Here is a 54782-nt window from a genome sequence, read left to right as displayed (position 1 = left end):
TCGCACTGGAGCTCCGGCGCACGCCGTCTGTTCGGCGCCGCCAAGGAGGAGGCGATCGGACGCGCGGCCGTCGATCTGCTGCCCGTCTCCGGCGCGCTGCCCGAGGACGACGACGTCTCGCTCTACGGCGCCTACTCGGCGTACGACGGCCTCGGCCACGATCTTGAGACGTCCCTCGACGGGCGGCTGTACTACCCGGCCGCGGGCCGCGCCCGCCTCACCGTGCCCGAGCGAAGCGAGACGGGGGACCCCCCGCCCGAAGGGTGGGGGAGCGATCGGGTCGACGTCCTGTGGTGGGCCTATCCGCTGGTGGGCCCCGGCCCGGAGCGACTGCTCGTGCTGGGCGCCGACGTGGGCCGGCTCCAGCAGGAGGCCGAGGAGGTGGACACCGGCTACGAGCGCGTCGCCCCCGCATTCGCCCTGCACACCGACTTCCCCGGCGCCGACGAACTCGCCCGCAGACTCCCCGAGATCCTGCCCAGCATGAGCGTCGAGGAGAGCGCCCGCATCGTCGGCCAGATCCTCGAACTGGGCTATCCGGTACTGGAGTTCAGCCAGAACGACCGGGTGCCCGTCACCCCCGACTGGGGCGTGCCCCGGCGTGTCGAGCGCAGGGCGCGCCGCGAGCGGGCCGCTCGGGCCGCCGCTCAGGGCCTGCCGTTACCGCAGGAGTACACCGACGAAACAGAGGACCTCGAGTACGTCGCCGTACGAGAACGCCTGGAGTTCCTCAACGAGGTCAGCGGCCGCATCGGCACCTCCCTCGACCTGTCACAAACCATCGTCGAGGTCAGCAAGGCCGTGGTGCCCCGCTTCACGGACGTCGCCGGCACCTATCTGCGCGAACAGGTCGTCGCCGGCGAGGGGTTCCCCGAAGGCGTACCGGACACGACCACCATGTGGCACCGGGTCGCCCTCGAGCACACCGACGAACCCGGCCGCTGGGACGACGTCGTGCCGGTCGGCGAGGCCATGCCGTTCCCGGCGCACACGCCGTTCTTCCAGTGCATGACCACCGGCGATCCCGTGCTCGTGCCGCGCATCAGCGAGCAGATGGGGCACGCCATCGCCTCGCAGTTCGAGAAGCGGGACATCCGGCCGCTCATCACGGGCCGCTCCATGCTGGTCGTGCCGCTCAAGGCCCGCGATGTGGTGCTCGGCTTCATGATCCTGCTGCGCCACCCCGAGCGCGTCGAGTTCAACGACATGGACCGGGTCACCGGCGCCGAACTCGCCGCCCGCGCGGGCCTCGTGCTCGACAACGCGCGTATGTACACGTACCAGGAGAGCGTCGCCGAGACCCTCCAGGACAGCATGCTGCCGCACATCCCGCCACGCATGGCGGGCTGCGACATCGCCACCCGCTATCTGCCGGGTACGTTGCTGGGACGCGTCGGCGGTGACTGGTTCGACTCCGTGAAACTGCCCGGCGCCCGCACCGCCCTGGTCGTCGGCGACGTCATGGGGCACGGCCTCAACTCGGCCGCCATGATGGGCCAGTTGCGTACGGCCGTGCAGACGATGGCCGCGCTGGACCTGCCGCCCGCCCAACTGCTGCGCAACCTCGACGACCTCGCCCAGCGCCTCGGCGACACCTACCTCGCGACCTGCCTGTACGGCGTCTACGACCCGATCGCCGGCGAGCTCCACATCGCCAACGCCGGCCACATCCCGCCCGTCCTGGTCCGCGCCGACAACGGGCACAGCGAGCTGCTCGACCTGCCCACGGGGGCGCCGATCGGAGTCGGCGGGGTGCCCTTCGAGGCGGTACGCGTGCGCGTGCAGCCCGGCGACCGGATCGTGATGTGCACCGACGGACTGGTCGAGGTGCGCGGCGAAGACATCGGTGTCGGGCTCGCGACGCTGTGCGAGTCCGCCGCCCATCCGGCCGCGTCCATGGACGACGCCTGCGACACGATCATCCGTGCGCTCAACACACGCGGCGGCCGCAAGGACGACGTGGCCCTGCTGATGGCCCGCCTCAACGGCATCGAGCCGGAGGACGTCGCCGAATGGCGGCTCGCCCTCGACCCGGGGGAGGTCGGGCGGGCCCGCGCCGTCGTCCGTGAACAGCTGCACGGCTGGGGCCTGTCGCGTCTCGTCGACAGCGCCGAGCTGCTGGTCAGCGAGCTCGTCACCAACGCCGTACGGCACTCGCACCGTCGTCCCGTCGAGCTGCGCCTCGTCCGGGGAGAGACGCTGTTGTGCGAGGTGGGCGACGACGACCACGATCTGCCGACCCTGCTCAGCGCCGGCCCGGACGACGAGACCGGGCGCGGGCTGCGTGTGGTGAGCATGCTCGCCCGTGAGTGGGGCACGAGCCGTACGAGCGCCGGCAAGGCCGTCTGGTTCGAACTCACGCTCCCGCGACGCTGACCCTCACGTCGTCACGGGCGTACGACTTGTGCCCTGAACGGCGTACGACGGCGCACGAGTCTCGAATGCGGAGTGAAGGAATGCGCCACGCGCTTGTAGCCGTCACCAGGCCGCGATAGACCGTACTCGCCCGTCACTTGACGACGGGTCGGCGTCGCAACCTGGGGAGTTGGGCAGATGAGCGTGACGAGTCGATACCGTCAGGCCTGGGAGGGCTTCTGGCGTGAAGCGAGCGATGAACCGGGTGCGGTGTTCTGGGACGCCGAGCCTGCCCTGACCGCCGGCCGCCACGTGGCCCTCTTCGAGGCGCACCTGACCGATCCGGGCCTGCCGATGGTGGACCTGGGCTGCGGCAACGGCACTCAGACACGTTTCCTCGCCGAGCGCTTCCCGCGTGTCGTCGGCGTAGAGCTGTCCGCCGCCGCTCTGGACCACGCCCGGCTGGCCGACCCCGCCGGGCAGGCGACGTACCGGCTGTTCGACGCGGTGGAGAAGGCCGAGGCCGAGACGCTGCACGCCGAACTCGGTGACGCCAACATCTACATGCGGGGCGTGCTGCATCAGGCCGAGCCCGACGACCGGCAGCTGATGGTGAACGGGATCGCCACGCTGGTCGGCGAGCGCGGCCGGGCCTTCCTCGTCGAGCTCTCCGAGTCCGCGAAGCCGGTCCTCATGGGCCTCGCGCAGAGCCCGTCGGGACCGCCGCCCAAGCTCGCACCGATCTTCCGGCACGGCATCGCCCCCGGCGAGGTCGCCGACGCCGCCGTGCCCGAGTATCTGCGCGCGGCCGGACTCAGCGTCCTAGCGAGCGGCGAACTGCCGCTGATCACCACGGAGTACGGGCCCGACGGCGCGCGGATCGAGCTGCCGTCGAAGTGGGTGGTGGCGGGCCGGACGGTGTGACGGCTGTGCTGGCGGGCGGGGCACGACGGCCCCGCCCGCCGCATCGTCAGACGGGGCGCGACGTCCCCGCCCGCCACATCGTCAGACGGCCTTACGGCCCTTGCGATACGCCGTCTTAGTCGGCGGCGAGCAGCGCGGCCGCGAGCGCGGCGACAATGAGCGCTGTCACGCCGGTGGAGGCGAGGCTGCCGCCCGCGGTCGAGGCGGTCGCGATGACGCACCTGGCCGCGAAGCAGTCGGTGTACTCGCGTGAGGATCATCGTGAAGTGCGGGTCGTGCCCACCGGGTTGGGGAACTCGGCGCGGGAGCAGTGGGCGTCCTGCGTGGCCTTCGCGGTGACGGATCACGCCTTCTGCGTCGCGCTCTCGACCACGGATCACGCCTTCTGCGTCGCGCTCTCGACCACGGACCATGCCTCCTGCGTCGCGCCCTTGACCACGGACCACACGGCCACCACGCCCTCGGCGCTCAGGGACGTGAAAACGTGAGAAAAGTTCACGGTTGCAGCATCTGGCGACTTCGACACCCCCTGGGCTACCGTCGGTAACACCCGCTCTCGCAGCGGTCTCTCGTGTGTCTCCCGCCCCTTGCGCATCTCCCCGGAAGGCAGCCCATGGAGAACTCGTCAACCCCTGCCGCGATCACGCGCCGCCGCGCCCTGACCGTCGCCGGCGGGGTACTCGCCGGTGCCGCCCTCGCGCAGGCGACGTTCCCGGCCTTCGCGGCCTCGGTCGGCTCCTCGGACGCGGACGCCATCGTGGTCGGCCACGGCCTCGCCGGGCTGGCCGCCACGGCCGAACTGGCGGCGGCGGGACGCAAGGTGCTGCTCCTGGACCAGGAGCCGGAGGCCAGTCTCGGTGGGCAGGCGTTCTGGTCCTTCGGCGGACTGTTCCTCGTCGACTCCGCCGAGCAGCGGCTGATGGGCATCAAGGACTCACACGAGCTGGCCTGGCAGGACTGGCTGGGCACGGCCGGCTTCGACCGGCGGATCTCCGATCCGTCGGGCCAGGACCACTGGGCCTACAAGTGGGCCGAGGCGTATGTGGACTTCGCCTCCGAGGAGAAGCGGTCCTGGCTGGCAGGGCTCGGCATGCAGTGGTTCCCGATCGTCGGCTGGGCCGAGCGCGGCGGCGGCCTCGCGGACGGGCACGGCAACTCGGTACCGCGCTTCCACGTCACGTGGGGCACCGGGCCGGCCGTGGTCGAGCCGTTCGAGAAGAAGGTCCGCGCGGCCGTGGAGAACGGCCTCGTAACCTTCAAGTTCCGTCACAGAGTCGACGAGTTGATCGTCACGGGCGGTGCCGTCACCGGCGTACGCGGCGCCGTCCTGGAGCCGAGCAACGCCGGGCGCGGCAAGCCCAGCTCCCGTACCGCTGTCGGCGACTTCGAGCTCAACGCCCCTGTCGTGATCGTCACCTCCGGCGGCATCGGCGCCAACCACGACCTGGTGCGCAAGAACTGGCCCGCCCGGCTCGGCACTCCGCCCAAGTCCATGATCACCGGAGTGCCCGCGCACGTGGACGGCCGGATGCTGGCGATCACCGAGAAGGCGGGCGGACGGATCGTCAACCCCGACCGGATGTGGCACTACACCGAGGGCCTGAAGAACTACGGCCCGATCTGGCCCGGCCACGGCATCCGTATCCTGCCCGGCCCGTCCTCCATGTGGTTCGACGCCGAGGGCAAGCGCTTCTCCAGCCCTGACATGCCGGGCTACGACACCCTGCACACCCTCAAGTCGATCAGTGACAGCGGCTACGACTACTCCTGGTTCGTCACCACCCAGAAGATCATCGCGAAGGAGTTCGCGCTCTCCGGCTCCGAGCAGAACCCGGACCTGACGGAGAAGAACATCTGGATGCTGCTGTCCCGCATCTGGCAGACCCCGGAGCCGATCGAGCGGTTCAAGGAGAAGGGGGAGGACTTCGTCGTCGCCAAGACCCTGCCCGAACTCGTCACGGGCATGAACAAGCTGACCGGCGACAACCTCATCGACCTCGCGGACCTCAAGCGGCAGATCGAGGCCCGCGACCGCGAGATCGACAACCCCTACACCAAGGACGTCCAGGTCATGGGCATCCGCAACGCGCTCGCCTACCCGGGAGACACGCTCAGCCGGACCGCGTCCGCCCACAAGATCCTGGACACCAGCGCCGGCCCCCTCATCGCCGTGCGCCTCAACATCCTCACCCGTAAGACCCTCGGCGGCCTCCAGACCGACCTCTCCGGCCGCGTCCTGGACGCCTCCGGAACCCCGATCTCCGGTCTGTACGCGGCCGGCGAGGTCGCCGGCTTCGGCGGAGGCGGCGTGCACGGCTACCGCTCCCTGGAGGGAACCTTCCTCGGGGGCTGCCTGTTCTCGGGCCGCAGCGCGGGCCGGGCGGCGGCAGCGGCGACGGCTACCTGAACCGGCTCGGAACCCGGGCGGGTTGGGTCACCTGAACCGGCTCGGAGCCCGAGGGGTTGGGTCACGCGAGCGGGCTCGGGCACCCGAGCGGCTCAGGACTCGGTCGGCACGCAGAGGACCGGGACGCTGGAGAGGTGCAGGAGCTTGTGCGGGGTCGAGCCCAGCAGCGCGCCGCGAACCGGGCTCTCGCCCCAGGTGCCGACCACGATGAGCCTCGCCGCGTGGCGGGCCGCGGCGTCGATCAGTGCCGGTGCGGGCTTCTGGTCGATGAGTTCGACCGTGGTCCGCACGCCGGCCTCTTCCGCCACCTGGAGCGCGTGGGCGAGGGCGAGGTTGCCGGCCTCGCGGACGGCCTCGTGGTGGGCGGTGTACTCGTCGCCCATCGCGCCCGGGGCCGCGGCCCCGTAGACCAGCACGAGGGGTTCGCCGAACGCGGCCGACATCTCGATCGCGACGTGCAGTGCGCGCAGGGCGCCGGGGGACTCGTCATAGCCGAGGACGACTGACATCTTCAGGACTCCTTACTCCCCGGCTCCTCGCCGTCGACGAGGGCGGGATCGACCACGCCGGGGCGTTCCGACCAGAACGCGGGAGCGAGCAGCCGCCGGATGAGCATGATGACCACACCCGTGGCGGTGATGCCGATGCCGATGACGAGCGGAGGACCGAGCCCGAACCACGAGTCGCCGCTGTAGGAGTTGGCGGGGTCGGACATGTCCATGATCGACTCCACCAGCAGCCATGCCAGCAGCCCGGCACCGACGAGCGGGCCGAGGCCGATGAGCAAGAAGTTGTGGACGCTTCTGGTCAGCTGGCGGCGGTAGTAGACCGCGCAGGCGAGGCCGGTCAGCGCGTAGTAGAACGCGATCAGCAGCGACAGCGCGGTGAGCGAGTCGAACAGCGCGTTGGAACTGATCTCGCTGACGACCAGGTACCAGGCGATGGCGATCCCGGCGACCCACCACGTGCTCACGTCCGGGGTGCGGAAGCGCGGACTGATCCGTGCGAAATGCGTCGGCAGCGCGTGGCGGCGGGCCATGGACAGGGCCGTGCGGGACGCCGGGATGATCGTCGTCTGGGTCGATGCCAGGGCGGATGTCGAGACCGCGAGCAGCACCACCCAGTCCCAGTCGCCCATGGCCTCCCCGGCGAGCAGCGCGAAGATGAACTCCTCCTCCGCCGCGTTCTCGGCCAGGTAGGCAGTTCCGGCGTAGGCGACCACCGCGAAACCCACCGCCACATAGGTCACCAGCAGGATGACCGTCGACCAGACGGCCGCCTTGCCGGGAGCGGTGGCCGAGTCCTCGACCTCCTCGGTGAGGTTGACGGCCGACTCCCAGCCCCAGTAGATGAACACCCCCAGCAGCAGGGCCCCGGTCAGTGACGCTCCGCCGGCTCCGAAGGGATCGAGCCAGTTGAAGGCCGGATCGGTGGAGCCGAGCGTGCCCGTGTCGGCGTAGACCCGGTACAGCGCGACCACGGCGAAGACGAGCAGGCAGACGACCTGGGCGAGGATCAGGACGTTCTGCACCTTGGCCGACACCTCGGTGCCGATGACGCAGATGGCCGTCATCACCAGGATGAGCAGCACCGTGAGCACCCGGCGCAGAGCGTCGTTCTCGGTCCAGCTGTCGAGGCCGAAGGCGAGCAGCGCGAAGGTCACGGCGACGTCCGCCAGCGACCCCACGACCAGGACGCCCGTCATCGCGATGGCCCAGCCGCCGAGCCACCCGGCCCAGGGCCCCATGGCCCGGGTGACCCAGGAGAAGGTGGTCCCGCAGTCCTGGTCGACCTTGTTGAGGTAGTAGAACGCCGAGGCGATCAGCAGCATGGGCACGAACGACGCCAGCATCACGCCGGGGGCGTAGATCCCCACCAGTGCCACGATCGGGCCGATGACCGCCGCCACCGAGTACGCGGGGGAGGTGGCGTTGAGCCCGATGACGAGGGCGTCGACGAACCCGATCGCGTTGGGCTTCAAGCCCGCGGACTGCGGCGGGCCCGCGTCCGCGATGTCGTCGGCCATGTTCCCTCACTCCCGTTGTACGTGGACCTATACAACAGGGAGTTGAGAAACATTCAAGACATTGATGCCCTTGGTGGGCATATATGTCGTGCCGGGACTGCCGCTACTCCGGCGCCGGGACGAGCGCCGCCAGATCGTCCGGGGTGCGCGGGCCTGCCGACGTGTCACTCAACAACCCCTGTGACCGCAGAAGTCGGGTGGCCGCGACGCCCCACGGCAGCCGCAGACCGGCCTGCTGGAGGAGGTCTGTGCGGGCCAGCATGACCGGTGCCGGCCCGGTGCGTGCCCCGGACGGGGTGAGGAGCGCCGCGTCGTCGGCCCAGCGCAGGGCGAGGTCGACGTCGTGGGTGGCCATGACCACCGTGGTCCCGTTCGAGCGCAGTCCGTCGAGCGTGGCGAGCAGGCGTTCCTGGCCGTCCGGGTCGAGCCCGGCGGTCGGCTCGTCCAGGATCAGCACGCGGGGCCGCATCGCCACCGCGCCGGCGATGGCCGTGCGCTTGCGCTGCCCGTACGACAGCAGATGCGTGGGCCGGTCGGCCAGCGCGCCGATGTCCAGGGCGGCGAGCGCCTCGTCGACCCGCACGCGCACCTCGGGGTCGGGCAGGCCGAGGTTCAGTGGGCCGAAGGAGACGTCCTGGGCGACGGACGCGGCGAAGAGCTGGTCGTCCGGGTCCTGCACCACCAGCTGGACGGTCGTGCGCAGCCGGGTCAGCCCCTTGCGGTCGTACGTGACCCGAGTGCCCTGCACCGTCAACCGGCCGTCGTGCGGCCTGAGTCCACCGCTGAGCAGCCGCATCAGCGTGGTCTTGCCGCTGCCGTTGCGGCCCAGCAGCGCCAGCGCGCGCCCCTCGCGCACATCGAAGTCGAGGCCGCTGAGCACGACGGGGCCGTCCTCGTAGGCGTAGGACGCGCCCCGCAGGGCGACCAGGGCGGTGGGCTCGCTCATGGCAGGGCCTTCTCCAGTACGAGGGTGAGGGTGGCCAGCGCTGCGAGGAGGGCGCAACTCGCGGCCGTGAAGCGGACGGACACGCGGGCCTCGGGCACCAGGACACGCAGGGTGCCGTCGTAGCCGCGCCCGGCGAGCCCGGCCTGGAGCCGGGTGGCCCGGTCGAAGGCCCGCACGAAGGCGGTCGCGCCGAGCCCGGCCAGGGAACGCCACTCCGCGGCCCGGCTCATGTGCCCCAGCCGGGCGGCCTGGGCTTCCCGGATACGGCGCACCGAGTCCAGGAGCAGGAAGCTCATGCGGTACGTCACCAGGGCGACGTCCACGACAGGCGCGGGCACCCCCGCCTTCACCAGGCGGGGCAGCAGGTCGGACATGGGCGTGGTGAAGGCGAACAGCAGCACCCCGAGCGAGGCCGCCGAGGTGCGCAGCAGCAGTTCCCCCGCCAGCAGCGGCCCGTCGTGGGCGAGGGACACGAAGCCCTGCGGCCCGCCCACCTGGACGAGCAGGGTGACCGCGCCGGTCACGCAGAAGCCCAGCGGCACGCGATAGGCACGCCACAGCCGCCGGCCCGGCACGCCCGCGGGTCCCAGCAGCACCACGAGGGACGTCAGGAGCACCAGGGCCGCGCCCGGCCAGGGCGGCAGCGAGATCGCGAGCACGGTGAGACCGAGCCCGAGGACGGCCTTGTCCACCGGGTGGCGGCGGCGCCAGCGACTGCTGTGCGCCGCCGCGTCGATCGGCAGCACGAGTGATCAGGCCCTTTCGGCCGTGGACTCCTCGGCGGCCGCGGTGCCGCAGGCCGCGCCCCCGGTGTCCCGTGCCCGCTCCAGCGCCCGCTGCTCGCCCTGGCGCCTGCCCCGGTGCACGCCGAAGTAGTAGGCGAGGACGCCGGCGCCGAGGGCGGCCTGGAGGGCGAACAGCGCCGACTCGATCTCACCGGACGGCGGCTCGTACAGCGGTGAGAACCAGGGTTCGTAGTCCGGCTTGATCTCGGTGATCGCGGTCTCCGCCTCGGCGTCGGCGCCCGTGAAGGGCTCCTCCTTGTGATCGCCGAGGCCGAAAGCGAGCGGCAGGACCGCGAGCGCGGCCACGACGAGCAGCAGCAGGACGTTGATCTTCGTGTTCTTGCTCATCGGGCCACCGCCTCGGTCTCGGTCCGGGACTGCCTCTTGGTGAGGAGCACGCCCAGCCGGGTCAGCTCGCCCTTGCTGGACTGCACCAGCAGCCGCATCACGAGCACCGTGAGCAGTCCCTCGCTCACCGCGAGGGGGATCTGGGTGACGGCGAAGATGGAGCCGAACTTGCCGAGCGCGCCCAGGAATCCGCTGCTCGGGTCGGGGAACGCCAGCGCCAGCTGGACGCTGGTGACGCAGTAGGTGGAGAGGTCGGCGACGAACGCCCCGAAGAACACCGCCACCATCAGCGGCACGTCGTAGCGGCGCAGCAGTTTGTAGATCGCGTATCCGGCCCAGGGGCCGACGATCGCCATGGAGAAGACGTTGGCACCGAGCGTGGTCAGGCCGCCGTGCGCGAGCAGCAGCGCCTGGAAGAGCAGCGTGATGGTGCCCAGGACCGCCATGATCGGCGGCCGGAACAGAATGGCGCCCAGCCCGGTGCCGGTGGGATGCGAGCAGCTGCCGGTGACCGAGGGCAGCTTCAGCGCGGACAGGACGAACGTGAAGGCTCCGGAGGCGCCGAGGAGCAGCGTGCTCTCGGGGTGCTCCCTGACCTCACGGGTGAGCGAACGGACTCCGTGGACGACGAACGGAGCGGACGCGACGCCCCAGGCGACCGCGTGCGCCGGCGGGAGGAAACCCTCGGCTATGTGCATGGCTCAGCAGACCCTCTCCAGCACCTCGTGGATGGTTGACGCGCCTTGGCCGGTCTCCTGGCTGACGGGTACCACCGCCCGTGCTCCGCCTTCCCGGGTCCCGAAGGACCCAGTGGCTGCCCGTGAGGGCCGGAGCCGGACTTCCCGATTCACAGTGGCGAGGGCCGCACCGGCATCACACCGGATTTCCCGTTCACCAAGGCGTGGTGACAGTAGTGCCCGCACAGGGTGGCTGACAAGCGCGCCTCGGGGGCGTGAAAGGGGCGTTCGCGCGCCCCACGGCCGAGTTGGGCGGGCCGCCGACTCCGCAACAACATGTACACCCTGGGTAATCGAATGCGGATCAGTCATAAGAAGTTTTGAATATGGCGATCTGTCCGCGTTGCGGCGCCGAATCAAGTGCATGGAGGAATCCACGGCCCTGCTGGACGGGTGCGATGAACCGGCCGCCATCGAGAGGACCCTCGCCGCGGTGCTGGCCGAGGTCGTGCGGAGCGAGCAGGTGCCGGTCGACGGTCACTTCTTCGACGACCTGGGCGCCGACTCGCTGGTGATGGCGCACTTCTGTGCACGAGTCAGGAAGCGTGCGGATCTGCCGTCGGTGTCGATGAGGGACGTCTATCGGCACCCGACGATCAGGAGCCTGGCGACGGCGCTCGCGGATGCCGAGCCGATGTCGCGGACGGAACCCGCGGCCGCGGCTCCCGCACGGGAGTCACCGGCCCCGGCTTCGGCGCCGGGCCGGTCCGCGGCGGGCATGCGGCAGTACGTTCTCTGCGGTGCGCTCCAGTTCCTCGCCTTCCTGGCGTACGCCTACCTCCTCGCCTTCGGCACCGCCCTGGGCTACGGGTGGATTTCCGCCGGATCGGGCGTGGTCGATGTGTATCTGCGCTCGGTCCTGTTCGGGGGTGCGGCCTTCTTGGCCCTCTGTGTCCTGCCCGTACTCGTGAAGTGGACCCTCGTAGGCCGGTGGAAGCCTCAGCACATCCCCGTCTGGAGCGTCAGGTACGTCCGCTTCTGGATCGTCAAGACGCTGGTGCGGGCGGATCCGATGGTGCTGTTCAGCGGTTCCCCGCTCTACCTGCTCTACCTCAGGGCGCTGGGCGCGAAGGTCGGACGGGGGGCCGTGGTCCTCTCCCGGAACGTGCCCGTGTGCACCGATCTGCTCTCCATCGGTGACGGTGCGGTCGTCCGCAAGGACTCGTTCTTCTCCTGCTATCGGGCGCACGCCGGGCTGATCCAGACCGGCCCGGTCACCCTCGGCAGGAACGTGCTGGTCAGCGAGGCCACGGTCCTCGACATCGACACAGCGCTCGGTGACGGGGCACAGCTCGGCCACGCCTCCTCGCTGCACCGTGGACAGGCGGTGCCCGACGGCGAGCACTGGCACGGGTCACCGGCGCAGCGGGCCGACGTGGACTACCAGGTGGTGGGGCAGGTCCGCTGCGGCGCGGTGCGCAGAGCGACCCACAGTGCTCTGCAGCTGCTGCTCGCGCTGGTCGTGTACATACCCCTGGCGGTCGGCGGCGTCGCCGCACTGCTCGTCGAGGTCCCGCAGCTCAGCACGGCACTGGAGCCGGGGCCCGCGGTCTTCGCCGACTGGACTTTCTACCTCGAGGCCCTGGCGATGTCCTTCGTGCTCGTCTTCGGCGCCGTGCCCGCCGGTCTCCTCGTCCTGACCGCCCTTCCCCGCCTGCTCAGCCTGACCATCACGCCGGGCAGGACCTACCGTCTGTACGGCTTCCACTTCGAGGTGCACCGGACGATCACGCTCCTGACCAACTGGAAGTTCCTCAAGCGCCTGTTCGGTGACAGCTCCGCCATCGTCCACTACCTGCGGGGCCTCGGGTACGACCTCTCCCGCGTCCAGCAGACCGGGTCGAACTTCGGCACGGAGATGAAGCACGAGACGCCGTATCTGAGCTCTGTCGGGCGCGGGACGATGGTCGCCGACGGCCTGTCGATGATGAACGCCGACTTCTCCAGTACGGCGTTCCGGGTGTCCCGGGTGTCGATCGGGCCGCGCAACTTCCTCGGGAACCGGATCGCGTACCCCACGCGGGGCAGGACCGGCGACAACTGCCTGCTCGCGACGAAGGTGATGGTGCCGGTCGACGGGGAGGTCCGCGAGGGTGTCGGGCTGCTGGGCTCGCCCAGCTTCGAGATTCCGCGTTCGGTCCTGCGGGACAGCACGTTCGACCGGCTCAAGGGCCATGAGGAGCTGCGGCACGGCCTTGCCGCAAAGAACAGGCACAACGTCGCCACGATGGCGTGGTACCTGCTGTCGCGCTGGATATTTGCCTTCGCAATCATCCTGCTCGTCACGGCGGCCGCGGAGATGTACGGGCCGCTCGGCGTGTCCGGGATCATGCTGGCCGATGTCGTTGTCGTGCTGTTCACCATCACGTACTTCGTGCTGGTCGAACGCGTCGTGACAGCGGTCCGCCCCCTCAGGCCCCTGTTCTGCTCGATCTACACCCCGGACTTCTGGCAGCACGAGCGCTACTGGAAGGTGCCGTCGGAGACGTACGTGAGGATGCTCAACGGCACCCCGTTCAAGAACGCCGTCTGGCGACTGCTCGGGGTGCGGCTCGGCCGCATGGTCTTCGACGACGGCTGCCATCTGACGGAACGGGCCATGGCCGCCATCGGGGACGGCTGCACGCTCAATCAGGGCAGCGTGGTCCAGTGCCACTCGCAGGAGGACGGCGCCTTCAAGTCCGACCGGAGCACGGTCGGCTCCGGATGCACCCTCGGGGTCGGCGCTTTCGTCCACTACGGCGTGACGGTGGGCGACGGTGCGGTGCTCGCCCCGGACTCCTTCCTGATGAAGGGCGAGACGGTCCCGCAGGAGGCCTGGTGGGGCGGCAATCCGGCACGGCCGATCCGCTCGTACAGCGACGACGAGGTGAGGTCGGCCCCATGACATCCCCGGCATCGACGACAACGACCGCGCAGGCCGGCGGGGCGTTCTGGCGGGGCGTGCTCGCCGTCGGCGGGGGCGCCACGGTCCCGCGGTGGACCGTCGATCCGGTGACCGGTGTGTCCCAGCACGAGGCGACGCTTCCCAGGGAGCTGACGGACGCGCTGAGCCGCCTGGCGGGCGATCTGGCTGTGCCCCTGCGCTCGGTGCTGCTGGCCGCGCACGCCAAGGTGCTCGCAGCTCTGTCCGGCGAACACGAGGTCACGACCGGTTACGTCGCCGTACCGGGCGGGCGGCCGCTGCCCTGCCGACTGACCGTCGGCCCCGGCTCGTGGCGGACGCTGGTACTCCGCACTCACCGGGCCGAGTCGGATTTGCTGCTGCACAAGGACTTCCCCGTCGACCGGCTCCGGCGTGAGTCGGGCCTGCCCGGACCGTCCAGCGAGGCCGAGTTCGATCCGATCGGCGACGGCGGCGAACTCGCCGAGAACGCCGTGCTGCGGCTGGAGACACCGCGCGCCGGTGAACGGCGCGGGCTGCGGCTGCGGTACCGGACCGACGCGATCGATGCCGACTGCGCCGCCAGGATCGCCGGCTACCACCTCACCGCCCTCACAGCGATGGCCGCCGATCCCGACGCCGCACACGACCGGCAGAGCCTGCTCTCCGCCGACGAGCTCCGCTTCCAGCTCGAAGGACTCGCAGGACCCCGCCGTGAGCTGCCTGATCACCGCTTCCACGAGCTGTTCGAACAACGCGTCAGGGCACACCCGGACGCCATAGCGGCCGCACACGGCGACCAGCGGTGGACCTACCGGGAACTCAACGCACGGGCCAACCGTCTGGCGCGGGCCCTGCTGGCCCGGGGACTGGGCCGCGAAGGCGTCGTCGCGGTGGTGACCGAGCGCAACCTGGACTGGGCTGCCGCCGTCCTGGCGGTCCTCAAGGGCGGCGGGGTGTACCTGCCCGTCGAGCCGCACTTCCCGGCCGACCGCATCACGACCATGCTCACGCGGGCCGGGTGCCGGCTCGTGCTGACCGAGCCGGGCAGCACCGCCATGCTCGACGGGGCCCTCGACGCGCTGCCCGCGGTCCGGGCGCTGTCCGTCGACGCCGCCTACGCGGAGGACCACGCCGACTCCGACGTCGGTGTCGGCGTCGCACCGGACCAACTCGCCTACATCTACTTCACGTCCGGCTCCACCGGCGAGCCCAAGGGAGCCATGTGCGAGCACGCGGGCATGCTCAACCACCTCTACGCCAAGATCGACGACCTGGAGATCGGCGAGGGGCAGGTGGTCGCCCAGACCGCGCCCCAGTGCTTCGACATCTCGCTGTGGCAACTGGCTTCCGCGCTGCTGGTCGGCGGACGGACCCTGCTCGTCGAACAGGACGCGATCCTGGACGTCCCGCGGTTCGTCGACACGATCGCCCGCGGCGGGGTCGGCGTCCTCCAGGTCGTGCCGTCGTACCTCGACGCGGTCGTGGCCTACCTGGAGCGGCACCCGTGCGCGCTGCCGGACCTGCGATACGTGTCGGTCACCGGCGAGGCGCTGAAATGGGAGCTCGTACAGCGCTGGTTCGCCGCCCAGCCCGGCATCAGGCTGGTCAACGCCTACGGGCTGACCGAGACATCGGACGACACCAACCACGAGGTGATGGACCGGGCGCCCGCCAACGGACGCATCTCGCTCGGCTCGCCCATCAGCAACGTGCACGTCCACGTCGTGGACGAGCACCTGTCACCGGTGCCGCTCGGCGCCCCCGGGGCGATCGTCTTCTCCGGGGTCTGCGTCGGCCGCGGCTACGTCAACGACCCCGAGCGCACCCGGCAGGCCTTCCTGGCGGATCCGCACCACGCGGGCCGACGGCTCTACCGGGGCGGGGACCGCGGCCGCTGGGTGCCCGGGGGCAAGCTGGAGTTCCTCGGCCGCCAGGACACCCAGGTCAAGATCCGCGGCTTCCGGATCGAGATCGGCGAGGTCGAGAGCGCCCTGCTGCGGGCTCCCGGGGTCCGCGACGGTGCGGTGGTGGCCGTCGAGGGGGCCGGCCGGGGCGGGCGCCTGGTGGCCTTCTACCGCGGAGACGGCCCACTGGAGGACGCCGACCTCAGGGACCGGCTGGGCCGGTCGCTGCCCGAGTACATGGTTCCGTCGGAGTTCCACTGGCGGAAGAGCCTGCCCGTGACCGCCAACGGCAAGGTCGACAGGAAAGCGCTGACCGCGCTCGCCGCGCAGGCCGGCGCCGTGCTGCCGGACCTCGGATCCGGCGGCACCGGGCTCGACATGGCTCAGGAGGGCCGCGACACCCCACGCACGCCGACCGAACGGCGGCTCGCCGCCGTGTGGGCTCAGGTGCTCGGCATACCGGAGCACACGATCCGCCGGCACGACCACTTCTTCGACCGCGGCGGCACCTCCCTCGCGGCGGTGCGGCTCGCGATCGCCCTCGACCGTGCGGTGGACATCAAGGACATCACGCGCCACCCGGTCCTGGCCGACCTGGCCCGCGTCGTCAACGGCGGCCCCCGAGCCGCCGCGCAGACGGCCTCCGCGGCCGGAGCCGGCCCCGCACCACCGGCTTCCTCCTGAACCACGACCGAAAGGAGACCGAGATGCCGACCTCGCCCCCTGTGCCGATGCTCGACGTCGACCTTCAGCCCGGCAAGCCCCCGATCCTGCGCGCCGACTCATCCGGTGACGCGGCGAGTTGGGCCGCCGAGCACCGGGACGCGGTGCGCGCCGTCGTCGCCGAGCACGGTTCGGTCCTGGTCCGTGGCCTCGGACCGGGCGGCCAGACCGAGACCGCCGCCGTCTTCCGGCGGCTGGCGGCCGCTCTGATGACCGAGAAGGAGGCTTTCGCATCCCGGCGGACCTACGCCGACGGCGTGTACTCCTCGTCGAAGTGGCCGCCGCACCAGCCGATGTGCATGCACCATGAACTCAGTTACACCCTGGAGTTCCCCGGTCTGATGCTGTTCGCCTGCCTCAGCGCCCCCGACGCCGGCGGGGCGACCGCGCTGGCCGACGCACCGACCGTGCTGGGCGCGCTGCCCACCGATCTCGTCGAGCGGTTCCTGAGGCAGGGCTGGCTGCTCACCCGCAACTACAACGAGGAGATCGGGGCCTCCCTGACCGATGCCTTCGGCAGTGAGGACCGCGGTGCGGTCGAGAGCTACTGCCGCGCGGCCGCGATCGACTTCGAGTGGCAACCCGACGGCGGACTGCGGACCCGGCAGCGCCGCAGCGCCGTGGTGCGGCACCCGGTCACCGGCCGGCGCTGCTGGTTCAACCAGATCGCGTTCCTCAACGAGTGGACCCTGGCCCCCGAGATCCGTGAGTACCTGGTCGACGTCTACGGCGCCGACGGGCTGCCGTTCAACACCCGCTACGGGGACGGCGCACCGATCGGCGAGGACACCGTGCAGCTGCTGAACGAGGTCTATCAGTCGCACACCGTGCGCGAGCCGTGGCAGGCCGGTGACCTGATGCTCGTCGACAACGTCCGCACCGCCCACAGCAGGGAGCCCTACGAGGGGCCGCGCGAGGTGCTCGTCGCGATGGCGGACGCGGTGCGCCTGGCCGACTGCTCACCGACCGTGGAGGTGATCACCCGATGACCACCACCCGTTCCGGCACCTGGGAGCCCGCACCGTCCGGGCCGGTCGCCGTGCCGCCGTTCGCGATCGTTTCGGGCGGCCAGGTCCAGCAAGCGCTGCGAGGGCGCGAGAAGCAGATCGTGGAGGTGGTCGAGGAAACCTACCGGCTGCACGACGCCGGTGATTCGGTGAACCCGCCGTCCCATTTCCTGCGCTTCCCCGACCGCCCGTCGTCCCGGATCATCGCCCTGCCCGCCTCGATCGGCGGGGAGGCAGGGGTGGACGGCCTGAAGTGGATCTCCAGCTTTCCGCAGAACGTCGCGGCCGGCATCCCGAGAGCCTCCGCGGTGCTCATCCTGAACGACCGCCACACCGGCTACCCGTTCGCCTGCATGGAAGCCTCGATCATCAGCGCCACGAGGACGGCCGCGTCGGCGGTGCTGGCCGCGGACCGACTCAGCCGTGGCCGAGGGCGCCCGACGCGCGTCGGGTTCGTCGGGACGGGCCTCATCGCCCGCTACATCCACACCTTCCTGGCCGGTACCGGCTGGTCGTTCGACACCATCGGCGTGCACGACGTGTCCGCCGACAGCGCCGCCGGGTTCCGCTGCTACCTGGAGCAGTCCGGCGCCGCCGGCTGGATCGTCCTGCACGACAGCGCCGAGCAGCTGATACGCCGGAGCGACCTGGTCGTGTTCGCCACGGTCGCCGCCCGGCCGCACGTCCACGATCCGTCGTGGTTCGCACACCGTCCGCTGGTGCTGCACGTGTCACTGCGCGACCTGGCCCCGGAGGTCGTGCTCGCCTCGGACAACGTCGTCGACGACGTCGAGCACTGTCTGAGGGCGGACACCTCCGTTCACCTGGCCGAACAGCTCACGGGCAACCGCGACTTCGTGACGGGGACGCTGGCGGACGTGATGGCCGGACACATATCGCCGTCGGCGGACCGGACGGTGGTGTTCTCGCCCTTCGGCCTCGGGGTGCTCGATCTGGCAGTCGGCAAGTACGTCTACGACGAGGTCGCCGGCTCCGGCGAGCTGCACGTCGTCGACGGCTTCTTCCATGAGCTGAGCCGGTACGGGTGAACACCGTCCGCGCCCGGTCGCTCTTCAATCCGCGGAGGCCATCGTGTCAGTCATATCCGCCCCCTACACCTTCAACGAGGAGGATCTCTACGTCGACCTCCAGCCGATACTGGGGCACAGGCTCTTCCTGAAGTGCGAAGGGTTCAACTTCGCCGGCTCGATCAAGCTGAAGCCCGCCACCGAGATGGTGGAGGCCGCCGAACAGGCGGGGGTCCTGACCCCGCGGTCGGTCCTGCTGGAGTCCTCGTCGGGCAACATGGGCGTGGCACTCAGCATGATCGCGGCGAGCAAGGGCCACCGGTTCCTGTGCGTGACGGACTCCCGCTGCAACCTGTCGACCAGGCTGGTGATGGAGGCCCTGGGCGCCCAGGTGCACGTGATCACCGAGCCGAGCGCCGACGGCGGCTTCCTGCAGGCGCGGCTCGACTACGTTCGCGCGCTGTCCGCCCTGGACGACCGGTACGTGTGGCTCAGCCAGTACACCAACCCGGGCAACTGGAGAGCGCACTACCGCAGGACGGCACCGGCGATCGCCCGCTCGTTCCCCGGACTGGACGTGCTGTTCGTCGGGGCAGGCACCACCGGGACGCTGATGGGCTGCGCACGGTTCTTCCGGCAGTGGCACCGGCCCGTCCGCATCGTGGCGGTGGACAGCGCCGGCTCGGTGACCTTCGGCGGTACCCCGGGCCGCCGCATGCTTCCCGGCCTGGGCATGAGCGTCAGTCCGCCCCTGCTCGACGAGTCCTACGTCGACGAGGCGATCCACGTCGAGGAGGCGGACACCATCCGCGCCTGCCACCGCCTGGCCAGACGTGGCTTCCTCTTCGGTGGCTCCACCGGCACCGTCGTCAGCGGTGCGACGCGCTGGCTGGCCGGGCACGACCCGGCCGGTCTGACCGCGGTGGCCATCGCCCCGGACCTGGGTGAGCGCTATCTCGAGACCGTCTACCAGGCCAACTGGGTCCAGGCCCTCTACGGCGACGACGTGCTCCGTCCCGGCGGCCGGGTCGCCGCCGGTTCGCGGGTCGCCGGCCCCGCGCCGCTGCGGGATGCGGACGACGGCCGGGACTCGGACACTTAGGGAGAGGGTGGGTGAACCCGGCATGGTGGAGCGGGGCAGATACACAGGTGGGAGAGGGTGTGGCCAAGCGGGAGGCGTCCGGGGCCCGGCGCATCGGTACATCCGAGACCGATCGCCTGTTGGTCTCCGTCGCTGCGGGCAGTCAGGACGCCTTCTCCCAGTTGTACGACGCGGCCGCCGGACCGATCTACGGAATCGCGTGCCGGGTCCTGCGGGACCCCGCGCGCGCCGAGGAGGTCACCCAGGAGGTCATGCTCGAGGTCTGGCAGAGGGCCCCCCGCTACCGGCCCGAGAGCGGGCACGCCATGACCTGGATGCTGACCATCGCTCACCACCGGGCCGTGGACAGCGTCCGCGCACTGCGAAGGTCCGCCGAGCGTGAGCGCGCCGTCTCCCAGCACGAGTCGACGCCTGCCTTCGACGACGTCGTGGACGCGGTGGAGGCGCTCGGAGAGAGCGAACAGGTCCGCTCGTGCCTGAAGGAGCTCAGCGCCGAGCTGCGGCAGCCGGTGGTGCTCGCCTACTACGAGGGCCTGACCCATACCGAGATCGCATCGAGGCTGTCCCTGCCGCTCGGCACCGTCAAGAGCCGTCTGCGCAGGGCTCTGACCCGTCTGCGGCACTGCCTGGGAGCTCCGCCGTGATGACAGCCGACTCGCACGATGCACACGACCTCGCGGGTGCCTACGCGGTGAACGCCCTCACCCGGGAGGAACGGGAGGCCTTCCGTCGCCATGTCGCCGACTGCCCCGACTGCGCGCACGAGACGCTCCGTCAGCAGGAGGCCGCGGGCTGGCTCGCGCTCGCGGCGGCCCGGACCCCGCCGCCGCGTCTGAAGGAACGCGTCCTCGCCGAGGCGGCCCGGACCCCCCAGTTCCCACCGACGCCTCCCGGCCGGACGAATGGGCGGCGCACCCGGCGATCGATGCCACCCCTGCTGCATCTCGCACTGGCCGCGAGCCTCGCCGCGGCCGCCGCGCTCGGCGGTCTGGCGGCCTGGCAGCACCAGGAGGCGCGGGATGCCCGTCAGGAGGCCCGCAGCCAGGCCGCCGACCTCGGCCGGCTCCTCGCGGCTCCCGACACCATCTTCGTCAAGAAGGACCTGGCCTACGGCGGATCCGGCACCCTGGCGGTTTCGCGGGACCTGGACGAGGCCGTCTACTTCTGCCAGGACCTGGCCCCCCTGCCCGCGGACAAGACCTACCAGATGTGGTACGTCGACCCCGGGGACGCAGTCCGCTCCGCCGGGCTCCTCGCCGCCAAGGCCGGCCTGCAGTCCGCGTCCCTTCCCCCGCCCGGTGCCGCCGCCGCACTCGCCGTCACCGTCGAGCCGAGCGCAGGCTCCTCCCACCCCACCAGCGACCCGATCGCCACCTGGCCCTTGCCCACGTCCTGATCGTGTGGGCCGGCGTCCTGCTGTCTCGTAGGAAGTTGCCTCGCCGACGCGTAACGTGAAGCAGCATGAGAATCCTCATCAGCGCCGACATGGAGGGCGCCACCGGCGTGACCTGGCCGGCCGACGTGCTGCCGGGGACGCCTCAGTGGGAGCGGTGCCGGGGAATGTTCACCTCGGACGTCAACGCCGCCGTGCTGGGATTCTTCGACGGGGGTGCCGACGCCGTCGTCATCAACGAGGCCCACTGGACCATGCGCAACCTGCTGCTCGAACAGCTCGACGCGCGCTCGGAGATGCTCACCGGGCGGCACAAGACGCTGTCCATGGTCGAGGGCGTGCAGCACGGCGACGTGGACGGCATCGCCTTCGTCGGCTACCACGCGGGCGCCGGCATGGAGGGCGTCCTCGCGCACACCTACCTGGCGAACTCCATCACCGGGGTGTGGCTGAACGACGTACGGGCGAGCGAGGGGTTGCTGAACGCGCACGTCGTCGCCGAGTACGGCGTGCCCGTCGTGCTCGTCACCGGCGACGACGTGGCCTGCGAGGACGCGCTCGGGTACGCGCCGGGAGCACTGAAGGTCGCCGTCAAGGACCACGTCTCGCGGTACGCGGCCGTGTGCCGTACGCCTACCAGGACCGCGGGCGACATCCGCGCCGCGGCCAAGGAGGCGGCCGCACTGGCGGTCCGTCAGGAGCCGGTGAGCAACGGTCCGTTCACCGTCGCGGTCGAGTTCGACGCCGAGCACCTCGCGATGGCCGCCACCGTCGTCCCCGGTGTCGAACGGATGGGTGAGCGCAAGGTGGCGTACACCAGCGAGCGCATGTACGAGGGAATCCGTACCTTCAAGGCGGTCACCACGATCGTCTCGGCCGCGGTGGAGGAGCAGTATGGCTGACGGGCAGGCACTGGACGAGGTCGTGACGTTCACCTCCGACCTCATCCGCATCGACACGACCAATCGCGGCGGCGGCGACTGCCAGGAGCGCCCCGCCGCCGAGTACGCCGCCGCGCAGCTGGCCGAGGCGTGCCTGGCGCCCACTCTGCTGGAGCGCACCAGGGGACGTACGAACGTCGTCGCCCGCGTCGAGGGCACCGACCCGTCGGCGGACGCGCTGCTCGTCCACGGTCATCTGGACGTGGTGCCCGCTCAGGCCGACGAGTGGAGCGTGCACCCCTTCTCCGGGGAGATCCGCGACGGCGTCGTGTGGGGCCGGGGCGCGGTCGACATGAAGAACATGGACGCGATGATCCTGGCCGTGGTCCGGGGCTGGGCCCGTGAGGGCGTACGCCCCCGGCGGGACATCGTGATCGCGTTCACCGCCGACGAGGAGGCGAGCGCCGAGGACGGCTCCGGATTTCTCGCGGACCGGCACGCGGAGCTGTTCGAGGGCTGCACCGAGGGCATCGGCGAGTCCGGCGCGTTCACCTTCCACGACGGCAGCGGCCGGCAGATCTACCCGCTCGGGGCGGGGGAGCGCGGCACCGGCTGGATCAAGCTGACGGCACGCGGGCGGGCCGCGCACGGCTCCCGGCCGAACCGGGAGAACGCGGTGAGCCGCCTCGCCGCCGCCGTCACCCGGATCGGCGGCCACGAGTGGCCGTTGCGGCTGACCCCGACCGTACGCGCCGCCCTGACCGAACTCGCGGCGCTGTACGGCCTCGACGCCGACCTGGACGACGTGGACGGCCTGCTGGAGAAGCTCGGCCCGGCGGCCCAGCTCGTCGAGGCGACCGTCCGCAACAGCGCCAACCCGACCATGCTGCAGGCGGGTTACAAGCTCAACGTGATCCCGGGGGAGGCCGTGGCCTATATCGACGGGCGGTATCTGCCCGGCTTCGAGGACGAGTTCCGCGCGACCGTGGACGATCTCACCGGGCCCGACGTGGAGTGGGAGTTCCACCATCAGGAGGTGGCTCTGCAGTCACCCGTGGACTCGCCGACATACGCCAGAATGCGCGCCGCCGTCGAGGAGTTCGCGCCCGAGGGCCACACGGTCCCGTACTGCATGCCCGGCGGCACCGACGCCAAGCAGTTCTCACGGCTCGGCATCACCGGCTACGGCTTCTCGCCGCTGAGGCTGCCGGACGGGTACGACTACGGAGCCATGTTCCACGGCGTCGACGAGCGCGTGCCGGTCGGGGCGCTGCACTTCGGCGTCCGCGTTCTCGACCGCTTCCTGCGGACGGCCTAGGCCAGAAAAAAGGGGAGACAGTGCAGACGCTGGCGTACGGTTCCTGGCCCTCGCCCATCGACGCGGCCCTCGCCGCCACCCACGACGGGCACCCCGAGTACGTGGGCTTCGTCGGCGACGAGGCGTGGTGGACCGAGCCGCGGCCGACCGAGGGCGGGCGGCGCACACTGGTGCGGCGCCGGGCCGACGGCACGGAGGAGTCCGTGCTGCCCGCACCGTGGAACGTGCGCAGCCGGGTGGTCGAGTACGGCGGTCAGCCCTGGGCCGGAGAGGTGGTCGGCGGCCGGCCGCTCGTCGTCTTCGTGAACTTCGCCGACCAGCGGCTCTACCGGTACGAGGAGGGCGCCGAGCCACGGCCGATCACCCCCGTGTCCACGCTGGGCGGTGGACTGCGCTGGGCGGAGCCGCAGATGCGACTCGGCCTCGGTGAAGTGTGGTGCGTGCTCGAGGAGTTCACCGGCGAGGGGCCGACCGACGTGCGGCGGGTCCTGGCCGCCGTCCCGCTGGACGGCTCGGCGGCCGGCGACCGGGCCGCCGTACGCGAACTCACCGACGACCGGTACCGGTTCGTCACCGGAGCGCGGATCTCGCCCGACGGGCAGCGCGCGGCGTGGCTCGCCTGGGACCATCCGCGGATGCCGTGGGACGGCACCGAGCTGCTGGTGGCCGGCATCGGCGCCGACGGCACGCTCGCCGCCCCGCGGACCGTCGCCGGGGGACCGGACGAGGCGATCGCCCAGGCCGACTGGTCGGCCGACGGCCGGCTGCTGTACGCGAGCGACCGCAGCGGCTGGTGGAACCTCTACCGCGACGGCGAACCGCTGTGCCCGCGCGAGGAGGAGTTCGGCGGACCGCTGTGGAAGCCGGGCCTGCGCTGGTTCGCCCCGCTGGCGAGCGGACCCGTCGCCGTCGTGCACGGGCGCGGCTCGACCGCCCTCGGCGTGCTGGACCCCGAGACCGGCGAGGTCGTCGACGCGGCCGGCCCCTGGACCGAGTTCGCTCCCACCCTCGCGGTGTACGGCGAGCGGGTCCTCGCCGTCGGAGCCAGCCCGCGCAGCGCCTACGAGGTGGTCGAGCTGGACACCTGCACGGGCCGGGCCCGGGTCATCGGCGCCGAGCACGACGACGCCGTCGACCCCGCCTACTACCCCGAGCCGCAGATCCGCACCTTCACCGGCCCCGCCGGAGACGAGATCCACGCGCACATCTACCCGCCGCACAACCCCGGCTGCGTGGCCCCCGGCGACACACCGCCGCCGTACGTCGTCTGGGCGCACGGCGGCCCCACCGGCCGTGCGCCCCTCGTCCTCGACCTGGCGATCGCCTACTTCACCTCGCGCGGCATCGGGGTCGCCGAGGTCAACTACGGCGGCTCCACCGGGTACGGCAGGGAGTACCGCAACCGGCTGCGCGAGCAGTGGGGCGTGGTCGACGTCGAGGACTGCGCGGCCGTCGCCCTCGCCCTCGCCGACGAGGGCACCGCCGACCGCGCCCGGCTCGCCATCCGCGGCGGCAGCGCCGGCGGCTGGACCACGGCCGCGTCCCTCACCACCACCGACATCTACGCCTGCGGCACGATCCTCTACCCCATCCTCGACCTGGCGAGCTGGGGCGACGGGGAGACCCACGACCTGGAGTCGCAGTACCTGGAGACCCTGATCGGACCACTCGCCGAAGTGCCGGCACGGTATGCGGAACGCTCGCCCGCGGCACACGCCGACCGTCTCACCGTGCCCTTCCTGCTGCTGCAGGGCCTCGACGACGTGATCTGCCCGCCGACCCAGTGCGAGCGGTTCCTCGCCCGCATGGAGGGACGCCGGGTGCCGCACGCCTACATCGCCTTCGAGGGGGAGGGCCACGGCTTCCGGCGCGCGGAGACGATGATCCGTGTCCTGGAGTCCGAACTCTCCCTGTACGCCCAGGTGTTCGGGCTCAACCCGCCCGGTGTCCCCAGACTGGAACTCGCCAAGTGAAGCCACTCATCCGCCCCTCCAGACTCGCCCCCGGCGCCCGCGTGGCCGTCGTCGCACCCAGCGGGCCGGTGCCCGAGGAGCGGCTGCAGGCCGGCCTCGACGTGCTGCGCGGCTGGGACCTCGACCCGGTGGTCGCACCCCATGTGCTCGACCGGCACGGGGAGTTGGCGTATCTGGCGGGCACGGACGCCGACCGGGCGGCCGATCTGCAGAACGCCTGGTGCGATCCGGCCGTCGACGCCGTGCTGTGTGCCCGGGGCGGCTACGGGGCGCAGCGGCTGGTCGACCTCCTCGACTGGGAGGCGATGCGGGCGGCCGGACCCAAGGTGCTCGTCGGCTTCAGCGACGTCACCGCGCTGCACGAGGCGTTCGCCAACCGGCTGGGCCTGGTCACCCTGCACGGTCCGATGGCCGCGGGAGTCGACTTCATCAAGAACGCGCGGGCGCAGGACCACCTGCGGGCCACGCTGTTCGAGCCGGAATCGGTGCGCACGATCGCCTCCACCGGCTCCGCACTGATCCCCGGCCGGGCGAGGGGAGTCACGCTCGGCGGCTGTCTGTGCCTGCTCGCCGCCGAGGTCGGCACCCCCTTTGCCCGGACCTCCGCACGCGGCGGTCTGCTGTGCCTGGAGGACGTGGGCGAGGAGACGTACCGGCTCGACCGCTACCTCACACAGCTCCTGCGCGTCGGCCTGTTCGAGGGCGTGCGCGGCGTGCTGCTCGGGTCGTGGCAGGAGTGCGAGCCGTACGAGCGGGTGCGTGCGCTGCTGTTGGACCGGCTGGGTGGCCTCGGTGTGCCCGTTGTGGAGGAGTTCGGGTTCGGGCACGGTGAAGGGGCGTTGACGATCCCCCTCGGCGTGAGCGCCGAACTCGATGCCGTTTCGGGCACGTTGACTCTCGACGAGCCCGCGCTGCGCTGAGCGCAGTTCACTGAATCTCCGTCAAGAAACCCCCGTCACGGCGATTGACCTCGCTTGACACGTGTCACACCATGACAACCGGCCAGTACTTACTGGTCGGTAAGCCGGGCTGTCCTCAGCGTGCCTCAGTGTGGAGGTCTCCGTGTCCCGTAGCGTGCCCAGATCACGGCCTGCCCTGGCCCCACTCGCTCTCGCCCTAGTCCTCGGCGCCACGCTCACCGCACCCCTCGCGCTCACCGCTCCGGCCGCCGCAGGCGGCCAGTTCACCGTCACCGCCCTGAAGTTCACCGTCCAGGCCGGCGGCCGCACCTGCACCGTCGACGCCGATCTGTACCGGCCCGCGGGCGTGGACCGCGCCCACCCCGCGCCCGCCGTCCTCGCCACGAACGGCTTCGGCGGCAGCAAGTCCGACGGCTCGACCGACGCCATAGGAAAGGCCTTCGCCCAGCGCGGGTACGTCTCCCTCATCTATTCCGGCCTCGGCTTCGGCAGGTCCGGCTGCCTGATCTCGCTCGACGACCCCACCATCGACGGCGTCGCCGCGTCGCGGCTGATCGACTTCCTGGGCGGCAGGCGCGCCGCCGACGACGGCACGAAGGCGGACTTCGTCACCCTCGACGCCCCCGGCGACCCGCGCGTCGGCATGGCCGGCGGCTCCTACGGCGGGGCCGTCCAGCTGGCCGCGGCGGCCGTCGACCAGCGCCTCGACGCGCTGGTGCCGATGATCACCTGGAACGACCTCGCGTACTCCCTCGATCCGAACAACGCCGTCGGCAGCGGCAGTGTGCCCGGCGTCTTCAAGTGGCAGTGGGCCAACGGCTTCTACCTCATAGGCGAGGGCCAGCCCCTGCTCGAGCCGAACCTCGACCCCTCCCGCATCAACTCCCTGGCCTGCCTGCACTTCGTCACCAAGGCCTGCGACACGATCCGTACCCTCAACTCCGGCCGCTACCCGGCCGAGCAGACCGCCGAGCTGCTCGCCTATGCGCGCAGCGTCTCCCCGGTGTCGTACCTGAACCGCGTCAAGGCACCCACCCTCCTCGTCCAGGGCCAGGCCGACAGCCTCTTCAACCTCAACGAGGCGACGGCGACGTACAACACCCTCAGGGCCCGGGGGACACCGACGAAGATGATCTGGCAGTCCTGGGGCCACAGCGGCGGCCTCACCGACCCGGCGGCCGGTGAACTCAACCTCGGTGAGGGCAACCTGGAGACCAGCTACGTCGGCCGGCGCATCCTCGCCTGGTTCGACCGCTACCTGGGAAAGAAGAACGCCGACACCGGGCCGGCCTTCGCCTACTACCGCGACTGGGTCACCGACCCCGACAACACCTACGCCACCGCCGACCGCGTCCCTGAGCTCAGCCGCACGCTCTACCTCTCCGGCGACGGCAAACTCGTCGACAACCGCAGCAAGGTGGCACGCGGCAGCCGCACCTACAGCAACTGGCTGACCCCCACCAGTCACTCCGAGAGCTCGCTCGCCGCACTCCTCGGCATCCCGGACCCGGCGCCGTACGACACCCCGGGCACCTACCTCGGCTGGACCAGCGAGCCGCTCGCGCGCACCACCGACGTCGTGGGCGCACCCCGGGCCACGCTCAAGGTCGTCTCCCCGAGGGCCGAGCGGACGCAGGGCTCCGCGGACGCCGCCGACAAGCTCGTGCTGTTCGCCAAGCTGTACGACGTGGCGCCCGACGGCACCCGGACGCTGGTGCACCGGCTGGTGGCACCGGTGCGGGTGCCCGACGTGACGAAGAGCTTCACGGTGACCTTGCCGGGGATCGTGCACCGGTACGAGAAAGGGCATCGGCTGCGCTTCGTGATCGCGGCCAGTGACGGTGCGTACTTCGGGAACCGGGGGATCAAGCCGGTGACCGTGGTCAGTGCGCCCCAGGACACGGGGGTGCTGCAGCTGCCGGTGCTCGGCTGAGCGCAGGTGAAGGCCGCTCACCGTGCGTGATCGTGGATCCGGGAGCATCCTGGACGTATGACCGCGAAGACGTCGGAGAGCGGCAGGAAGGCCGACGGGCAGCTGGGTGGCGTGCGCGGGGCGATGACACCTGCCCGGGTCGCCGTGCTGGTGCTCGTCGCCCTCGCCCTGGTCCTCATCTTCGAGAACACCCGTGAGACCGAAATCCGGCTACTGATCCCCCTGGTGACGATGCCCCTGTGGCTCGCGCTGCTCGGCATGGGGGTCATCGGCGCACTGTTCGGGGCGTACTTCATGCGACGGCGCCGCTGACGGGTCGTACGCTGGCGGAATGCCGCACCCCGCATCCCGCTACCTCGCCGAAGGCCCCCGTGTGGGCATACGCCACTTCACCTACGAGGACGGTGGCGAGTTCACCGGGCGCGCCCGGGAGAGCAAGGAACTGCACCAGCCCTGGCTCTTTCCGCCGGACAGCGCAGCCGCGTACGCCGCCTACGCCGGGCGGCTGATCGAGGACCCGTCCAAGGCGGGGTTCCTGGTGTGCGCGAAGGACGACAGCGGGGGCATCGCGGGGTTCATCAACATCAACAACATCGTCGAGGGCGCCTTCCAGAGCGGCGCCCTCGGCTACGGCGCCTTCGCGCACGCGGCGGGGCGCGGCCTCATGCGGGAGGGCCTCGACCTCGTGGTCGGCCACGCCTTCGGCCCGCTGCGCCTGCACCGGCTGGAGATCAATGTCCAGCCGGCCAACACCGCCTCCGTAGCCCTCGCCCGCGCCTGCGGCTTCCGTCTGGAGGGCTTCTCGCCGGGCATGCTCTTCATCGACGGGGCATGGCGGGACCATCAGCGGTGGGCGATCACCGCCGAGATGCGGGCTTGAAGTTGATCTTCATCGTGTCGAGGTCGGTGACGGTCGACTTCAGATCGCGAAAGCCATAGCCCAGCTCCCGCAGCGCCCTCTCGGCCCGGTCCTCCGCGATCGCGCCGGCCATCTCCTCGCCGTCCGCCGCGTCGGAGACCACCACGTACCGCATCGAGAAGTGCTTGAGCGGCGACGGCTCGTAGGAGAGCGATCCTTCCTCGCTGAACCGCATGCTGGTCAGACCGTGCTCCGCGGCCTCGGCGAGCAGCCTCGCGCGGGCGGTGTCGGTGAGGGCGTCCCAAGTGCCCCGGACGATCACCCGGTACGTGTGCTGCTCGCTCATGCTTGCGCTACCTGCTCCCGTGTCGATGGCATTGAGGGTCGATGGCATTGAGGGTCGACTCTACGTCGGCGAGGATGAACCGCATGCGGAATATCGTCGTGCTCGACGCCCCCTCCAACCTGGGCCTGCGCCCGCCCGCCCCCGGCACCGTGCCCGGCTGCCACAAGCTCGCCGGGGCGTTGCGTGAGCAGCGGATCGTGCAGCGTTTGCGGGGGCTGGAGGGCGGGGTGGTCGTGCCCCCGCGGTACGACCGGGGGGACTGGCGGGAGGGGGACGGCGTGTTCAACGCTGCCGCCATCGCCGGGTACACCCGCAAACTCGCCGACCGGATCGAGCGCCATGTGCGCGCCGGGGACTATCCGGTGGTCCTGGGCGGCGACTGTTCCGTCAACCTGGGTGCCGCGCTGGCGCTGCGCCGGATCGGGCGGTACGGGCTGGCCGTCTTGGACGCCTCACCCGACTTCCGGCACCCGGGCAACTCCGAGCGGGTCGGGGCGGCGGGCGGCGAGGAGGTCGCGCTGGCCACCGGGCGCGGGCAGGAGGACCTGACGAACCTGGAAGGGCTCAGGCCCTATCTGCGTGACGAGGACGTGCGGTACTTCGGCATCCGCGACTGCTTCGAGGAGGAGCGCGCCGAGCTCGCCGACCTGAAGATTCCCGTGGTGACCGTCGGCGACGTGCGCGAGTGGGGCGCACAGGCGCTCGGGTCCGTCACCCGCCAGGCCTTCGAGATCCCGCAGCTGGACGGCTTCTGGGTGCACCTGGACGCCGACGTCCTCGACCCGTCGGTCATGCCCGCCGTCGACAGCCCCGACCCCGAAGGCCTCACACCCGACGAACTCGTCGCGCTGCTGCGGCCGTTGCTCGCCTCCGCGAACTGCGTCGGCCTCAACGTCACCATCTACGACCCCGATCTGGACCCGGAGGGCACGGCCGCGGCACTGCTCACCGACACCATCGTGTCGGCGTTCGATCAGGACTGACGGTCCGCGTACTCGTAGATCGTCCCGTCCGGATGCAGCGCCAGCAGATTGCGTCCCACCGGTGTCGGCACCGGGCCCGCGATGATGTGCGCGCCCAGCTCGCTCAGCACCTGATGCGCCTCGTCGACGTCCTTGACGGCGATCGTCGCGGCGACCTTGCGCAGTACCTCCAGCTCGGCCTCCGGACCGCTCATCAGCAAGAAGCAGCCGATGGCGGCCACCTGGACGCCGCCGCGTTCGAAGCGCAGGGCGGTGGCGCCCGCGAGCCGTTCGTAGAAGGGGACCGCGGTCTCCAGGTCGTCGACGCAGACACGCAGCGTGGTTCCCAGGATGTCCATACGGACGAGCCTAGTTGGGGGCGGCCGGTGAGTGAGATCGTTTCACGCGATCCCCTCACGCCGCTCGTGACGGAGGGCGTTATGCGTACGCCTGTACGGGTACTCGGCGTCCATGGACCGCTTGGATCACCTTGAGCACCTGGACAAGCAACTGGTCGACGAGCTGGCACAGGTGGCGCGTGAGACCGTCCGTGACGAACTGCGCGAGCAGACGCGCAGGCAGCGCCGACGGGCCACGCTGTACGCCGCGTCCGGCGCCGTCGCCCTGTACGCGGGCGCGGCCCTCGCGCTCGCGCTGGGACTGGGCCTCGCCACCGGGCTGCCGGACTGGGCCGCCGCACTGATCACCGCGGTGATTCTCGGCGCGGCGGCGTATGCGCTGCGTGGCGCGGCACGTCCGTCCGCGTCCCGGCCGGCGTCGGACGAGGCGGAACTGACGACGGCGCACGCGCACACCGGAGGCGGCACCGCGCCGGTCGCCCCGCCGAGCGGGGTCGGGGGGACGTATCCGCCCATGCCGCCCGTCCCGCCCGGGTCCGCAGTGCCCGGCGCGAGGACGCCCGAGGCGCCCGGTGCGCGCAAGCCGCACCCTGACGACATCGACCCCGAGCAGCCGCAGCACCGGGCGTGACGCCGGTGCGCATGCCGTGGGAGAAGGCCCTGCCGAAGCGCGGCAGGGCCGTCGTCGTGACCGGGGCCAGCGGCGGGGTCGGCCGGGCCGCGGCCCTCGCCTTCGCCGCCCGGGGCGACCGGGTCGCCCTGCTCGCCCGGGGCCGCGAGGGCCTCGCCGGGGCGGCGGACGAGGTGCAGCGGGCCGGCGGTGAGGCCCTGACCGTCACCGTGGACATGGCCGACGCCAAGGCCGTCGACAACGCCGCCCAGCAAGTCGCCGACGCCTTCGGGCACATCGACGTCTGGGTCAACAACGCCTTCGCCGGGATCCTCGCCCCGTTCACCGAGATCACCCCGGACGAATTCCGACGGGTAACCGAAGTGACCTACCTGGGCTATGTGTTCGGCACCCGGGCCGCGCTGCACCACATGCTGCCGCGCGACCGGGGCACGATCGTGCAGGTCGGCTCCGCGCTCGCCTACCGGGGGATCCCGCTGCAGTCGGCATACTGCGGTGCCAAGCACGCCATCCAGGGATTCAACGAGTCACTGCGCTGCGAACTGCTGCACGGCAAGAGCCGGGTGCGCACCACGATGGTGCAGCTGCCGGCACTCAACACCCCGCAGTTCGACTGGGTGTTGAACCGGCTCCCGGGCCGGGCCCGGCCGGTGGCACCCGTGTACCAGCCGGAGGTGGCCGCGCGGGCCATCGTGCACGCGGCCGGGCACGGGCGGCGCCGGGAGTACTGGGTGGGCGGTTCGACGGTGGCGACCCTCATGGCCAACGCGGTCGCTCCCGGGCTGCTGGAGCGGTATCTGGCCCGGACCGGCTTCGACGCACAGCGCGACGAGGGCGAGCAGAGCGGGCCGGGCAACCTGTGGACCCCGGCGGACGGGCCGCACGGGCAGGACTTCGGGGCGCACGGTCGCTTCGACGAGGAGTCCCAGCCGGGCAGCTCACAGGAGTGGCTCTCCCGTAACCGTGGCAGGCTGGGCCGGGCCGCCCTCACGGTCGGGGCCGGTGTCCTGGCCGCGCGGCAGCTGACCCGCATGACCCGTCGCCAGGCCGTGGCCGGGGATATGCCTGGGTGACCCAGCCCTTCTGCTAGGCGACCCGGTACTCCTGCGCCTCCTCCGCCCGCAACGTCAGCCCATGGCCGATGCCCTGGGTCGGGGCGACCGTGCCGCCTGTCGGGTCCAGGGCGCCGGTGAAGAGCATGTCCTCCAGGCGGACATGGTCGTGGAACCACTCGATGTGGCGGAGGTTGGGGACGGCGGCCGCCGCGGCGGCGTGGGCGTGCGGGGCGCAGTGGGCCGAAACGTCCAGGCTGTGGGCCTGGGCCAGGGCGGCGGCGCGCAGGAACTCCGTGAGGCCGCCGCAGCGGGTGGCGTCGATCTGGAGGCAGTCGACCGCGCCGGCGGTGATCATGCGGGCGAAGTACGGGAGGTCGTAGCCGTATTCGCCGGCCGTGACGTCGCACGGCAGCAAGTCGCGGACCAGGCGCAGGCCCGTCAGGTCGTCCGAGGACACCGGCTCCTCGAACCAGCCCACACCGTGCTCGGTGAGGGCGTGGCCGACGCGGACCGCCTGTTTGCGGGTGTAGGCGCCGTTGGCATCCACGTACAACTCCGCCTCGGGACCGATCACTTGACGTGCGGCCTCGACCCGGGCCACGTCGCGCAGCACCGCGCGGCCCCGGTCCTCACCGATCTTGATCTTCACGCGCGGGATGTGCTGGCCGTGCACCCAGCCGTTCAGCTGCGCGGCCAGATGCTTGTCGTGATACGTCGTGAAGCCGCCGCTGCCATAGACGGGGACGCGTTCGCGGCACGTGCCGAGGAGCCGGGCCAGGGGCAGTTCGAGGAGGCGGGCCTTGAGGTCCCACAGGGCGATGTCCAGCGCCGAGATGGCGCACGCGGCGACGCCGGGGCGGCCCGCGTTGCGGATCGCGCGCGACATCGCGTCGTGCGCGGCCGGGATGTCCAGAGCGCTACGGCCCTCGACGAGGGGCCCGAGGTGGTCGCGCAGGAAGTCGCCGATCGCCGCCGGACCGTATGTCCACCCGGTGCCGGTCGCGTCGCCCGCCACCACCTCGGCGATGACGACGGTGGTGGAGTTCCAGGCCAGGGTGCCGTCCGCCTCGGGGGCGTCGGTGGGGACCGTGTAGACGGAGACGACGGGGAGATGGAGTTTCATGGGTCCTTGGCCGTCCCTCTCACTGTTGGAGCTGCGGCAGCACCTTGGTGCGGTAGAAGTCGAAGAAGCCGCGTTGGTCGGGTCCGATCTGGTTGACGTAGATCCGGTCGAAGCCCGCATCGGCGAAGGCGTTCAGCGCGGACACGTGCTCGTCGGTGTCGTCCCCGCACACCGTGTTCTCGCGCACCATCTGCTCGGTGATCAGCGGCTCCAGCTGCTCGAAGTGGCTCGGCGAGGGCAGGATCTGACCCATCTCGCCGGGCAGCAGCTGGTTGGACCACAGTCGCCGTACGGTTCGTACGGCCTCGTCGCGGTCCGTGCCGTAGCAGACCTTCGTGCCGCCCATGACCGGCTTGGCGTTCCCGCCGCCCTTGCGGAACTGGGTGACCAGCTCCTCGTCCGGCATCATCGTGATGAAGCCGTCGCCGACCCGCGCCGCGAGGGAGGTCGCCGCGGGGCCGAAGCCGGAGATGTCGATCTCGACGGGCTCGTCGGGCACCGTGTAGAGGCGGGCGTTCTCCACCCGGTAGTGGCTGCCGTAATGGCTGATCTCCTCGCCGGAGAAGAGCCGGCGCATGATCAGGATTGCCTCCTCCAGCATGTCCATGCGCACGCTCGCGGGCGGCCACACATGCCCGAGGATGTGCTCGTTCAGGGCCTCGCCGGTACCGACGCCGAGGCGGAAGCGGCCGTTCGTCATCACCGCGCAGGTCGCCGCCGCCTGGGCCACCACCGCCGGGTGGATCCGCACGGTCGGGCAGGTCACGGCCGTCTCGATGGGCAGCGACACCGCCTCCGAGAGAGCGCCGATCACCGACCACACGAAGGGGCTCTGGCCCTGCGCGTCGTTCCACGGGTGGTAGTGGTCCGAGATCCACAGCGACTGGAATCCGGCCTGTTCGGCCATCCGCGCCTGCTCGACGAGATCGGCGGGGCGGAACTCCTCCGTCGCCAGGAAGTAGCCGTACTCGGGCATGGGTGACACCTCCGGGACTGCCGCGTCGGCGGCGGGGACGGGTCGCCGTCCGGGTACCCGGAGGTCCGGCCGGAAACCGGGCCGGCCGCCTCGATGCGGCCCTGACGTGCCGCCTTGACGTGCTGCCGTGACGGCCGCCTTGAGGTGCCGGAAACCGGGGCCGCCCCCGGCGCGGACGTTTGGCGGTCCTGGCCAGGGGGACGCGGAAGGCTCCCGAGGTACGCGACAGCCCCGGAGGCCAACCGTGAGTCGACCCCGCATCGTGATCGTCGGCGCCGGATTCGCCGGGTACCGGGCGGCACGCACCCTGTCCCGGATCACCCGGCGCCACGCCGACATCACCCTGCTGAACCCGACCGACTACTTCCTGTATCTGCCCCTGCTGCCCCAGGTCGCCGCCGGCATCCTGGAACCACGCCGGGTGACCGTCTCGCTCTCCGGCACCCTGCGCCACGTCCGGCTCGTGCTGGGCGAGGCCGATGCCATCGACCTCGACGGGCACACCGTCCAGTACACGGGTCCCGAGGGCGACGTCGGGACCCTGTCCTACGACCGGCTGATCCTCGCCGCGGGCAGCGTGAACAAGCTGCTGCCCATCCCCGGCGTCGCCGAGCACGCGCACGGCTTCCGCGGCCTTCCCGAGGCGCTGTATCTGCGCGACCACGTGACCCGGCAGGTGGAGCTGGCGGCCACCGCGGACGACCCCAAGAGCTGCGCCGCGCGATGCACCTTCGTGGTGGTGGGCGCCGGATACACCGGCACGGAGGTCGCCGCTCAGGGCCAGCTGTTCACCGACTCCCAGGTGCGCAAGCACCCCTTGCGCACGGGAATGCGGCCACGCTGGCTGCTGCTCGACATCGCCGATCGCGTGCTGCCCGAGCTGGACGAGAGGCTCTCGCGGACCGCCGACCGGGTGCTGCGGCAGCGGGGCGTGGACGTGCGGATGGGCACCTCCGTGAAGGAGGCCACGCACAACGGGGTGGTGCTGAGCGACGGCTCGTTCGTCGACACCCGCACGCTCGTGTGGTGCGTCGGCGTACGGCCCGATCCGCTCGCCGAGTCCCTCGAACTGCCCATGGAGAAGGGCCGCCTGCTCGTCGACCCGCACCTCCAGGTACCGGGCCGGCCCGAGGTGTTCGCCGCCGGTGACGCGGCCGCCGTGCCCGACCTGGAGAAGCCCGGCGAGTACACGCCGATGACCGCTCAGCACGCCTGGCGGCAGGGCAGGACGGTGGGCCAGAACGTGGCCGCCTCCCTGGGCATGGGCGAGCGGCGCGCCTACCGCCACCGGGACATGGGCTTCGTCGTCGACCTGGGCGGCGTCAAGGCCGCCGCCAACCCGCTCGGCGTCCCCCTGTCCGGCGTGGCGGCGGGCGCGGTGACCCGCGGCTACCACCTGGCGGCCATGCCCGGCAACCGCGTCCGCGTCGCCGCCGACTGGCTCCTGGACGCCGTACTGCCCCGCCAGGCCGTGCAGCTGGGGCTGGTTCGGTCGTGGTCGGTACCGCTGGACACCTCGTCGCCGGAGCTGGCCAGGGTGCCGGGGCGCTCGGAGAAGGGGGCGCAGGACCAGCACGGGGACAAGCGCGGACCGTCGAGGACTGGCGCTCAGGACACGGACGCCGAGGCGTCCACGGGCAGCGGCGGGACCGAGCACGCAGCGGGGAGCCGGGAGCCCGGCGAGCCGGCGAGGAACCGGCCCGGCGGCGAACCCGCCCATGGCCGGCCCGGCGGCGAACCCGCCAGGAGCGGGCCTGGCGGTGAGCCCGCCAAGGGCCCGGGGCCGGGCCCTGCCACCGCGACCGGACCGGTCGAGGGCGGGCGCGCCGACGGCCCCGGAGGAACCGAGCAGCCCGACCCCGTCCAGGACCCCGACGCCGCCAAGCATCCCGAACCCCCCGGCCCTGTGAAGCGGCCCGACTCCCGAGCGGGCGGCCGCGAGCCAGGCCCCGGTGCGGGCCCCGGCACGGGCGGTGAACCACCTCCCGGGACACCGGCCGTCCACAAGCCCCACCCGGACGCGCCCATAGCCCCCGAATCCCGCCCCCAGCACCCTTCGAAAGGAGACTCATGAACACCGCTGAACTCGTCGAACTGGCACAGCAGTTGCGCGTGGACAGTGTGCGTGCCTCCGACGCCGCGGGATCGGGGCATCCGACCTCGTCGATGTCCGCCGCGGATCTGATGGCCGTACTCCTCGCGGAGCACCTCCGCTACGACATCGACCGGCCCGCCCACCCCGGCAACGACCGCTTCGTCCTCTCCAAGGGACACGCCTCGCCCCTTCTGTACGCCGCGTACAAGGCTGCCGGTGCCATCGAGGACGGCGAGCTGGTCACCTTCCGCAAGCTCGGCAGCCGGCTCGAGGGGCATCCGACGCCGCGGCGGCTGCCGTGGGTGGAGACCGCGACCGGGTCGCTCGGGCAGGGACTGCCGGTCGGCGTCGGCATCGCGCTGGCGGGGCAGCGGCTGGACCGGACCGGGTACCGGGTGTGGGTGCTGTGCGGGGACAGCGAGCTCGCCGAGGGCTCCGTGTGGGAGGCCGCCGAGCATGCGGCGTACGAGCATCTGGACAACCTCACCGCGATCGTCGACGTCAACCGGCTCGGCCAGCGCGGCCCGACCCGGCACGGTCATGACCTCGACGCCTACGCCCGCCGCTTCCAGGCCTTCGGCTGGCACACCATCGAGGTCGACGGGCACGACGTGGACGCCATCGACCGCGCGTACGCGGAGGCCGGGTCCACCGTCGGGCAGCCCACCGTGATCCTCGCCCGCACCCTCAAGGGCAAGGGCGTCGAGGCCGTCGAGGACCGCGAGGGCCTGCACGGAAAGCCGCTGCCGGATGCCGACGAGGCCATCGCCGAACTCGGCGGCCGGCGCGACCTGCGCATCCACGTCCACGAGCCGTCCGCGACCCGCATGCTGCACGCGGTATCCGGCGGCCGCCTCGACCTGCCCCGCTGGGACAAGGGGGAGGAGGTCGCCACCCGCAACGCCTACGGTGAGGCGCTCGCCGCGCTCGGCACCGGCCGCGGCGACATCGTCGCCCTCGACGGCGAGGTGAGCGACTCCACCCGCGCCGAGTTCTTCGCCAAGGAACACCCCGACCGCTTCTTCGAGTGCTACATCGCCGAGCAGCAGCTGGTCGCCGCGGCGGTGGGGCTCGCGACCCGCGGCTATGTGCCGTACGCATCCACCTTCGCCGCCTTCCTCACCCGCGCCTACGACTTCGTGCGCATGGCGTCCGTCAGCGGTGCCGGCATCAACCTCGTCGGCTCGCACGCGGGCGTCGCGATCGGACAGGACGGGCCGAGCCAGATGGGCCTGGAGGACCTGGCGATGATGCGGGCCGTGCACGGATCGACCGTGCTGTACCCGTGCGACGCCAACCAGACCGCGCACCTCGTCGCCGCCATGGCCGGACTGGAGGGCATCCGCTACCTGCGCACCTCGCGCGGCGCCGCCCCGGTCATCTACGGCCCCGACGAGGAGTTCCCGGTCGGCGGCAGCAAGGTGCTGCGCTCCAGTGACCGCGACCGGCTGACCGTCGTCGCGGCCGGCGTCACCGTGCACGAGGCGCTCGCCGCCGCCGACGTCCTGGACCGCGAGGGCATCCAGGTCAGGGTCGTCGATCTCTACTCCGTCAAGCCCGTCGACCGGGCCACCCTGCGCCGGGCCGCGGAGGAGACCGGCTGCCTGCTCACCGTGGAGGACCACCACGAGGAGGGCGGCATCGGCGACGCCGTGCTCGACGCCTTCCTCGACGGGCGCCCGGTGCCGCGTCTGGTGCGCCTCGCCGTACGCATGATGCCGGGCTCGGCCTCGCCGGACGAGCAGCTGCACGCCGCCGGCATCGACGCCGCGTCCATCGCCGCCGCGGGCAAGCTGCTGGTGGAGGAGGCGGTCGTACGGTGACTCACGACGACGGTACGAGGAAGGTGCGGGCGGGCCGCCGTACCGTCGAGGTCAAACGCGTCGACAAGGTGCTCTTCCCCGGCGACGGGGGCGCGAAGGAGTACACCAAGGGCGACCTCGTCGACTACTACCGGTCCGTCGCCGAGTTCATGCTGCCGCACCTGCGCGGCCGCCCGCTGATGCTGGAGCGGCACCCCGACGGCGTCGACGGCCCGCAGTTCATGCAGAAGAACACCCCGGAGCACTACCCGGACTGGATCTCCCGCGTCGAGGTCGCCAAGGAGGACGGCACCGTCTGCCACACGGTCTGCGACGACGTCGCGACCCTCGTGTTCCTCACCGACCAGGCCTGCCTCACCCTGCACCGCTGGCTCTCGCGCACCGACCTCCCCCACTCTCGGCTTCGCTCGAGCGGGGGGACCCCCACCGACCGGCCCGACCGGCCCGACCGCATGGTCTTCGACCTGGACCCGGCCGAGGACGACTTCGGGCAGGTGAGGGAGGCGGCCGGGCTGCTGGGCGAACTGCTCGACGAGCTGAAGCTGCCGTCGGCGCTGATGACCACCGGTTCGCGCGGCCTGCACATCGTGGTGCCGCTGAAGGGAGAGGAGAACTTCGACCAGGTGCGCGCGTTCGCCCGGGACGTCGCCGACACCCTCGCCGACGCCCACCCCGACCGGCTCACCACGGCCGCCCGCAAGAAGGACCGCGGCCACCGTCTCTACCTCGACGTGCAGCGCAACGCCTATGCCCAGACAGCGGTCGCGCCCTACACCGTGCGCCCCCGCCCCGGCGCACCCGTGGCCACACCGCTGACCTGGTCCGAACTGGACAACCCGGACCTCGACGCCCGCCGCTGGACCATCGCGGACGCCGTGGAACAGGCCCGCACCAACCCGTGGGAGGGGGTGATGAGCCGGCCCCGCGCGCTGGGACCCGCGCGCCGCCGGCTCGACGCACTCCGTGGCTGAGACACGCAAACTCATGGGTTTGGCCAAGGCCTTCCGGGCCACTCGCCGTTGGAGGCGCCCATGACTGATTCACAGAACTCACCCAAATCATCCAGACAACGACAGGAACGACAGGGCGGGGCGGACGACAGGCCGTCCCCCATGGAGGTGCTGCGCCAGGCACGCGCCCAGCTCGCCGAACTCACCGGCAAGGACGCTGAGACGGTGTCCTCGTTCGAGCAGACCGAGGACGGCTGGGCGCTGGAGATCGAGGTCCTGGAGCTGAGCCGCGTCCCCGACACGATGAGCCTGATGGCGAGCTACCAGGTGGAACTCGACCACCAGGGACAGCTCACCGGCTATCGCCGTGTCCGCCGCTACGAACGCGGACGGTCCGACGCACGCAGGTCCGGCGGCCGCTAGGTCGCGCACCCACGCCCGTCGCACCATCCCAGAGAAATCCCAGAGAAGGAGGAAAGGTCGGCATGACCGTGGTACCGGCACAGCAGTCCGGAGGCGGAGGCGGCAGCAGCGGCCTCTACGACGTCCTGGAGCTCGTCCTCGACAGGGGGCTCGTCATTGACGCATTCGTACGGGTCTCCCTCGTCGGCATCGAGATCCTGAAGATCGACGTCCGGGTCGTCGTCGCCAGCGTCGACACCTATCTCCGCTTCGCGGAGGCGTGCAACCGGCTCGACCTGGAGGCGGGCCCGCGCAAGAGCCCGGGGCTGCCCGACCTCGTCGGAGAGATCACCGAGTCCGGCGCACGCGGCAAGTCCAAGGGGGCGCTGTCCGGCGCCGCCGAGACCATCTCGGACGCCTTCAAGCAGGCGCGGGACGACCGGGACGAAGGGGAGCGCGAGTCCAGGCCGCGCGCCCGCAAGACCACCGCGTCCCGCAGGAAGGAGGAGCAGGAGTGAGCACGTACGTGTACGGCATCACCGCGAGCTCGCACCCCGCACTCCCGAGCGCCGTGGGCGGCGTCGGCGACCCGCCCCGCCAGCTGCGCATGCTGAAGCAGGGCGACCTGGCCGCGCTCGTCAGCGACGCCCCCGAAGGGCTGCGCCCCAAGCGCAAGGAGTTGCTGGCCCACTCGAACGTGCTCGCCGAGGCGGGCGCGGCCGGGTGCGTGCTGCCCATGCGGTTCGGCAGCGTCGCCCCTGACGACGACACGGTCACCGGAGTCCTCGCCGAACGCGCCGAGCATTACAAGGAGCGGCTCACGGCCCTGGACGGCAAGGTCGAGTACAACATCAAGGCCAGCCACGCCGAAGAGGCCGTACTGCACCGGGTGCTGTCCGAGAACCCGGAGATCCGGGCCTTCACGGAGGCCAACCGGCAGGCGGGCGGCGGCACCTACGAGGAGCGGCTGCGGCTCGGCGAGATGGTGGTCGCCGCGGTCAAGGCCCAGGAGGCCGAGGACGCCACCGACGTCCAGCACACCCTGGAACCGGCCGCGGACGCGGTCAGCGTGGGCCCCGAGTCCTCCGGCTGGCTCGTCAACGTGTCGTTCCTGGTGGACCGCGGCGCAGTAGAGACGTTCCTCACGGCCGTGGAGCAGCTCCGCAAGGGACATCCGCATCTCGAACTGCGTCTCAACGGCCCGCTGCCGCCGTACAGCTTCGTCGACCCCGGCCCCGCCGAGCCCGCGGGAACCACGATCGGCGCGGAGAGCGCGGAGGAGTGAGGCTGCCGTGGGACTGGTCGGAGAGGTACTGCTGCTGCCGTTCGCCCCGGTGCGCGGCAGCGCATGGGTGATCAGACAGGTCTTGCAGGAGGCGGAGCGCCTCTACTACGACCCGGCGACGGTGCGCGCCGAACTCGCCGCGCTGGAGGAGCAGCTGACCTCGGGCGAGATCGACGAGGACGAGTTCGACCGCCGGGAGGACGAACTCCTCGACCGGCTGGAGATCGCGCTCGGAGGCACGGCACCGGAAAGTGATGGGACGGCACTATGAATCGATTGGGACTGGGCCTCGCGGTAGGGGCCGGATACCTGCTCGGACGTACGAAGAAGATGAAACTGGCGTTCGCCGTCGGCACCATGGTGGCCGGCAAGCGGATGCATCTGAGCCCGCGGGCGCTCGCGGACCTGGTGTCTCAGCAGCTGCAGAACAACCCGCAGTTCAAGGAGATCGGGGACCAGCTGCGCGAGGACCTGCGCGGTGTCGGACAGGCCGCCTCGGGCGCCCTCGTCGAGCGGCAGCTCGACGCCTTCGCCGACCGGCTGCACGGGCGTACCGCACAGGTGCGTGACCAGCTGGAGGGCGTGGTTCCCGAGACGCCGGATCTCGGCGGGCGGGACGAGGACTCCGAGGAGCCGGAGTACGACGAGCCCGAGGCCTCGGAATCCGAGTCCGAGGAGTCGGAGGAGACCGAGGACAAGCCGCGTCGGAAGTCGGCCAAGAAGGCTCCGGCGGCTCCGGCGAAGAAGACCGCCAAGCCGGCGGCCAAGAAGGCACCCGCCAAGAAGGCCGCGGCCAAGAAGACGACAGCGAAGAAGACGGCCGCCAAGAAGACGACCGCCGCACGCGGGGCCGCCCGGAGCGCGCGGGCCCGGGCGCCGAAGGGTGGTGGCGAGCGATGACCGACACGCTCGGATCTGCGAGTTCGACCGCACGCGGGGCGAAGGAATCGCTCAGCGGCGTCGCCCAGAGCGAGGCGGCCGACCGGCTCAAGGCCGAACTGCGCGACTACGTGGCCGCACAGGCCACACGACTGCTGACCGGCGCCGGCCGCAAGCTCGGCGAGACCACGCTGAAGCTGAACGACATAGCCGACGGCAAGAGCCCGGGCTTCGCCAAGCTCGCCCTGGACGGCGGCCGCAAGCTCGCGGAGGGCAAGGGGCCCCTGCGCTCCGCCCTGGAGCTGGGCGCCTCCCGGGCCAAGGACAGCGTGACCGATGCGCTGAAGAACCTCGGCGGCGGCAAGGGCAAGCGCAAGGGCGGGGCGGGCAAGAAGCCCACCGTCATCCTCGAGTACGTCGATGTCGGCGTCCCGCTGCGCACGGCGTACGACCAGTGGACCCAGTACCAGGACTTCAGCACCTTCGCGAAGGGCGTGAAGAACGCGAACCGTGCCGACGACACGAGTTCCGACTGGCAGACGAAGGTCTTCTGGTCCAACCGCAGCTGGAAGGCGCACACCACCGAGCAGGTGCCCGACGACCGCATCGCGTGGACGTCGGAGGGCGCCAAGGGCACCACGAAGGGCGTCGTCTCCTTCCACCGGCTCGCCGAGAACCTCACCCGCGTCCTGCTGGTCATCGAGTACTACCCCAAGGGCCTGTTCGAGAAGACCGGCAACATCTGGCGCGCCCAGGGCCGCCGCGCCCGCCTCGACCTGAAGAACTACGTCCGCTTCATCACCCTCAAGGGAGAGGCGGAGGACGGCTGGCGCGGGGAGATCCGCGACGGCGAGGTGGTCCGCAGCCACGAGGACGCGGTCGCGGAGGAGGACGAGGAGGCGTACGAAGGAGACGAGGAGGAGGACGAGGAAGCGCCTCGCGCCGAGGACGAGGAGGACGAGGGCGAGGAGAGCGGGGAGTACTTGGACGAGGAAGACGAGGAAGCGGAGGACGCGGAGGAGCCGGGGGGCGAGTACGAGGCCGACGGTGAGGCCGAGGACGAGTACGAGTACGAGGAGGAGCCCGAGGCCGAGGCCGAGGAGGAATCCGAGAAGGAGCCCGAGGACGAGGACGCCGACGAGGCCGAGTACGCCGGCGGCGGGAGCCGCCGATGACGACCCCCGGGCGGCTGCCCCAGCCCTACGGCCACGACAGTGGCGCCAACCTCGCCGACATCCTCGAGCGCGTGCTCGACAAGGGCGTGGTCATCGCGGGCGACATCCGGATCAACCTGCTCGACATCGAACTCCTCACCATCAAGCTGAGGCTCATCGTCGCCTCGGTGGACAAGGCGAAGGAGATGGGCATCGACTGGTGGGAGGACGACCCGGCACTGTCCACACGGGCCCGCCGCGACGAACTCACTCGGGAGAACGCCGAGTTGCGTGAGCGGCTGGCCCAGCTGGAGCCCGCCCGGTCACAGGAGGAGGCCCCATGACCGCACTGCGCTACGTCTACGCCGTCTGCCGCCCCTTTCGCTCGGCCCTCCAGTCCCAGCTGACGGGGGTGGCCGGGGCGCCGCCGAAGCAGTTGACCCACCATGGCCTGATCGCCGTCGTCAGTACGGTGCCCGAGGCGGACTTCGCCGAGGAGCCGCTGCGAGCGCATCTGGAGGACATGGAGTGGCTCACGGCGACGGCCCGCGCCCACCAGCAGGTCATCGACGCGCTCACGGTCGTCACCACCCCGCTGCCGCTGCGGCTCGCCACCGTCTTCCGGGACGACAGCGGCGTACGCACGATGATGGAGGCCCGCGAGGAGGACTTCCGGCGCATCCTCGACCGGCTCGAGGGGCGTGTCGAGTGGGGCGTGAAGGTCTACGCCGAAACGGAGTCCACGCAGGACGTGCAGCCCGCCGAGCCCGCGCCGACCGGCCGGCCGGAGCCCGCGGGCACGTCGTCGGGCCGCGACTATCTCCGTCGGCGTCGCCAGCAGACGCGGGCCCGCGAGGACGTGTGGCAAAAGGCGGCCGCATTCGCCGGACGGCTGCACGAAAAGCTTTCCGCGTTCGCCGAGGAATCCCGGCTGCACGCCCCGCAGAGCGCCACGCTCTCCGGGGCGTCCGGGCAGAATGTACTCAACGCCGCCTATCTGGTATCGCGCGCGGATTCCGAGGAATTCGTGGAACTGGTGGACCGGGAGAAGGACGACGCCCCCGGAATCCGGGTCGAACTCACCGGGCCATGGGCGGCCTATTCGTTCACCGAGGAGTTCGCGGAGGAACCGGAGGGGCGGCCGTGACCGTCGTGGAACGCCGTGAGGTCGCCCTCGTGGACCTGCTCGACCGGCTGCTCGCCGGGGGCGTCGTCGTCACGGGGGACATCACCTTGCGCATCGCGGACGTCGACCTCGTCCGTATCGACCTGAACGCACTGATCAGCTCCGTCAACGAGCAGGTTCCGTCGCCCTGGGGGGAGTTGACGTGACATCACAACGCAACCGCCTGGACCTCGAACCCGACACCGTGGAACGCGACCTCGTGAAACTCGTCCTGACGGTCGTGGAGTTGCTGCGCCAGCTCATGGAGCGCCAGGCGGTACGCCGCTTCGACACGGGCGAGCTGAGCGAGGAGCAGGAGGAGCGCATCGGGCTCACGTTGATGCTGCTCGACGATCGCATGACCGAGCTGCGTGAGCGCTACGGACTGCGGCCCGAGGACCTCAATCTGGACCTCGGGCCGCTGGGACCGCTGCTTCCCCGGGAGTGAATTCAGTTCAGTGCTTCAGTTCACTCCCGGCATATCCTTCTTCTCACCACCGATACCAGCGGCCCCTGCCTCCTGCCGCGGTTGTACCGCGCATCACGAATCCCAGGAGCCACAGTACGAGGACCACGACCGCGATCCACCAGAGTGCCTTCAGTGCAAATCCGGCACCGAAGAGAATCAGAGCCAGTAGCAGCACGAGCAGAATAGGAACCATGATTTGACCTCCTGCTCGCCGGGTTTCCAGAAAGGCGCGATTCAGGCGTCCTTTCGGCACAGAATTTCCCCGTGCAGCACGCTGAACCAGCCGTCGTCGCGGCGCCCCCATTCCCGCCAGGCCGCCGACACGGCCCGCAACTGCTCCGCATTCGCGTGCCCGCCCGCGGTGGCCCGCTCTGCGTACGCCGAGGCCAGCGTGCGCTCGGCCCACAGCCCGCTCCACCAGGCCCGCTCGTCCGGCGCCGCGAAGGTCCAGGTGCTCGACGTGGCCGTGATCTCGGTGAGCCCCGCCTCCAGTGCCCAGGACCGCAGCCGGCGCCCTGCGTCCGGCTCGCCGCCGTTGGCGCGGGCGACCCGGCGGTACAGGTCCAGCCAGGCGTCCATCCCCTGGGAGGGCGGATACCAGGCCATGGCCGCGTAGTCCGAGTCCCGGACCGCGATGAGGCCGCCCGGCCTGGTCACCCGCTTCATCTCGCGCAGCGCCGCCACCGGATCGCCGACGTGCTGGAGCACCTGGTGGGCGTGGACCACGCAGAACGTGTCGTCGGGGAAGTCCAGGGCGTGCACGTCGCCGACCGTGAAGCCGACGTTGGCCAGGCCGCGTCCGGCTGCCGTGGCCCGGGCCTGCTCCAGGATCTCCGGTGCCCGGTCGATGCCGGTGACGTGACCGTCGGGGACCAGGGCCGCCAGGTCGGCGGTGATCGTGCCGGGGCCGCAGCCGACGTCCAGGACCGACATGTGCGGCTTCAGCGAGCCGAGCAGGTAGGCCGCCGAGTTGGCGGCGGTGCGCCAGGTGTGCGAACGCAGCACGGACTCGTGGTGCCCGTGCGTGTAGACGGCGGTCTCCTGCGGCTTCGAGTGCGGCTTCGAGTGCGGCTTCGACATGCCTGTTCCCCTCGTCTCGTCGTACCGGCTCCGGGCGCACGGCCCGGGGCGGTACCCGACACCGTACGCGCGCATGTCGAATGCTGAGACCTGGGTATCGCTATCTGGACAGTCGGCGTGCCTCGACCGATCAGGAACCGGGCAGCGGCCGGTACACCGTCAGTGCCTCCGGCAGCTTCTCCAGCGTCACCTCGCCGCCCACCTCGGTGACTTCACCGTCGTAGGCGAGCAGCGTGCCCGGTGTGACACCGGACAGGTGCAGTCGGCCGACCTGGACCGCGGCATGGGCGGGGGAGCGGGTCAGCGGGCCCGCCACGGCGGCCGCGAGCAGACGCAGTGCGGGCCGGCGGCCGCCGTGCACGACCCGAACGTCGAGCACGCCGTCCGCGAGATTCAGGCGCCGGGCCGGGGCGAGGCCCATCCGGTGGTACGTGCCGTTGCCGGCGAACAGCATCCACAACGGGTGGGCGCGGCCCGCGACTTCGGTGTGCAATGGGTGGCGGTCGCTGCGCAGGACGCGCAGGGCCGCGAGCACTCCGGCCGGCCAGGTGCCGACCCGGTGCTCGAAGCGGTCCCGCTCGCGCACCAGCTCCGGATACACACCGAGGCTGCACGTGTTGAGGAACAGACCCTGCTGTCCGTCGCAGGTGAAGCGGCCCACGTCCACGCGCACGGCCTCGCCGCGCTGGACGGCCCGGCTCAGATCGCGTTCGTCCTCCACGCCCAGGTCGAGCGCGAAGTGGTTCAACGTGCCGCCGGGCAGCACCGCGAGCGGCAGCCCGTGCTGCAGCGCGACCTCCGCGGCCGCGTTCACCGTGCCGTCGCCGCCGCACACGCCGAGTACCCGCGCCCGTTCCGCCGCCTTGTGCAACTCGGCCCGGGTGTCGTCCGGTTCGCACTCGACGAGCTCGGCGCGCGGCAGCAGGTCCAGCAGCGCGTGCACCCGGTCGGAGCTGCCCGACCCTTTGTTCGCCACGACGACCAGGCCGTCCCCCTCCGCCAGCGCCGGGACGTCCGTACGGGGCCGGGCCGGCGGGACCGCCCGGTCACGTGTCGGCACCATCCCTCGTACGGCGAACGCGGCGCCCGCGCCCAGGGCCGCGCCCGCCAGCACGTCGCTCGGAAAGTGCACGCCGGTGTAGACGCGCGACAGCGCGACCGACCAGGCGATCGGGGCCACCGCCAGCCCCCACGCGGGCGACTCCAGCGCGACACCCGTGGCGAACGCGGCCGCCGAAGCGGCGTGACCGGACGGGAACGACGTGGTGATCGGCTGCCGCTTCAGCTGCCGGACCGCCGGTACGGGGTCCAGTACGGGGCGGGGGCGGCGTACCGACCGCTTGCCGAGGGTGTTGATGGTCAGCGAGGCCAGGCTCAAGGAGGCGATGCCGCGAACCGCGGCCCGGCGGCCCCGGGGTGTCCGGCTCGCGGCCATGGCGGCGGCCGTCGCGAACCACAGCACTCCGTGGTTGGCGCTCCGGCTCAGCTTCGGCAGGACCCGCTCGGCATAGGGCCAGTTCCGCTCGGCGGCGAACTCGAACAGCCGGGAGTCGAGGGCGAGGAGCCGGTTGCGCAGGGCATGGCGGCCGCGCTTGGGCAGGGTGAGGTCGACGTCTGGGCTCATACAGGGGTGGGTACCCTGAAGTCGCCGATTGCTGTCCGGCCGGTGGTGACCGACACACGGAGGAACCCGTACATGCGCCTGCTCCTCGTCCGCCACGGTCAGACCACGGCCAACGTGGACTATCTGCTGGACACGGCCGTCCCGGGCGCCGGCCTGACCGCTCTCGGCGAGCAGCAGGCCGCTGCCCTGCCCGCAGCGCTGGCGGACGAGGACATCGACGCGATCTACGCCTCCACGCTGATCCGCACCCAGCTCACCGCCGCTCCGCTGGCCGCGGCCCGCGACCTGGAGGTGCTCGTCCGGGACGGGATCCGTGAGGTGTTCGCCGGCGATCTGGAGATGCTGCGCGGCGACACGGAGGCCGGGCACACCTACATGAAGACCGTGTTCGCCTGGGCGGACGGCGACACCGACCTGCGCATGCCGGGCGGCGAGAGCGGCACGGAGGTGCTGGCGCGCTACGACTCCGTGGTCGCCGAGGCCGCCGGCAGCGGGGCCGGGGCCGTCGCCCTGGTCAGCCATGGTGCCGTGATCCGGATGTGGACGGCTGCCCGGGCCACCAACGTCGACGTCCCCTTCGCCGCGGCGCACCCGCTCGCCAACACCGGGGTGGTGGTCCTGGAAGGGGTGCCCGAAAGCGGCTGGAAGGCGCTCTCGTGGGCGGGAGCGGTCGTCACTCCCGCGGGCGACAGCGGACCGGCCGGCCAGGCTGTCGACGAGGACGCGCCGTAGGGCGGGGCCGAAACCGCCCGGCCTTCGGTATATGCGTTTGCCCGGGCGCCGCGGCGGCCCGCACAATTCGACCCCATGGGACATCTGGAAGCCGCGCACCTCGAGTACTACCTCCCCGACGGGAGGGCGTTGCTCGGCGACGTGTCCTTCCGGGTGGGGGAAGGGGCCGTCGTGGCGCTGGTCGGCCCCAACGGCGCCGGCAAGACGACCCTGCTGCGGCTGATCTCCGGGGAGCTGAAGCCGCACGGCGGCACCGTCACCGTCGGTGGCGGGCTCGGCGTCATGCGACAGTTCGTGGGGTCCGTACGGGACGAGACGAACGTACGCGACCTGCTCGTGTCGGTCGCGTCGCCCAGGATCCGCGAGGCGGCGAAGGCGGTCGACGCCGCCGAGCACGGGATCATGACCGTCGACGACGAAGCCGCCCAGCTGAAGTACGCGCAGGCCCTCTCCGACTGGGCCGAGGCGCGCGGCTACGAGGCCGAGACGCTGTGGGACATGTGCACCACTGCCGCGCTCGGCGTGCCGTACGAGAAGGCGCAGTGGCGGCAGGTGAGCACGCTGTCCGGCGGCGAGCAGAAGCGGCTCGTGCTGGAGGCGCTCCTGCGGGGCACGGACGAGGTGCTGCTGCTCGACGAGCCCGACAACTACCTCGACGTGCCGGGCAAGCGGTGGCTGGAGGAGCGGCTGAAGGAGACCCGTAAGACGGTCCTCTTCGTCTCCCACGACCGCGAACTTCTCGCCCGCGCCGCCGAGAAGATCGTCTCCGTCGAGCCCTCACCGGCGGGCGCGGACGCCTGGGTGCACGGCGGTGGCTTCGCCACCTATCACGACGCCCGGCGCGCCCGCTTCGCCCGCTTCGAGGAGCTGCGCAAACGCTGGGACGAGAAGCACACCCAGCTGAAGAAGCTGGTGCTGGCACTGCGTCAAGCCGCCGAGAACAGCCCCGACATGGCCTCCCGCTACCGCGCCGCCCAGACGCGGCTGCGCAAGTTCGAGGAGGCGGGGCCGCCGCCGGAGCCACCGCGCGAGCAGGACATCAGGATGCGGCTCAAGGGCGGGCGCACCGGGATGCGGGCCGTCACCTGCGAGGCGCTTGAACTCACGGGTCTGATGAAGCCGTTCTCCCTGGAGGTCTTCTACGGCGAACGAGTCGCCGTCCTCGGCTCCAACGGGTCCGGCAAGTCCCACTTCCTGCGGCTGCTGGCCGGGGAGGGCGTGGCGCACACGGGGGAGTGGAAGCTCGGGGCGCGTGTCGTGCCGGGGCACTTCGCGCAGACGCATGCCCACCCCGAGCTGATGGGGCGGACCCTCCTCGACATTCTGTGGAAGGAACATGCCCAGGACCGGGGGGCCGCGATGTCCCGCCTGCGCCGCTATGAGCTGACCCAGCAGGCCGAGCAGGCCTTCGACCGGCTCTCCGGAGGGCAGCAGGCCCGGTTCCAGATCCTGCTGCTGGAACTGGAGGGGGTCACCGCGCTGCTCCTCGACGAGCCGACGGACAACCTCGACCTGGAGTCCGCCGAGGCTCTCCAGGAAGGGCTGGAGGCCTTCGAGGGGACGGTGCTGGCCGTCACGCACGATCGGTGGTTCGCCCGGTCGTTCGACCGGTACCTGGTGTTCGGCAGCGACGGGCGTGTCCGGGAGACTCCGGAGCCGGTGTGGGACGAGCGGAGGGTTGAGCGGGCGCGGTAGTTAGCCTCGCCCCGCCGCCCTTACCTGTCCCGTCCCGTCCCTGGGGGCCGCAGCCCCCGGACCCCCCGCTTCGGCCTGAACGGCCTCGTCCTCAATCGCCGGACGGGCTACATGCTCACGTCCAGCGCAGCAGTGCCCCCAAGCCGCCCGCCGGGTCCTTCTCCGGGCCTGTCGGGGTGACCGACAACGCGTCGGCGCCCGTCGCTACCGCGCAGCGGAGCAGGGCGTCGTCGGCCCGGGCCGACCAGGAGTTCTGTTCGCCGAGGATCTTCAGGTCGGTGCGGCGCACCGCCAACTGGTCCGGGTCCTCGCCGACCCAGACCTCACGGTGGGCGTCGGGGCTGTCCGGGCGGATCAGGAGTTCGTCGATGCGGTGCTCGCGCGCGGCCTCCATCAGAGCGGGTACGCCCTCCACGGCTCCGGCGCGGCCCTCCGGCCCGGGCTCGCGGGCCGCCAGGAACCGTTCCAGCTCCCGCGCCGCCCGCTGCCGTACGTGGTCCGCGCGGGCCTGTTCGACGTCCTCGTCGAGCAGCCGGCTGCCGGTGCCGTGCGGAGCCTCGACCACGAGGTCGTGCAGCCGCTGCGGCAGGCGTTCGTGCACGGTTCGCCGCTCGCGGTCGTCCCCCACGAGGACCAGCAGGTCGGCGCGGGTCTCCTCCTGGCAGACGGTGAGCGCGTCGGCGATCTCGGCCGCGTTGTGCTCCCAGGTGTTCTCCACCTTGAGCTGGAAGTGCCGTTCGGACCAGTCGGCCGTGCTCGTACGGTGCACCGGATGCTGCCGCCCGGTGACCGCGCCGGCGTCCTGCCGGCCCAGCGCGGTGCGCAGCTCGAAGGCGGCGCCCCTGCGGTCGACGTACGCCACCACGCACACGGGGTCCTCGCCCGCCAGCTCCAGCAGAGGCGCGGTGTGCGGCAGCGGGGCCCAGTGGGCGCGGTCGCGCTGCGGGGCCCGGGCCAGCGGCGGATCCAGGGCCACCTCACCCGCCCGGGCGAAGATCGCGCGTCCGTTCGGCTCCGATGAGTGCTCCAGCCCTTCCAGCGCGTCCTGTACGGCCCGGCAGGTCGCGTCGTCGGCTCCCTGCCCGGCCAGCTCGCGGGTCAGGGCCCTGGCCGTCAGGTGCCGCTCATGAGCGGTGTCCTCCGTATGCCGGGACGTGCCCACGTACACGGAGGCCCAGGGCCCGGGGTGTTCGTACAGTGGATGCAGGAAGGCGAGATCCATGGCTGTCTCCCGTACTCCGCTCGGGTGCTGTGTGCTCAGCGGGCGGGTACCCGGACCGCATGATTGAACACGACGAGCGGGGTACCACCATGACCGGAGTCGACCCCGGCCGGCTGGACGACCAGCAGCTCATGAAGGAGCTGGAGACCATCCACCGGACGCGCCACGACACGCTGCTGTACGGCTCGAACGACGCGCTGCGGGCCCACAACGACCGCATGGCGCAGCTGGAGGGCGAGTACCTGCGCCGCAATCCGCGCCGCACCGTGGCCCCGGGCCGCACCCGCGAGGGCGCCCGTGACCGCGGCGCGGGGTGAGAGCGTCAGACGGCCTCCCTCTTGGCCTCCCTGGCGAACACCTCCAGGAACGTCTCGCAGAACGCCTTCAGATCGTCCGGCTTGCGGCTGGTGACCAGCTTGTTGTTGCCGTGGTCGCAGATGCGCACCTGCTCGTCGACCCAGGTACCGCCCGCGTTGCGGACGTCCGTCTGCACGCTCGGCCAGGAGGTCAGCACCCGGCCCCGTACGACGTCCGCCTCCACCAGCGTCCAGGCGGCATGGCAGATCGCGGCGACCGGCCGGCCCTGCTCGAAGAAGTCCCGCACGAACGCGACGGCCTTGCTGTTCGTCCGCAGATAGTCCGGGTTGGCGACCCCGCCGGGCAGGACCAGCCCGCCGAAGGATTCGGCGGACGTCTCGCCCACGACCTCCTGAACGGGGAACTTGTCCGCCTTGTCGAGATGATGGAACGCCTGGATCGTGCCCGGCTTCGTCGACACGAGCACCGGCTCATGGCCCGCGTTCACCGCCGCCTGCCACGGTTCGGTGAGCTCGACCTGCTCGACGCCCTCGGGTGCGGTCAGAAATGCGATACGCATGGTGGCTCAACTCTCTTCCCCGGCCCTGAAGTGGGCCTCGTCGCTCGTGAAGCGCTTCTTGTCCCGTCGGCGCGCACGCACGCAGCGCAGCAGCTCCTCGCCGTACGGCAGCAGCACGCAGGTGCCGATGGCGACGCCGATGCCCGCGAGGTAGGCGCGGGACAGCGGTCGCCGGCGCGGCACGAGACGCCACGCGTCGGGATCGCCGCGCCCCCCGCGCAGCAGGGACTTCACCTGGTCGGCGTGCAGGCACATGATCGCGGCCAGCCCGCCGAACGGCAGCGACTCCAGAAAGCTGTGGATGTGCTGTTCGACCGGCTTGACCTCGCGGTCGCTGTCGACGGCCGTACGCACGTCCCACAGCGCGGTCGCCTCGTGCGCCGCGGTCGCGCCCAGCTGCACGCTCAGCAGCAGCGGGTTGACCTCGTAGCGCAGGGTCAGCGCGATGGGGATGCCGACCTCGGTCATCATCAGCGCGTGGATCAGGGATTCCTTCGGGCCTGCCGTCTCCTCGATCCGGGTCCGCCGGTGCATCCACCAGTCGGCGAGACCCGGCGCGAACCAGCTGGGCAGCAGCCCGTACATCAGATAGCGGACGGTGGCGTCGCTGACGTCGACGGTGGCGCCGTAGGCGCTGATCGCGCCGGCACGGTCGCGGCTCATCCGGTCACTGCCCCGGAGCGGCACGGCTGATGTCCGCCAGTGCCGATCCGGGATCCTCGGTCTCCGCGAGATCGCCGAGGCTGACGACGCCGACCGGCAGCCCGCCCTCGACGACCGGCAGCCGCCGTACGGAGTGCTCGCGCATCAGCGCGACCGCGACGGACACCCGTTCGCCCGGGTCGATCACCACCGGGTTGCGGGTGCACACCGACCGGGCGCTCACCGTCAGCGGATCGGCGCCGTCCGCGACCGCCCGCACCGTGATGTCACGGTCGGTGAGGACGCCCACGACGTCCTGGCCGTCGGCCACCACGACATCACCGATGTCCTGGGCCCGCATCAGCTGCGCCGCCTCGACGAGCGAGGCGTCCGGGCGGACGGCGACCACGCCCGGTGTCATGACGTCTTTCACGAATTCAGCCATCGCTGGCCCTCCTGCGTTCCCGGCCGGTGACGGGTGCCGCGGCCGTGGCGGCGTGACCCCGCCCGCAGTACCCACCGACCGGGCCGCTATGCGTGCCTGCGGCGCGTGGACCGCCCGCCCCCGGTCAGGGCCTCGGCCAGCTCCTGGACGTTGGCGTAGCGCGTCGAGCGCGGCAGGCGCTCCATCGGCTCGACCAGGGCGTCGGGGGCGTACCCACGGCGCAGCACACCGATCAGCTCCCGCGGGGTCGCCGGGAACGAGCTGCGGCTCAGGAACCGGGCCAGCTCCAGCCGGACGACCGCCAAGGAGGCCGTGGACGTGCCCGGCGCCACCGGGCCGCCCGCGACCTCCAGGTCGTCGTCGGCGGTCGGTTCCGGATCGTGCCACTCCTCCGTCCGGGTGGGATGCCCGGATCGCAGCAGCCCCTGCAGTTCGTGCTTCATCTCGTCGTCGCGATGGACGCTCAGCCGGTCACTGCCTCGCTGCATGACTCCCTCCAGATCTTCGCGTCCGCACCGCGTACCCGCACATCGGACGCCGACACAGGGTTTGCCGATCGCAGGGAGGGTGACCCGGATCTCATCCCCCACACACGTTCGGTTCTGGGGAAGGGCCAGGTCATGGCACTGCTCGCTGTGCTACTCCCGCTTCTCATGCTCGGCGCTGTGCTGGCACTGGGCCGCTACGAGGAACTGCTGCTGCCGAGGGAACCGGAGGAGGACCGCCCGGAAGGGGCGGCGCTCGGTCACTGAGGCGCCGTGTGCAGCATCCAGGGCCAAGACTCCTGCCCGCGGTGCCGGTGTACTGCCGCTGGACTCCGACGGTGTCGGTGCCTTTCTTCACGTCGCCCGTCTCGTCGACCACCAGCACCTGGTCGGCATCCCGCTTCGCCCTCCCGAGCAGGTGCTGCATGCCGTCCGGGGTCCTGTCCCCGGCCCACTCGGCGATGGTCCAGCAGTTCTTGCGCGGCAGGTCCGACAACAGGCCGAGTACCAACTTCCGGGCCCGGCGTCGGGATTCGACCCGTGTGAAGCGTCCCGCTTTCCGGCTCATCAGGCCCTCGAACGCCTCCTGCCGGCAGGCAGGGTCTACGCTGTGGCCTGCGGCCACCGCATGATCCTTTGTCTTCGCACACCGATGATCAACGGTGGCCGCACCCGTCTCCACACCGCGTCAGGTCGCGCAGCGTCTGCCTGCCGTCCTGTGTATCGGAGGGCCTGTGCAACGTGGCGAAGTCTGGTGGGTCCAGTTCGACGAGCGGAGGTTGGTCGTACTGCTCTCAGGAGACGACGCGTCCGGGTTCCAGGTGATGCAGGTCGTCGCTCCGGCGGGCCTCGACATCAGCGGTCTGGGCATCGAAGTGGCGGTCGGCGCCGGTGAAGGGCTGCCGCTCGAAGGCGTGCTGCGGCTCGCGTTCCCGCGTCCGGGCTTCACCCCGTGCACGTGGCTGACCACCGTGTCCCGGGACGACCTGATAGAGCGGGCGGCCGTCCTGTCCTCCGGGAAGCTCAGCGAGATCGACGATGCCCTCCGACTCGCTGAACAAGCACAGGAGCGGACCCCGGCAACGACCGCGAAGCTCAGCGAGATAAGGGACGCCCTCCGTCGCGGTGAACTCGGGTAGACGGAGAAGGAGCCGACGCCCGCGTCCGCATCGGTGATCACGAGATCAGCCACAGGACCCTGTCCCACACCGTCCTGCGTACGGTGACCCGCTTCTGCCAGTCCGCCGACACAGCCGTGGCCCCCCATCACGTACCAGCCCTGCGCAGGCTTGGCACACCGGAAGAGCGCACGTTGCCGCGCAGGAAGATCACTGATGCGGCCACATAGTCGGCCGCTCGCCGGTACGCCGCACCTTCCTGGTGTGCCGAGCCCATCCGGTGGGCGTCCGTTTCCTACGAGGTCAGGCGGGTACCCGGCTGCCTCGGCACACACTCCGAGCCGTTGCGGCGCAGCGGTGCGACGCGGTCCGGGACCGCGGGGAAGGGGCACCTTGTCCGCAGGAAACATCGGCCCAGTCCTGGTGGCCGACGCAGGCTCGTCCAGCCTGAGGCTGACCGTGTTCGGCGACGACGGGCAGGTCCTGGCCGAACACCACAGCGCCTCCGCACCCGGCGAAAACGTGTCCGGCCCGCTGCGGCAACTGCTGGCCCAAACGCCATCGCCCACTGCCGTGGGTCACCGCATCGTCCACGGCGGACCCGGACTGCGCAGCCACGTCCTGGTCGACGACGAGGTCCGGGCCGCCCTCGGAAATGTGGCCGACCTGGCACCGCTGCACGTCCCGCCGGCCCTCACTGTCCTGGATACCGCCCGGAACTTGCTACCCGAC

The 54782-nt window shown here is 71.3% G+C and carries 58 protein-coding genes, 1 pseudogene and 1 riboswitch (2 of these 60 only partly in view); of the genes and pseudogenes, 40 read left to right on the top strand and 19 right to left on the bottom strand.

All coding sequences use genetic code 11. The annotated features are described in order from the left end of the window. The 4 genes from ACFY5C_RS04260 to ACFY5C_RS04245 form a co-directional block, all read left to right on the top strand. Positions 1 to 2376, top strand: partial view of a SpoIIE family protein phosphatase gene (locus ACFY5C_RS04260; RefSeq protein WP_389440155.1) — the 3' portion only. The gene continues 99 nt to the left of window position 1, outside the view; only the last 2376 of its 2475 coding nucleotides appear in the window; its start codon lies off the left edge, out of view; the stop codon is at positions 2374 to 2376. 177 nt (positions 2377 to 2553) lie between these two features. After that, complete coding sequence (locus tag ACFY5C_RS04255; protein ID WP_389440153.1) at positions 2554 to 3279, top strand: class I SAM-dependent methyltransferase; 726 nt, start codon at positions 2554 to 2556, stop codon at positions 3277 to 3279. A gap of 155 nt (positions 3280 to 3434) precedes the next feature. Beyond that, positions 3435 to 3767, top strand: a complete 333-nt coding sequence (locus ACFY5C_RS04250; protein WP_389440151.1) for a hypothetical protein — start codon at positions 3435 to 3437, stop codon at positions 3765 to 3767. Between the two features lie 125 nt (positions 3768 to 3892). Then, on the top strand, positions 3893 to 5686 hold the full coding sequence (locus ACFY5C_RS04245; RefSeq protein WP_389440149.1) for an FAD-binding dehydrogenase: 1794 nt from the start codon (positions 3893 to 3895) through the stop codon (positions 5684 to 5686). A gap of 92 nt (positions 5687 to 5778) precedes the next feature. Here the strand turns inward: ACFY5C_RS04245 and ACFY5C_RS04240 are convergent, their stop codons facing one another. The 6 genes from ACFY5C_RS04240 to ACFY5C_RS04215 form a co-directional block, all read right to left on the bottom strand. Then, positions 5779 to 6195, bottom strand: a complete 417-nt coding sequence (locus ACFY5C_RS04240; protein WP_389440147.1) for a universal stress protein — start codon at positions 6193 to 6195, stop codon at positions 5779 to 5781. Positions 6196 to 6197: 2 nt separating this feature from the next. Next, on the bottom strand, positions 6198 to 7712 hold the full coding sequence (locus tag ACFY5C_RS04235; protein WP_389440145.1) for an APC family permease: 1515 nt from the start codon (positions 7710 to 7712) through the stop codon (positions 6198 to 6200). Between the two features lie 103 nt (positions 7713 to 7815). Continuing rightward, on the bottom strand, positions 7816 to 8658 hold the full coding sequence (locus ACFY5C_RS04230; RefSeq protein WP_389440143.1) for an ATP-binding cassette domain-containing protein: 843 nt from the start codon (positions 8656 to 8658) through the stop codon (positions 7816 to 7818). Continuing rightward, complete coding sequence (gene cbiQ / locus ACFY5C_RS04225; RefSeq protein ID WP_389440141.1) at positions 8655 to 9404, bottom strand: cobalt ECF transporter T component CbiQ; 750 nt, start codon at positions 9402 to 9404, stop codon at positions 8655 to 8657. Before cbiQ ends, ACFY5C_RS04230 begins: the two co-directional genes overlap by 4 nt. A 6-nt stretch (positions 9405 to 9410) precedes the next feature. After that, a complete protein-coding gene (locus ACFY5C_RS04220; RefSeq protein ID WP_389440139.1) occupies positions 9411 to 9791 on the bottom strand; it encodes an energy-coupling factor ABC transporter substrate-binding protein in 381 nt (126 codons plus the stop codon). After that, positions 9788 to 10489 carry an energy-coupling factor ABC transporter permease gene (locus ACFY5C_RS04215; protein ID WP_389440137.1) on the bottom strand — a complete coding sequence of 234 codons (702 nt, stop codon included), beginning with the start codon at positions 10487 to 10489 and terminating at the stop codon, positions 9788 to 9790. Before ACFY5C_RS04215 ends, ACFY5C_RS04220 begins: the two co-directional genes overlap by 4 nt. Positions 10490 to 10518: 29 nt before the next feature. Next, positions 10519 to 10705, bottom strand: a riboswitch (cobalamin riboswitch). A gap of 187 nt (positions 10706 to 10892) precedes the next feature. Between ACFY5C_RS04215 and ACFY5C_RS04210 the strand changes: the two genes are divergently transcribed. The 14 genes from ACFY5C_RS04210 (at position 10893) to ACFY5C_RS04145 (ending at position 28477) form a co-directional block, all read left to right on the top strand. Next, a complete protein-coding gene (locus tag ACFY5C_RS04210) occupies positions 10893 to 13415 on the top strand; it encodes a Pls/PosA family non-ribosomal peptide synthetase (protein WP_389440135.1) in 2523 nt (840 codons plus the stop codon). After that, positions 13412 to 16003 (top strand): amino acid adenylation domain-containing protein, encoded by a 2592-nt coding sequence (locus ACFY5C_RS04205; RefSeq protein ID WP_389440133.1) that lies wholly within the window; start codon positions 13412 to 13414, stop codon positions 16001 to 16003. Before ACFY5C_RS04210 ends, ACFY5C_RS04205 begins: the two co-directional genes overlap by 4 nt. Before the next feature lie 23 nt (positions 16004 to 16026). Then, the gene (locus ACFY5C_RS04200) at positions 16027 to 17031 is read left to right on the top strand and encodes a TauD/TfdA family dioxygenase (protein ID WP_389440131.1); all 1005 of its coding nucleotides are present in this window, start codon (positions 16027 to 16029) and stop codon (positions 17029 to 17031) included. Beyond that, entirely contained in the window at positions 17028 to 18098 is a 1071-nt protein-coding gene (gene sbnB / locus ACFY5C_RS04195) for a 2,3-diaminopropionate biosynthesis protein SbnB (RefSeq protein WP_389440129.1), read from the top strand. The genes ACFY5C_RS04200 and sbnB overlap by 4 nt, the downstream gene beginning before the upstream one ends. Positions 18099 to 18141: 43 nt before the next feature. Further along, complete coding sequence (gene sbnA, locus ACFY5C_RS04190) at positions 18142 to 19179, top strand: 2,3-diaminopropionate biosynthesis protein SbnA (RefSeq protein WP_389440127.1); 1038 nt, start codon at positions 18142 to 18144, stop codon at positions 19177 to 19179. A 59-nt stretch (positions 19180 to 19238) separates the two neighbouring features. Next, positions 19239 to 19823: an ECF RNA polymerase sigma factor SigK gene (sigK, locus tag ACFY5C_RS04185; protein WP_389440125.1), complete on the top strand. Its 585-nt coding sequence runs from the start codon at positions 19239 to 19241 to the stop codon at positions 19821 to 19823. Further along, positions 19823 to 20575: an anti-sigma factor domain-containing protein gene (locus tag ACFY5C_RS04180; RefSeq protein ID WP_389440123.1), complete on the top strand. Its 753-nt coding sequence runs from the start codon at positions 19823 to 19825 to the stop codon at positions 20573 to 20575. The genes sigK and ACFY5C_RS04180 overlap by 1 nt, the downstream gene beginning before the upstream one ends. A 65-nt stretch (positions 20576 to 20640) precedes the next feature. Further along, complete coding sequence (locus ACFY5C_RS04175; protein WP_389440121.1) at positions 20641 to 21474, top strand: M55 family metallopeptidase; 834 nt, start codon at positions 20641 to 20643, stop codon at positions 21472 to 21474. After that, positions 21467 to 22771 carry a M20/M25/M40 family metallo-hydrolase gene (locus ACFY5C_RS04170; protein ID WP_389440119.1) on the top strand — a complete coding sequence of 435 codons (1305 nt, stop codon included), beginning with the start codon at positions 21467 to 21469 and terminating at the stop codon, positions 22769 to 22771. The genes ACFY5C_RS04175 and ACFY5C_RS04170 overlap by 8 nt, the downstream gene beginning before the upstream one ends. Positions 22772 to 22791: 20 nt before the next feature. Next, positions 22792 to 24744: an LpqB family beta-propeller domain-containing protein gene (locus tag ACFY5C_RS04165; protein WP_389440117.1), complete on the top strand. Its 1953-nt coding sequence runs from the start codon at positions 22792 to 22794 to the stop codon at positions 24742 to 24744. Then, positions 24741 to 25664, top strand: a complete 924-nt coding sequence (locus tag ACFY5C_RS04160; RefSeq protein WP_389440115.1) for an LD-carboxypeptidase — start codon at positions 24741 to 24743, stop codon at positions 25662 to 25664. Before ACFY5C_RS04165 ends, ACFY5C_RS04160 begins: the two co-directional genes overlap by 4 nt. A 130-nt stretch (positions 25665 to 25794) precedes the next feature. Then, complete coding sequence (locus ACFY5C_RS04155) at positions 25795 to 27597, top strand: CocE/NonD family hydrolase (protein WP_389440113.1); 1803 nt, start codon at positions 25795 to 25797, stop codon at positions 27595 to 27597. Positions 27598 to 27654: 57 nt separating this feature from the next. Then, the gene (locus ACFY5C_RS04150; protein ID WP_389440111.1) at positions 27655 to 27909 is read left to right on the top strand and encodes a LapA family protein; all 255 of its coding nucleotides are present in this window, start codon (positions 27655 to 27657) and stop codon (positions 27907 to 27909) included. Between the two features lie 19 nt (positions 27910 to 27928). Beyond that, complete coding sequence (locus ACFY5C_RS04145) at positions 27929 to 28477, top strand: GNAT family N-acetyltransferase (protein ID WP_389440109.1); 549 nt, start codon at positions 27929 to 27931, stop codon at positions 28475 to 28477. On the opposite strand, the gene ACFY5C_RS04140 is transcribed toward ACFY5C_RS04145, so the two are convergent. Next, positions 28455 to 28802 carry a DUF6204 family protein gene (locus ACFY5C_RS04140; RefSeq protein ID WP_389440107.1) on the bottom strand — a complete coding sequence of 116 codons (348 nt, stop codon included), beginning with the start codon at positions 28800 to 28802 and terminating at the stop codon, positions 28455 to 28457. The genes ACFY5C_RS04145 and ACFY5C_RS04140 overlap by 23 nt on opposite strands. A gap of 83 nt (positions 28803 to 28885) precedes the next feature. On the opposite strand from ACFY5C_RS04140, the gene ACFY5C_RS04135 reads away from it, so the two are divergent. Then, complete coding sequence (locus ACFY5C_RS04135) at positions 28886 to 29785, top strand: arginase family protein (RefSeq protein WP_389440105.1); 900 nt, start codon at positions 28886 to 28888, stop codon at positions 29783 to 29785. Here ACFY5C_RS04135 and ACFY5C_RS04130 read toward each other — a convergent pair. Continuing rightward, a complete protein-coding gene (locus tag ACFY5C_RS04130) occupies positions 29776 to 30123 on the bottom strand; it encodes a VOC family protein (RefSeq protein WP_328421358.1) in 348 nt (115 codons plus the stop codon). The two genes, ACFY5C_RS04135 and ACFY5C_RS04130, sit on opposite strands and share 10 nt — an antisense overlap. 112 nt (positions 30124 to 30235) lie before the next feature. On the opposite strand from ACFY5C_RS04130, the gene ACFY5C_RS04125 reads away from it, so the two are divergent. After that, on the top strand, positions 30236 to 30754 hold the full coding sequence (locus ACFY5C_RS04125) for a phage holin family protein (RefSeq protein WP_389440103.1): 519 nt from the start codon (positions 30236 to 30238) through the stop codon (positions 30752 to 30754). Positions 30755 to 30765: 11 nt separating this feature from the next. Next, the gene (locus tag ACFY5C_RS04120; RefSeq protein ID WP_389440101.1) at positions 30766 to 31827 is read left to right on the top strand and encodes an SDR family oxidoreductase; all 1062 of its coding nucleotides are present in this window, start codon (positions 30766 to 30768) and stop codon (positions 31825 to 31827) included. 13 nt (positions 31828 to 31840) lie between these two features. On the opposite strand, the gene ACFY5C_RS04115 is transcribed toward ACFY5C_RS04120, so the two are convergent. Continuing rightward, positions 31841 to 32932 (bottom strand): enolase C-terminal domain-like protein, encoded by a 1092-nt coding sequence (locus tag ACFY5C_RS04115; RefSeq protein WP_389440099.1) that lies wholly within the window; start codon positions 32930 to 32932, stop codon positions 31841 to 31843. Positions 32933 to 32951: 19 nt separating this feature from the next. Then, positions 32952 to 33908: an LLM class F420-dependent oxidoreductase gene (locus tag ACFY5C_RS04110; protein WP_389440097.1), complete on the bottom strand. Its 957-nt coding sequence runs from the start codon at positions 33906 to 33908 to the stop codon at positions 32952 to 32954. A 244-nt stretch (positions 33909 to 34152) separates the two neighbouring features. Here ACFY5C_RS04110 and ACFY5C_RS04105 point away from each other — a divergent pair, with 244 nt between their 5' ends. The 13 genes from ACFY5C_RS04105 to ACFY5C_RS04045 all read left to right on the top strand — a co-directional run bounded on the left by ACFY5C_RS04105 (position 34153) and on the right by ACFY5C_RS04045 (position 44109). Then, positions 34153 to 35982: an FAD-dependent oxidoreductase gene (locus ACFY5C_RS04105; RefSeq protein ID WP_389440095.1), complete on the top strand. Its 1830-nt coding sequence runs from the start codon at positions 34153 to 34155 to the stop codon at positions 35980 to 35982. Further along, positions 35979 to 37826, top strand: coding sequence for a transketolase (locus ACFY5C_RS04100; protein WP_389440093.1), 1848 nt, complete (start codon positions 35979 to 35981; stop codon positions 37824 to 37826). The genes ACFY5C_RS04105 and ACFY5C_RS04100 overlap by 4 nt, the downstream gene beginning before the upstream one ends. Next, complete coding sequence (gene ligD / locus ACFY5C_RS04095) at positions 37823 to 38797, top strand: non-homologous end-joining DNA ligase (RefSeq protein ID WP_389440091.1); 975 nt, start codon at positions 37823 to 37825, stop codon at positions 38795 to 38797. The genes ACFY5C_RS04100 and ligD overlap by 4 nt, the downstream gene beginning before the upstream one ends. A 60-nt stretch (positions 38798 to 38857) precedes the next feature. Further along, positions 38858 to 39199 (top strand): gas vesicle protein, encoded by a 342-nt coding sequence (locus ACFY5C_RS04090; RefSeq protein WP_389440089.1) that lies wholly within the window; start codon positions 38858 to 38860, stop codon positions 39197 to 39199. 62 nt (positions 39200 to 39261) lie between these two features. Beyond that, the gene (locus ACFY5C_RS04085; protein ID WP_389440087.1) at positions 39262 to 39696 is read left to right on the top strand and encodes a gas vesicle structural protein GvpA; all 435 of its coding nucleotides are present in this window, start codon (positions 39262 to 39264) and stop codon (positions 39694 to 39696) included. Then, positions 39693 to 40463 (top strand): GvpL/GvpF family gas vesicle protein, encoded by a 771-nt coding sequence (locus ACFY5C_RS04080; protein ID WP_389440085.1) that lies wholly within the window; start codon positions 39693 to 39695, stop codon positions 40461 to 40463. The genes ACFY5C_RS04085 and ACFY5C_RS04080 overlap by 4 nt, the downstream gene beginning before the upstream one ends. Positions 40464 to 40470: 7 nt before the next feature. Continuing rightward, positions 40471 to 40734 carry a gas vesicle protein GvpG gene (locus ACFY5C_RS04075; RefSeq protein ID WP_389440083.1) on the top strand — a complete coding sequence of 88 codons (264 nt, stop codon included), beginning with the start codon at positions 40471 to 40473 and terminating at the stop codon, positions 40732 to 40734. Continuing rightward, a complete protein-coding gene (locus ACFY5C_RS04070; RefSeq protein ID WP_389440081.1) occupies positions 40731 to 41363 on the top strand; it encodes a DNA primase in 633 nt (210 codons plus the stop codon). The genes ACFY5C_RS04075 and ACFY5C_RS04070 overlap by 4 nt, the downstream gene beginning before the upstream one ends. Continuing rightward, on the top strand, positions 41360 to 42517 hold the full coding sequence (locus ACFY5C_RS04065; protein WP_389440079.1) for an SRPBCC family protein: 1158 nt from the start codon (positions 41360 to 41362) through the stop codon (positions 42515 to 42517). The genes ACFY5C_RS04070 and ACFY5C_RS04065 overlap by 4 nt, the downstream gene beginning before the upstream one ends. After that, positions 42514 to 42840, top strand: coding sequence for a gas vesicle protein (locus ACFY5C_RS04060; RefSeq protein WP_389440076.1), 327 nt, complete (start codon positions 42514 to 42516; stop codon positions 42838 to 42840). The genes ACFY5C_RS04065 and ACFY5C_RS04060 overlap by 4 nt, the downstream gene beginning before the upstream one ends. Next, a complete protein-coding gene (locus ACFY5C_RS04055; RefSeq protein ID WP_389440074.1) occupies positions 42837 to 43643 on the top strand; it encodes a GvpL/GvpF family gas vesicle protein in 807 nt (268 codons plus the stop codon). The genes ACFY5C_RS04060 and ACFY5C_RS04055 overlap by 4 nt, the downstream gene beginning before the upstream one ends. Beyond that, the gene (locus ACFY5C_RS04050; RefSeq protein WP_030953078.1) at positions 43640 to 43828 is read left to right on the top strand and encodes a gas vesicle protein; all 189 of its coding nucleotides are present in this window, start codon (positions 43640 to 43642) and stop codon (positions 43826 to 43828) included. Before ACFY5C_RS04055 ends, ACFY5C_RS04050 begins: the two co-directional genes overlap by 4 nt. Beyond that, positions 43825 to 44109: a gas vesicle protein K gene (locus tag ACFY5C_RS04045; RefSeq protein WP_328421329.1), complete on the top strand. Its 285-nt coding sequence runs from the start codon at positions 43825 to 43827 to the stop codon at positions 44107 to 44109. The genes ACFY5C_RS04050 and ACFY5C_RS04045 overlap by 4 nt, the downstream gene beginning before the upstream one ends. A gap of 43 nt (positions 44110 to 44152) precedes the next feature. Here ACFY5C_RS04045 and ACFY5C_RS04040 read toward each other — a convergent pair whose 3' ends face one another. The 3 genes from ACFY5C_RS04040 to ACFY5C_RS04030 form a co-directional block, all read right to left on the bottom strand. Beyond that, positions 44153 to 44323: a hypothetical protein gene (locus ACFY5C_RS04040; RefSeq protein ID WP_030047999.1), complete on the bottom strand. Its 171-nt coding sequence runs from the start codon at positions 44321 to 44323 to the stop codon at positions 44153 to 44155. A 41-nt stretch (positions 44324 to 44364) separates the two neighbouring features. Then, complete coding sequence (locus ACFY5C_RS04035) at positions 44365 to 45210, bottom strand: class I SAM-dependent methyltransferase (RefSeq protein WP_389440072.1); 846 nt, start codon at positions 45208 to 45210, stop codon at positions 44365 to 44367. Between the two features lie 130 nt (positions 45211 to 45340). Then, entirely contained in the window at positions 45341 to 46834 is a 1494-nt protein-coding gene (locus ACFY5C_RS04030; protein ID WP_389440070.1) for a bifunctional phosphatase PAP2/diacylglycerol kinase family protein, read from the bottom strand. 72 nt (positions 46835 to 46906) lie between these two features. On the opposite strand from ACFY5C_RS04030, the gene ACFY5C_RS04025 reads away from it, so the two are divergent. Beyond that, complete coding sequence (locus ACFY5C_RS04025) at positions 46907 to 47566, top strand: histidine phosphatase family protein (RefSeq protein WP_389440068.1); 660 nt, start codon at positions 46907 to 46909, stop codon at positions 47564 to 47566. A gap of 75 nt (positions 47567 to 47641) precedes the next feature. Then, positions 47642 to 49261 (top strand): ATP-binding cassette domain-containing protein, encoded by a 1620-nt coding sequence (locus ACFY5C_RS04020; RefSeq protein ID WP_389440066.1) that lies wholly within the window; start codon positions 47642 to 47644, stop codon positions 49259 to 49261. 115 nt (positions 49262 to 49376) lie between these two features. Here the strand turns inward: ACFY5C_RS04020 and ACFY5C_RS04015 are convergent, their stop codons facing one another. Then, positions 49377 to 50483 carry a Vms1/Ankzf1 family peptidyl-tRNA hydrolase gene (locus ACFY5C_RS04015; RefSeq protein ID WP_389440064.1) on the bottom strand — a complete coding sequence of 369 codons (1107 nt, stop codon included), beginning with the start codon at positions 50481 to 50483 and terminating at the stop codon, positions 49377 to 49379. Between the two features lie 59 nt (positions 50484 to 50542). On the opposite strand from ACFY5C_RS04015, the gene ACFY5C_RS04010 reads away from it, so the two are divergent. Then, positions 50543 to 50800, top strand: a complete 258-nt coding sequence (locus tag ACFY5C_RS04010; RefSeq protein ID WP_389440062.1) for a DUF6158 family protein — start codon at positions 50543 to 50545, stop codon at positions 50798 to 50800. A 5-nt stretch (positions 50801 to 50805) separates the two neighbouring features. On the opposite strand, the gene ACFY5C_RS04005 is transcribed toward ACFY5C_RS04010, so the two are convergent. The 4 genes from ACFY5C_RS04005 to ACFY5C_RS03990 all read right to left on the bottom strand — a co-directional run bounded on the left by ACFY5C_RS04005 (position 50806) and on the right by ACFY5C_RS03990 (position 52935). Continuing rightward, on the bottom strand, positions 50806 to 51360 hold the full coding sequence (locus tag ACFY5C_RS04005; RefSeq protein ID WP_389440060.1) for a type 1 glutamine amidotransferase domain-containing protein: 555 nt from the start codon (positions 51358 to 51360) through the stop codon (positions 50806 to 50808). A 6-nt stretch (positions 51361 to 51366) separates the two neighbouring features. Further along, on the bottom strand, positions 51367 to 52023 hold the full coding sequence (locus ACFY5C_RS04000; protein WP_389440059.1) for a diguanylate cyclase: 657 nt from the start codon (positions 52021 to 52023) through the stop codon (positions 51367 to 51369). Positions 52024 to 52027: 4 nt separating this feature from the next. After that, the gene (locus ACFY5C_RS03995; protein WP_389440057.1) at positions 52028 to 52447 is read right to left on the bottom strand and encodes a CBS domain-containing protein; all 420 of its coding nucleotides are present in this window, start codon (positions 52445 to 52447) and stop codon (positions 52028 to 52030) included. Between the two features lie 86 nt (positions 52448 to 52533). Continuing rightward, on the bottom strand, positions 52534 to 52935 hold the full coding sequence (locus tag ACFY5C_RS03990) for a DUF2795 domain-containing protein (protein WP_389440055.1): 402 nt from the start codon (positions 52933 to 52935) through the stop codon (positions 52534 to 52536). Between the two features lie 132 nt (positions 52936 to 53067). Here ACFY5C_RS03990 and ACFY5C_RS03985 point away from each other — a divergent pair, with 132 nt between their 5' ends. After that, positions 53068 to 53199 (top strand): hypothetical protein, encoded by a 132-nt coding sequence (locus ACFY5C_RS03985; RefSeq protein WP_389440710.1) that lies wholly within the window; start codon positions 53068 to 53070, stop codon positions 53197 to 53199. 31 nt (positions 53200 to 53230) lie between these two features. Here ACFY5C_RS03985 and ACFY5C_RS03980 read toward each other — a convergent pair. Further along, positions 53231 to 53500 (bottom strand): annotated as a pseudogene (locus tag ACFY5C_RS03980) (transposase); the annotation flags it as partial. 166 nt (positions 53501 to 53666) lie between these two features. On the opposite strand from ACFY5C_RS03980, the gene ACFY5C_RS03975 reads away from it, so the two are divergent. After that, positions 53667 to 54071, top strand: a complete 405-nt coding sequence (locus ACFY5C_RS03975) for a type II toxin-antitoxin system PemK/MazF family toxin (RefSeq protein WP_389440053.1) — start codon at positions 53667 to 53669, stop codon at positions 54069 to 54071. Between the two features lie 372 nt (positions 54072 to 54443). Further along, positions 54444 to 54782 carry the start of an acetate/propionate family kinase gene (locus ACFY5C_RS03970; protein WP_389440051.1) on the top strand. Its footprint extends 780 nt past the window's final position, so only the first 339 of its 1119 coding nucleotides appear in the window; its start codon is at positions 54444 to 54446; its stop codon lies off the right edge, out of view.

This window comes from Streptomyces sp. NPDC012935 (genome assembly GCF_042900345.1).
Taxonomy (GTDB): domain Bacteria; phylum Actinomycetota; class Actinomycetes; order Streptomycetales; family Streptomycetaceae; genus Streptomyces.
Note: the sequence above shows the minus strand (reverse complement) of the source record. Positions and strands in the feature narration are given on the sequence as shown.

Excerpts from the sequence above, each read along its gene's own strand:
- ACFY5C_RS04020 (WP_389440066.1), top strand. The coding sequence starts at position 47,642 with ATGGGACATCTGGAAGCCGCGCACCTCGAGTACTACCTCCCCGACGGG.
- ACFY5C_RS04085 (WP_389440087.1), top strand. The coding sequence starts at position 39,262 with ATGACCGTGGTACCGGCACAGCAGTCCGGAGGCGGAGGCGGCAGCAGC.
- ACFY5C_RS04135 (WP_389440105.1), top strand. The coding sequence starts at position 28,886 with ATGCGGAATATCGTCGTGCTCGACGCCCCCTCCAACCTGGGCCTGCGC.
- ACFY5C_RS04180 (WP_389440123.1), top strand. The coding sequence starts at position 19,823 with ATGACAGCCGACTCGCACGATGCACACGACCTCGCGGGTGCCTACGCG.
- ACFY5C_RS03985 (WP_389440710.1), top strand. The coding sequence starts at position 53,068 with ATGGCACTGCTCGCTGTGCTACTCCCGCTTCTCATGCTCGGCGCTGTG.
- ACFY5C_RS04205 (WP_389440133.1), top strand. The coding sequence starts at position 13,412 with ATGACATCCCCGGCATCGACGACAACGACCGCGCAGGCCGGCGGGGCG.
- ACFY5C_RS04215 (WP_389440137.1), bottom strand. The coding sequence starts at position 10,489 with ATGCACATAGCCGAGGGTTTCCTCCCGCCGGCGCACGCGGTCGCCTGG.
- ACFY5C_RS04120 (WP_389440101.1), top strand. The coding sequence starts at position 30,766 with ATGCCGTGGGAGAAGGCCCTGCCGAAGCGCGGCAGGGCCGTCGTCGTG.
- ACFY5C_RS04025 (WP_389440068.1), top strand. The coding sequence starts at position 46,907 with ATGCGCCTGCTCCTCGTCCGCCACGGTCAGACCACGGCCAACGTGGAC.
- ACFY5C_RS04170 (WP_389440119.1), top strand. The coding sequence starts at position 21,467 with ATGGCTGACGGGCAGGCACTGGACGAGGTCGTGACGTTCACCTCCGAC.
- ACFY5C_RS04145 (WP_389440109.1), top strand. The coding sequence starts at position 27,929 with ATGCCGCACCCCGCATCCCGCTACCTCGCCGAAGGCCCCCGTGTGGGC.
- ACFY5C_RS04210 (WP_389440135.1), top strand. The coding sequence starts at position 10,893 with ATGGAGGAATCCACGGCCCTGCTGGACGGGTGCGATGAACCGGCCGCC.
- ACFY5C_RS04235 (WP_389440145.1), bottom strand. The coding sequence starts at position 7,712 with ATGGCCGACGACATCGCGGACGCGGGCCCGCCGCAGTCCGCGGGCTTG.
- ACFY5C_RS03995 (WP_389440057.1), bottom strand. The coding sequence starts at position 52,447 with ATGGCTGAATTCGTGAAAGACGTCATGACACCGGGCGTGGTCGCCGTC.
- ACFY5C_RS04040 (WP_030047999.1), bottom strand. The coding sequence starts at position 44,323 with ATGGTTCCTATTCTGCTCGTGCTGCTACTGGCTCTGATTCTCTTCGGT.
- ACFY5C_RS04030 (WP_389440070.1), bottom strand. The coding sequence starts at position 46,834 with ATGAGCCCAGACGTCGACCTCACCCTGCCCAAGCGCGGCCGCCATGCC.
- ACFY5C_RS04010 (WP_389440062.1), top strand. The coding sequence starts at position 50,543 with ATGATTGAACACGACGAGCGGGGTACCACCATGACCGGAGTCGACCCC.
- ACFY5C_RS04070 (WP_389440081.1), top strand. The coding sequence starts at position 40,731 with ATGAATCGATTGGGACTGGGCCTCGCGGTAGGGGCCGGATACCTGCTC.
- ACFY5C_RS04200 (WP_389440131.1), top strand. The coding sequence starts at position 16,027 with ATGCCGACCTCGCCCCCTGTGCCGATGCTCGACGTCGACCTTCAGCCC.
- ACFY5C_RS04240 (WP_389440147.1), bottom strand. The coding sequence starts at position 6,195 with ATGTCAGTCGTCCTCGGCTATGACGAGTCCCCCGGCGCCCTGCGCGCA.
- ACFY5C_RS04090 (WP_389440089.1), top strand. The coding sequence starts at position 38,858 with ATGACTGATTCACAGAACTCACCCAAATCATCCAGACAACGACAGGAA.
- ACFY5C_RS04220 (WP_389440139.1), bottom strand. The coding sequence starts at position 9,791 with ATGAGCAAGAACACGAAGATCAACGTCCTGCTGCTGCTCGTCGTGGCC.
- ACFY5C_RS03990 (WP_389440055.1), bottom strand. The coding sequence starts at position 52,935 with ATGCAGCGAGGCAGTGACCGGCTGAGCGTCCATCGCGACGACGAGATG.
- ACFY5C_RS04060 (WP_389440076.1), top strand. The coding sequence starts at position 42,514 with ATGACGACCCCCGGGCGGCTGCCCCAGCCCTACGGCCACGACAGTGGC.
- ACFY5C_RS04005 (WP_389440060.1), bottom strand. The coding sequence starts at position 51,360 with ATGCGTATCGCATTTCTGACCGCACCCGAGGGCGTCGAGCAGGTCGAG.
- ACFY5C_RS04000 (WP_389440059.1), bottom strand. The coding sequence starts at position 52,023 with ATGAGCCGCGACCGTGCCGGCGCGATCAGCGCCTACGGCGCCACCGTC.
- ACFY5C_RS04015 (WP_389440064.1), bottom strand. The coding sequence starts at position 50,483 with ATGGATCTCGCCTTCCTGCATCCACTGTACGAACACCCCGGGCCCTGG.
- ACFY5C_RS04065 (WP_389440079.1), top strand. The coding sequence starts at position 41,360 with ATGACCGACACGCTCGGATCTGCGAGTTCGACCGCACGCGGGGCGAAG.
- ACFY5C_RS04100 (WP_389440093.1), top strand. The coding sequence starts at position 35,979 with ATGAACACCGCTGAACTCGTCGAACTGGCACAGCAGTTGCGCGTGGAC.
- ACFY5C_RS04245 (WP_389440149.1), top strand. The coding sequence starts at position 3,893 with ATGGAGAACTCGTCAACCCCTGCCGCGATCACGCGCCGCCGCGCCCTG.
- ACFY5C_RS04175 (WP_389440121.1), top strand. The coding sequence starts at position 20,641 with ATGAGAATCCTCATCAGCGCCGACATGGAGGGCGCCACCGGCGTGACC.
- ACFY5C_RS04125 (WP_389440103.1), top strand. The coding sequence starts at position 30,236 with ATGGACCGCTTGGATCACCTTGAGCACCTGGACAAGCAACTGGTCGAC.
- sbnB (WP_389440129.1), top strand. The coding sequence starts at position 17,028 with ATGACCACCACCCGTTCCGGCACCTGGGAGCCCGCACCGTCCGGGCCG.
- ACFY5C_RS04250 (WP_389440151.1), top strand. The coding sequence starts at position 3,435 with ATGAGCGCTGTCACGCCGGTGGAGGCGAGGCTGCCGCCCGCGGTCGAG.
- ACFY5C_RS04150 (WP_389440111.1), top strand. The coding sequence starts at position 27,655 with ATGACCGCGAAGACGTCGGAGAGCGGCAGGAAGGCCGACGGGCAGCTG.
- ACFY5C_RS04115 (WP_389440099.1), bottom strand. The coding sequence starts at position 32,932 with ATGAAACTCCATCTCCCCGTCGTCTCCGTCTACACGGTCCCCACCGAC.
- ACFY5C_RS04130 (WP_328421358.1), bottom strand. The coding sequence starts at position 30,123 with ATGGACATCCTGGGAACCACGCTGCGTGTCTGCGTCGACGACCTGGAG.
- ACFY5C_RS04140 (WP_389440107.1), bottom strand. The coding sequence starts at position 28,802 with ATGAGCGAGCAGCACACGTACCGGGTGATCGTCCGGGGCACTTGGGAC.
- ACFY5C_RS04230 (WP_389440143.1), bottom strand. The coding sequence starts at position 8,658 with ATGAGCGAGCCCACCGCCCTGGTCGCCCTGCGGGGCGCGTCCTACGCC.
- ACFY5C_RS04035 (WP_389440072.1), bottom strand. The coding sequence starts at position 45,210 with ATGTCGAAGCCGCACTCGAAGCCGCACTCGAAGCCGCAGGAGACCGCC.
- ACFY5C_RS04055 (WP_389440074.1), top strand. The coding sequence starts at position 42,837 with ATGACCGCACTGCGCTACGTCTACGCCGTCTGCCGCCCCTTTCGCTCG.
- ACFY5C_RS04110 (WP_389440097.1), bottom strand. The coding sequence starts at position 33,908 with ATGCCCGAGTACGGCTACTTCCTGGCGACGGAGGAGTTCCGCCCCGCC.
- ACFY5C_RS04255 (WP_389440153.1), top strand. The coding sequence starts at position 2,554 with ATGAGCGTGACGAGTCGATACCGTCAGGCCTGGGAGGGCTTCTGGCGT.